Source organism: Salibacterium lacus (assembly GCF_042684865.1).
In the GTDB taxonomy this organism is placed as follows: domain Bacteria; phylum Bacillota; class Bacilli; order Bacillales; family Marinococcaceae; genus Salibacterium; species Salibacterium lacus.
This window is the reverse complement of the sequence record NZ_JBHUML010000006.1, coordinates 270,857-328,527: the sequence shown is the minus strand read 5'-3', so window position 1 is coordinate 328,527 and position 57,671 is coordinate 270,857. Positions and strand designations below refer to the sequence as shown.

The window sequence follows — 57,671 nt, the reverse complement described above, 5'->3', positions numbered from 1 at the left end:
GGATATGGGCAAATCCGTATTCCGCCGGCTCCCGGACATCAAGCACCGTGACATTGTCCCGGCTGCGGGCCTCGTTTAATGCTTCGTTGGTGACTTCATGAGGAAACGGGATTTCTTCTTTCGTTTCCTCCGGATCAGCTTTACGCACGTAATGGTACAGTACGTCACCCGCTTCTCTCGTGCCGACGTATTCATGCCCCGTTGTTTTCGCCCAGCCCTTGAGATCGGCAAGGGACCCGCGGTCGGTCGCCTGGACTTCCAGCACCTCACCGGCATTCATGGTTTCTACCGCCTTTTTCGTTTTGACAATTGGCATCGGACAGGCCAGTCCTTTGGCGTCCACCCGTTCATTGACTTTCATGCTCATTATATTCCCTCCTATATATACGGTACGGGGTATATAAAAACTAAAAAATATATACATATACCTGTATGGGTATATTAACCCGGAAAAATAATTCTGTCAACCTTGTTTTATTATCCTACAATATCAATCCACATCTTAATGGCGGTCGCCAGAATCAATAAAGCCAAGATGCCCTGCAGTATTTTTGTATTTACTTTTTTCCCGAATGCTACGCCAAGCGAAGCTGCCAGAAGGCTCGCAACTACCATCACCGCGGCCGGAAGCAGCAGTACCTGCCCGGTTATCAGTTTCCCGGCGGTTGCGCCGATCGAAGAAATAAAGGTTACCGCAAGAGAGGTCGCAATGGCCATCCGTGTTGGAATCTTTAATACAACGAGTAAAATCGGAACGAGAATAAACGCTCCGGCCGCTCCTACAATGCCGGCACCGATACCGACAACAAAAGCCGATCCGGCAGCAACGGGGCGGTTAAAAGACACTTCATCGTTCGGAATGTCTTCTCTTCCCTTTTTCGGAATAAACATCATGATCACAGCAATCGTGGCAAGGATCGCATACACCATGTTCACGCCGTCATCTGTCATCATATTGGAACCTAGGGCCCCGATTAAACTGCCGACCAGAATACTGATGCCCATGTATAAAATAAGGGATTTATTTAAATATCCGCCTTTACGGTATGCCCATACCCCGCCTATCGTGGCAAAAAACACCTGCACGGCGCTGATGCCCGCTACTTCGTGGGACGTAAATGCAGAAAAGCCGAGAAGCGGTGGGATATAAAGCAGCATCGGGTATTTAATAATGGAGCCGCCGATACCGACCATCCCGGAAACAAAAGATCCCGCGAATCCAATGAGAAATAAAATAGTGATAAACAGTATACTGTATTCCATCATGTGCTCTCCCTTCCTTACGCTTCTATATCCCCCTGCCATTTCATCATACCGCCGGTCATATTCTTTACATCATATCCATTTTTCTGCAGATGTTTTGCCGCTTTCGCGCTCCGGTTCCCGGAACGGCACACCATCACATACTGTTCGCTCGTATCCAGTTCTTCCATTCTTTCCGCGAGTTCATCCAAGGGAATATTTACCGCCTGCGGTATCTTTCCCTGCCTGACTTCCTCCCGGGAACGCACATCAATGACCTTCACCGTTTCACGCTGTATCTGCTGTTCCGCCTCTTGCGGTGGTAGTTTTGAAATAGACGAAAACATACACTCACACTCCTCAATATACTATTACCCCTATGGGTATTATAAAAAGTTAAAAAAATTTCTTTTTTTATCTGCTTTTGCCGAGCAGTTCTATCGCTTCCTGAACATATTGCGACGTGTCGCCGCCTTCTTTCATTTGTTCGCGGATACACTCTTCCAGATTCTCCGCGACAATTTGGGCCATCGCACGATCCAAAGCCGTTCTTGCGGCTGACATCTGATAGACAACTTCCTTACAGTCTTTGCTTTCGTCCATCATCTTCTGTACGCCGCGGACCTGTCCTTCGACACGCTTTAATCTATTTTTCATTTCTGCTGTATATTCCATATTTTCACCCCTTATCATACCGTGTGGGGTATAGTATACACCGGCATGAAGGATCCGTCAATATTCCCTTGTAAGCATATCGGGGAAGGCCCTTATGAAAGATAAGAGCCGGTTCCCCTGCTTTTATTCTGTCTCCAGATTCTCGTTTTTCCACCTCATCATGCCGCCCATCATATTCTTCACATCGTACCCTTTATTCAGAAGAATGCTGGCAGCTATAGCAGAACGTTTGCCGGAGCCGCAGTGCACCGCTACCGGTTTATCTTTCGGCGGGAGATCCTCATCTGTTCCGGCAGGCAGATGGCCGAGCATGATGTGCTCCGCTCCCGGAATACGCTCCCGCTCCCGTTCATCCTGAAAGCGGACGTCCAGCACCCGTATATTTCCCTTTTCTTTTTCCTCTTTCATTTCCGTCGGCGTGATGTTTTCATACGTGCGTAGACGGCCGGCACGTTCTACAACGCCCGCCGGTATGAAGCCTGCGATACGATCCATTCCGATACCGTACAGGGCATCCCGCATCGCTTCGTGATCGGCTTCGGCGCCGATCAGGTAAATATCCGATTCATAATCCGTCAGCCACCCCATCCATTCGGTAAATGCTTCCGGATAGGAAATATTGACCGTGCCGGGTATATGACCACGGGCATAGGCAGCCGGATTTCTCGTATCAACAACCATGTTATTTTCATTCTCAGCCAGCTTCTGCACTTCTTTCGCATCGATGGATAATAACACCGGCGGATGAACCTCAGATAAATACGCTGCCCCGTACTTATTGATTTCTTTCATATTGGCGAAATAAGCCGGCGGTTCCGGCTGGCCATCCAGCAGAAAGTCAACAAATTCCTGTTCCTGCTCCGGCTGGAACGCCGGATTAAACATCTTTTCATAGCCAACTGTCGAGGTCGGCACGGCGCCAAGCGCTTTTCCGCACGAGCTTCCCGCGCCGTGCCCGGGCCAGATCTGCAGGTAGTCTTCAAACTGTTTGAACGACTGAATAGAGGCAAACATCTGTCTTGCGCCGACATCTGCCGAATCTTTTACTCCCACGGATTTTTCCAGAAGATCCGGGCGCCCGACGTCTCCAACAAAGACAAAGTCACCGGTGAATGCCCCGATCGGTTTTTCCGGATGGGAGCCGTCTGTGAGCAGATAAGAAACATGTTCCGGTGTATGCCCCGGGGTGTGCAGAACATCCATCCACACATTTCCGACGTGAATTCTGTCTTTGTCGCGCACTCCTTTTGTATTCAGACTGGAATCAAAGGCATAACCGCCGTTTTCCTCCCCTTCTGCCGAGTGATAGATCACCGCACCTGTCCGGCCGGAAAGCTCCACTGCTCCGGATACAAAATCCGCATGAATGTGTGTTTCCAGCGCGCCGGTAATGGTGAATCCCTGTTCTTCTGCGATCTGAAGATATGGATTAACATGCCGGGACGGATCGATCACCACCGCTTCCCCGGTCTTTTGACAGGCGACCATGTAGGACGCCTGTGCCAGTTCATTGTCATAAAAATATTTCAGGTACATGGGTTCCGCCTCCTTTATATTATTTCTGGTTACACTATACCCCGTACCGTATTTTTTGTAAACATCCTTGTATTATTTCTTTCAAGAAACGAAAGAAATATACAAGGTTTATTTATTGAAACCAGTCGAGTCCGGCCTGCACGGAATAAGCTGTTAATACCCCGTACAGACAAATACTGATGCCGGAGGTAAGCATCAGCTTTTTTCTGCTCATTCCAAGGGAGCGGCAGACGGCTGCTACAGCCCAGACTCCAACAATCACCGTAGTTAACAGTACCACCAGACCGCCGTACCGCTCGATCTTTCCCCGGAACCGGTTATGCTCCAATCTGTTCATCCAGCGCTCCAAGCGTGGAATTTTGCATAACTGTTCATAAAAAAAGAGAATGGTCGGCACCGCTGCAAAATTTCCAATACCCGCCCACAGGACTGCAGATACCGGACTCATTCCCGCCACCATGACTGCCGGAATCGCAAGATAAATTTCAAAAAAAGGAAAATAACCCATACCAACAGCGGACACCGCAAGCAGAATATATTCCATCATTCAACCACTCCCTTTATCTGTCCTTTTCCTGCTCGATCAACGTAAAAAGATAATGTTTTATATGATCCTGTTCCTGTTCGGACAACGGCTGCAGGTCGAACATATTCGCAAACCACAACCCGTCACTGACAAGCCGCACGACCGCGGCCAACTCATCGGAAACGCCGTCCTGTTTCATTTTTTCATCCATATCTTTATATGCCTCATTCCAGGGCTGGATCAATTCCGGGTTGGTCGCCATGGCTGCGAGAAGGCTGTTGCTGACATTCAGCAGGTTTGATCCGTTCAGTTCCTTCATGGAACCCTTCAGATACGCTTTGTTATAAGAGGATTCCTGTTCATAGGCATTTTCAATACTGCCTGCGAAACGAGCGGCGACCTGATCATTCATCGCCGTGATTAACGCTTCTTTGTTTGGAAAATGATGAATCAGGCCGGCTTTGCTCATCCCGCATTCCTTCGCCACGGCATCGAGCGTCAGACGATGCAGCCCCCGCTCCGAAACCACCTTGGAAGCACCTTCAAGAATCTGTTGTCGTTTCTCCATCGTTTCACCTTCTTTTTTTCATCGAACCTACCGACCATTTGGTAGGTTCTATTTTAACGTGCCTTCCGAAAAAAATCAAGCGGGATGTTGGAACAAAACGATGTCCTGTTCGACAGCTGTTACCCTGAATATTTCACTATATGACAGGATTTTACTGAATGATATAGAATACAGTAAATTAGATGAACTTCATGTTTTAGGAGGAATATCTTATGCACCATGTAATCCGGAAAGCCGGAACGAAAGACATTCCAGCCATCCAGATGGTGGCGGAAGCATCCTGGGCGGAAACCTACGAGACATTGATTCCGTCCGGGGTACAAAGAAAATTTCTGGATATGGCTTATTCCTCTGCCGCCCTTTCCGACAAGCTCGCTTCCGATGTATTTTTTGCGGCTGAGTATGACGGAGATACAGCTGCTTTTGCCCACTTTCATCAAAGCAGACAGGAAAGCGAGCTGGCCGCCATTTACGTTCATCCTTCCTGTTATTCTAAAGGCCTTGGTACGGCCCTGATGGAAAAAGTGAAAGAAGAAGTGAGGGAGAAAGAGACTATCGTCGTTTATCTTGAAGTCGGCAATGATAGAGCGGAACGGTTTTACCGCAAAATGGGGTTTTGTGAAGTCTCTGTTTTCACAGAGACCTTGTTCGGTCACACGCTGCAGACGAAGAAGATGGAATGGCAGTATGGATAAGGCGGCAGTAACTTTCTTCCTTCTTCACCGTCCAACAGGTAGAATATTTGATGGAAGTGCAGGATGATACATAATGAGGCAGTTACTCTACTTTGGATGGGAGCAGGCGAAGTCCTGTGTTTTTCCTCTTGTTATTTTTCTCAGTCTCGGCCTGACCCAGGTGGTTAGTGTTCCCGGCCTGGCAAGGTATGACCTGATTTTTCTGATTTGTATAGCCGCTCAGGCACTGATGCTTGTTTCCCGTATGGAAACGATGGATGAGTTGAAAGTGATTGGTGTGTTTCATCTTATCGGATTGGCGCTCGAATTGTACAAAGTACATATGGGGTCCTGGAGTTATCCGGAGGAGGCAGTGACAAAAGTGTACGGAGTGCCGCTGTACAGCGGGTTTATGTATGCCAGTGTGGCAAGTTACATGTGTCAGGCATGGCGGAGGCTTAATCTCCACCTTACCCACTGGCCGCCGACATGGTCAGTAATGCTGCTCAGTGCAGCCATCTATTTCAACTTCTACACCCACCACTTTATCTATGATATCCGCTGGATTCTGAAAATCCTTACCCTTTTTGTGTTTCTGCGTACCATGGTGTTCTTCACGGTAAGGTCCTCGACCTACAAGATGCCGTTGTCCCTGGCGTTTGTTCTGATTGGTTTTTTCATCTGGGTGGCGGAAAATATCGTAACCTTGTTAGGCGGCTGGAGCTATCCACACCAGCATAGTGGATGGGAGATCGTGCACCTCGGAAAAATAAGTTCGTGGCTGCTGCTTGTCATCGTAAGCTTTTTAATTGTGGCTATGCTAAAACACCGCAAGCAGAACCGATATCCTTAAAAAACCTTCCCGGATTCTGTTCCGGGAAGGTTGGATAGGAACCATATTACAGCGATTGTACGGCTTCGCGGATGGATGTGCTGCCGCCTACCAGCTGAAATTGTTTTCCAATCGTTGAATCGTCTTCGAGGCAGGCGGTGATGACGTCTGCCACATCCTGCCGCGGCACTTCCCCGCGGTCCACTTCCACTTGCGCCTGCACCTGACCGGTTCCTTCTTCATTGGTCAGCATGCCGGGCTGCACGATGGTATAATCCAGGTCGGATGCTTTCAGCCATTCATCGGCGTAATGTTTCGCCGCGACATACGGCGAGAATGATTCAGGAGCTTCGAGAATGGCTTCGCGGCTCGTATCAAACGAGCTGACCATCACAAACCGTTTCACTCCAGCCTGTTCCGCCGCCTTGATCGTTTTTACAGCTCCATCCAGATCAATCATCATGGTTTTATCTTTTCCGGTGTGCGGTCCGGAACCGGCTGTAAAAACGACCGCGTCCATCCCTTCAGCAGCTTTGGCGATGGCATCGATACTGCCTTCAAGATCAACTACAGCAGTTTCCGCGCCAAGCTCTTTAAAATAAGACGCCTGTTCCTCTTTACGGATCATCGCTTTGGCTTTCAGCTTATCACTGTTTTGAATCGAAGATACGAGATGTTTACCAATCTGGCCGTTTGCGCCGACAACAAGAACGTTCATATGATTCATCCTTTCTGCAGCAAAATGTTTTCTCTCATTATGTTACATTTCGTTCCAGCACTTTCATCGTAACCTGCTGCCAAAAATGATGTCCAGTTATCCGCTCGCATGTCTTCGGCGGAACACTGCAGACACTACGTGCATGCTTCCCGATTTTGGAAGGTTTAAACCCGCCGTGCACGTAACCCATCGTACGGCTTTCTGCATCAGCGAAGGATTCGCCGGCGATTGGACACTGCCGGGGAGAACCTTTATGCCGCATAAAAAAAGACACGGTTTTTACGACCGTGTCCTGTCTGATTAGTTATTCGTTATGTACCTCGTAGTTGTTATTTAAATGGCGGAGGAGGAGGGATTCGAACCCCCGCGGGGCGTTAACCCCCTGGCGGTTTTCAAGACCGCTCCCTTCAGCCGTACTTGGGTACTCCTCCGTATGACGCAGGCTGTTCTCTCAGCCGACAAACACAATAGTATCATATGAGATTATTCCCTGCAAGACTCTTTTTGTACAGATTACGGACAGTCACTGCCGGATAACATAGGAAAACGAATCTTTATACTGTTTCAGTTCCACGTTAACATCCGCGCTTAATATGCCGTCAATATGCGCCAGTTCCTCATTCACAAACCGGACGAGGCTGTCATTGTCTTCGAAATAGGCCTGAATAATTAAATCGTGCTTTCCGGAAAATGCGCCGATGAATCGTACTTCGGGGAACTGCTGCAGGCTCTTGGCGATATTGTCCTGTTCCCCCAGTTTTGTGGAGAACCCGATAATAGCTTGTACATACAATCCAACCTTATTAGGGTTCGTATGAATAATGAATTCAAACACTTCATTTTCCAGCATTTTATTAATCCGCGACCGCACGGTTCCTTCACTCACGTCAATATAACGGGAAATTTCACTGTAAGACCGCTTGCCGTTTTCCTGCAGGTAGGAAAGAATTTTCATATCCGTCTGATCCAGTTTCACGGGACGTTCCTCCTCTTTGGATAACGTTGAGGGTACACGAAAATCAGAATGACCGCCTTCGTAATATATTATAAAAGCTATAGTTATTATAAAAAAAATACAGCCACGCTTGCAAGGCTTCCGCTCCATTTGTTCGAATAATGCGAATACATACAGATCGGACCGGCTGGCATAGACAGCCGGTCCCCTTTCTGTTGTTTACTTTGAAATATAAGATTTATTGCCCATGTAACCGCGCAGTACGTCGGGGATTTTGATGGATCCGTCTTCCTGCTGGTAGTTTTCCATAATGGCGGCAACGGTACGACCGACCGCAAGACCGGAACCATTCAGTGTATGAACGAATTCGGTTTTTGCTTTTTTATCCCGTTTAAAGCGGATGTTGGCCCGGCGCGCCTGAAAGTCTTCAAAGTTACTGCAGGAGGAAATCTCCTTATAGTCTTCATAACTTGGCAGCCATACTTCAATATCATATTTCTTGGCAGCGGTGAAACCGAGATCTCCGCTGCACATGTTCATCACGCGGTACGGGAGTTCCAGGCGCTGCAGTACTTTTTCCGCCTGACCGGTCAGCGTCTCAAGGTCCTCATACGACTGCTCCGGTAGTGCAAACCGGACGAGTTCCACTTTATTGAATTGATGCTGACGGATCAAACCACGCGTATCCCGTCCGGCTGACCCCGCTTCCGATCGGAAGCAGGCGCTGTACGCAGCGTAAAGAAGCGGGAGATTTTCCACGTCCAGAATTTCATCCCGGTGCAGGTTCGTCACCGGTACTTCCGCTGTTGGAATCAAGAAGTAATCTTCCTCCCTGATTTTAAAGGCATCCTCTTCGAACTTCGGAAGCTGGCCGGTGCCGGTCATGCTGTCCCGGTTCACCATGTACGGCGGCATAATTTCTTCGTAGCCGTGCTCTGCTTCGTGCATGTCCATCATGTAATTGATCAGTGCACGCTCGAGCCTTGCGCCGGCTCCTTTATAGAAAACAAACCGGCTGCCGGTTACTTTCGAAGCCCGTTCAAAATCCATCATGCCAAGTTCAGCTGCCAGATCCCAGTGTGCTTTTGTTTCAAAGTCAAAGGAAGGTTTGTCTCCCCAGGCACGTATTTCTTCGTTCTCAGACTCATCTTCCCCGTAAGGTACACTTTCATGAGGGATGTTGGGGATGCGGAGCATCAAATCTTCCAGCTGCTGTTCGATTTCTTTCAACGCTTCATCCAATTCTTTAATACGCGAAGAAACTTCCTTCGTCTCCTGGATCAGATGATCAGCGTCTTTCTTTTCGCGTTTCAGCTCAGCCACCTGCTGGGAAACTTCATTTCGTTTCTGCTTCAACTCTTCGGTTTTTTGAATGTAGTCCCGTCTCTTTTCATCGAGATCCTGGAATGTATCCAGATCCGCGATATCTTCGCCCCTTTTAGCCAGCTGGCTTTTGACTTCCTCAAAGTTATGCCGCAGTTCTTTTACATCAAGCATATTTATCCTCCTTTATTTCCTGCTTATTATCTTCTGTCATTGTGATGGTTCCTACGAGAAAAAACTCCCGCCCCTTTGATGTAAAAAGGGACGGGAGTTGAGACCCGCGTTGCCACCCAAATTGCAGCATTCATACTGCCTCTTTGCACCCAGTAACGTGGGTGAACCGGAAAAAAATACTGGCGGGATGCCGTGTTCTTTTTTTCACTCCGAGCAGGATTTTCGGTCATTCTGCAGCTGGTTCACAGCAGCCACCAGCTCTCTGCGTGTCAGACATGCCGATACTATTGCCCGTCCTTGATTTTTCCGATAGATAAACATTCCTATGATGAAAAAACGCATTTTTGTGTTACGTTACAGCGGTGTGTTCCGGAGCCGTTTCTTTAGATTCCCTCACCATCTGTACAAAATATTGATGAAATCGTGTGTCGTCCGTCAGTTCGGGATGAAAGGAGCAGGCAAGCAGATGGTTCTGCCGCGCTGCCACGATTTCCCCATTAAATGACGAGAGAACCTCCACGTCATCTCCAGTGCTGGAGATGAGCGGCGCACGGATAAACACCGCTTCAATATCTTCGGCTACATCTTTGACAACGAGTGTCGTTTCAAAACTTTCGCGCTGACGTCCGAAAGCGTTGCGCTGCACGTTCATATCCATCAGCTGCAGGTGTCCTTCCGGTTCCTGCGCGATATGGTCGGCCATCAGAATGAGACCGGCGCAGGTACCAAATATCGGTTTTCCGGCAGCAGCGAACGCGCGAAGCGGTTCATAAAACCCGTATTTATTGACGAGACGCCTCATCGTAGTGCTTTCGCCGCCGGGAAAAACAAGGCCGTCCAGTGCCTCCAGCTGATCCGTACGCTTTACAATAACGGTTTCCACATCAGGAGCCTGCAGGCTTTTCAAATGTTCCTGCACGGCCCCCTGAAGAGCAAGCACACCTATTTTCAGCATATGCCGCACCTCCTTTTACCAGCTGCGGTCCTGCATACGCTCCGACGGGTCAAGTGTGGAGATTTCCAGTCCCTGCATGGCAGTGCCAAGTCCTCTGGAAAGCCGGGCGATTAATTCATAATCCTGATAATGAGTGGTTGCTTCCACTACTGCTTTCGCGTATTTATCCGGATGTTCGGACTTGAAAATACCCGATCCCACAAAAACACCGTCCGCGCCGAGCTGCATCATCAGTGCAGCATCAGCAGGCGTTGCAATACCACCGGCTGCGAAGTTTACTACAGGAAGCTTTCCTGTTTCTTGAATACCCAGCAGCAGTTCATACGGAGCTCCCAGGTTTTTAGCTTCTGTCATCAGTTCATCTTTGGACATGCCGGCGACTTTCTTTAACTCGGATTGTACAATCCGCATGTGACGGACCGCTTCCACGATATTGCCTGTACCCGGTTCCCCTTTGGTACGCAGCATGGAAGCCCCTTCACCTACACGGCGGAGGGCCTCTCCCAGATCACGGGCTCCGCACACAAACGGAACGGTATATTCGCTCTTATCGAGGTGATATACTTCATCCGCCGGTGTGAGTACTTCACTCTCATCGATATAATCCGCACCCAGCGTTTCAAGCACTCTGGCTTCGGCGATGTGTCCGATTCTTGCTTTTGCCATGACCGGAATGGATACAGCATTCATCACTTCTTCAACGATCGTAGGGTCGGCCATACGCGCCACACCCCCGGCTGCACGGATATCAGCAGGCACACGCTCCAGTGCCATCACCGCTACAGCACCGGCCTCTTCCGCAATTTTTGCCTGTTCAGCGTTCACGACGTCCATGATGACGCCGCCTTTCTGCATTTCCGCCATTCCTCGTTTTACTCTGTCTGTCCCTCTATCTGCCATCTTCCATTCCTCCTGGTCCTTCGTTATATCGTTTCGTTCCGTATCGTGTATCAAGAACAAGACGTAATGGTATCATTTATTATAACACTACCACCCGTGTGAATAAACACCCGGGCCCTATAACAGTCCCTGTACAAAACTGGAGGCGCTGTTCCACATATTTCCGAAGAACCCGCCGACGCTCCGCATCGTAAGAGCGAACCATCCGGCTTTTTCCACTCCTTCATCGAGAACGAGCGGTGCTTCCTGTGATGTTGCATTTACACCGGAGAGAGACTGTGGTGCTGCCTCGCCGCTCAGCGTAATGGTTCCGATTTCTGTACCTTTTTCAACCGGCGCTTCCAGTTCTCCGTTTTCATTCAGTACATCCTGATTAATGTTGACCGATGTGTTTATGTTTTCCGCATCTCCATTTTCCAGAAGAAGAGACAGGCTGCTTCCGGCAGAAGCGGACACGGTGTCTTCTTTTCCGTTTACAACCGGAAAGGACGAAGCATCTTCAAAAGACTGCCCTTCCTGAACCACTTCTGTCTCAGACAGGTTGTCAAATCCGTAGTCATACAATTTGGCAGTTTCTTCAAAACGGGCTGTCTGCGAATCGGTTCGCATCACTACTGAAATGAAGCGGGTGCCGTTTTGTTCCACTGTACCAGTGAAGGCGTTGCCCGCCATCTCCGTGTAGCCTGTTTTCAGCCCGTCGACTCCTTCGTAATCCAGACTCCCATACATGCTGCCGGGAAGCATCCAGTTCCAGTTATCCATGGAGGTATTTGCGCCATTCTCACGGAATGTTTTTTCCGTAATGCCTGCTGTATCGAGGACATCCGGGTACTCATTCAGCAGATGATACGCGAGCTTTGCCGATGCCCGGGCCGACATCATATTTTCGGTGTCCGGTTCGGTACCTTCCGGGTGGAGTCCATCCATGGAAGCATTGTTCAGTCCTGTTGAGTTCACAAATTCATATTCTTTCATTCCCAGTTCTCCGGCTCGTTCATTCATCATGTCGACAAAATCGGATTCGCTTCCTGCAACATGCTCGGCTAAGGCAATGGTTGCGCCGTTTGCGGAATAAATAGCCATCGCTTCATATAATTCCTGAACGGTATATGTACGATTCTGCCTGAGCGGCACATTGGATAAGGCGTTATTCTGGGAAATTTCCTCTGCTTTGGATGTCACATTCACTTCAGCGTCCCAGGATATCTCTCCCTGAGCTACAGCTTCATTAACAAGGTATTCTGTCATCATTTTTGTCATACTCGCCGGGGGAAGAATAAGATCGGCTTTATTGCTGTAAAGAATCTGGCCTGAATCAGCATCCACAAGTATTGCCGATTCTGCTGCAAGATCCGGTTCCACTGCCTGCACCTCTGATTCTGTCTGGAATAATAAACCGGCAGTCAGCGGTACTGCCGCAATCATAGATAGTATGTTTTTCTTCTTCAATCTCCTGCACCTCCACGCTCTATTTACACAAAGGATATTTTATCATACGAACAGTCAAAAAAATAGATTGCTCCGGTCCCAAAAATACAGGTTCATTATTTCCCGGGAAATAAGAAGTCCCCCGGAGAGAAAAGAAGTAACCTGTTTTCTCTCCGGGGGACGACCATCCTATAGACTGTAATTCGGAGCTTCTTTCGTTACCTGAACATCGTGGGGGTGACTTTCCCGCAGTCCGGCGTTTGTAATTCTAGTGAACCGGGCATTTTCACGCAGATCAAGCAGATTTTCACTGCCGCAGTATCCCATACCGGCACGGATACCTCCAAGCAGCTGATTGACAGTATCTGTCAGCGGTCCTTTATAAGGAATACGTCCTTCAATGCCTTCAGGGACCAGTTTCTGATTGTTTTCCTGGAAATAGCGGTCTTTGCTGCCCTGTTCCATGGCACCCATCGACCCCATGCCGCGGTAAACCTTGAACTGTCTGCCCTGATATATTTCTGTATCTCCCGGACTTTCTTTCACCCCGGCCAGCATACTGCCGAGCATCACGGCGTGACCACCTGCTGCGAGGGCTTTGACAATATCCCCCGAGAATTTGATACCGCCGTCGGCAATAATAGGAACGTCGTGCCGAGCAGCTTCTTCCGCACAGTCAAACACGGCAGTGATCTGCGGAACGCCGACACCTGCCACTACTCTGGTCGTACAGATGGATCCAGGTCCAATCCCGACTTTCACGACATCCGCGCCGGCTTCAATGAGTTCACGGGTTCCTTCCGGTGTTGCCACGTTACCGGCGATAATGGTCACATCCGGGTAGGTATCACGGATTTCTTTCAGTTTATCCAGGACACCTTTGGAATGTCCGTGTGCCGTATCAAGCACAATGGCGTCCACTTCTGCCTTAACGAGTGTATCAATACGGATCATCGCATCCCCTGTTACACCAACAGCAGCGCCGGCGAGCAATCTTCCCTGTTTATCTTTTGCAGACTGCGGAAATTCAATAACTTTCTCGATATCCTTGATGGTGATAAGCCCCCGCAGTATCTCATCGTTATCAAGCAGCGGAAGCTTTTCGATACGATGCTTCTGCATTATTTTCTCGGCTTCTTCAAGCGTTGTTCCCACCGGTGCTGTAACAAGATTGGAACTGGTCATCACATCCCTGATCTCGATGGAATAATCCTCAATGAAACGGAGATCCCGATTGGTGAGAATGCCGACAAGCTTCTGTTTTTCATTCACAATCGGAACGCCTGATATCCGGTATTTTCCCATCAGATACTCCGCATCGTACACCTTCCGTTCGGGTGTTAAAAAGAAAGGATCTGTAATAACGCCGCTTTCCGAGCGTTTCACTTGATCCACCATTTCCGCCTGCTCTTCAATGGACATGTTTTTATGAATAACACCGAGTCCGCCTTCCCGGGCAACAGCTATTGCCAGCGGCGCTTCTGTAACAGTATCCATTCCAGCGCTGACAATCGGTATATTAAGATTCAGCTTATCCGACAGTGTCGTCTTCAGCGACACATCACGTGGATGAATATCCGACCGATCCGGCATCAGCAGGACATCATCAAACGTTAACCCCTCTTTAGCAAACTTATCTTCCCGCATTCTGACACTCCACCTTTCTGCATCGTTTTTGTTCTCCTGCTTACGAAAGAAGGATGATTCATAACCAGCCTGTAAACAGCGCATGCTAAAAACCAACTCTGAGATTTTCTAATATCTTATCATGTTTTGTGCCTTATAACGAGAATTATGAATAAGTTTAAACTTTCTGATTTATTCAACGAACAGAAAGGTGCTGACGATGAAACAAAATGATCTGTACAACTATTTCTCTTATTATGCCCCGTATGAAGCACAGAATGTGCTGCAGCGCAAGCTCGAAAAAGAATATCTCGCCCGCCGTGCTTCAGCCTATGACGCCCTTCAGTGGAGCTACCGTAATACCCCGGCATTTCACTATGAGTGGCTTCTGGGCCGTACGTACTGGACAGAAGGAGCACAGGCCCCCCTCTTAACACGTCCTCTGCTTCTTTTTTACGGTCTCACCCATCTTTTAAAGGGACTCCTGCTTATCGAAGATCCTCATTACCCGGCTGCCGCAGATATGCTTGCCCACGGGGTGACGACGAGAAAAAAGAAGAAAAAACAATTTACGTTTATGGAAGATGAAGTGAAAATACAAAAGCAGGGGTTCTTCCCGCATTTTTCGTCACGAGTGTTTCACGTGAAACATGCAGTGGGGGAAAAATGGAAAATGAACCACCTTTTTTTCAAATGGGATACCATGGTTCATTTGTATCTCGATGTTCACGGGGAAGAAGCACTTCCACGGGTGCAGCTGTCTTCTGCCGGTGTCACGGTGGAACATGTTTCTCCTGCAAACGAGCAGTCGCTCTCTCTGATCCAAAAGCAGCTTGAACAACTTGGGATGGAGGTGGAAGGTATAAAAAAAAGAACAGCAGATTCTGTTCTTTTTTCGATAAAGCGAAAGCCTGACAATATCGCTTCCCAGCTTTTCCAGCGGGGAAGCAGTTATTACGTGCCGCCTTCTTTATTTGATACCGCCAAGCTGCCGCCGCTTTCCGTTCATTACCTTTTGTTGTACGAGTTAAGCATGCTCTGCCGTTACGAGGGGGAATGGTGGGGCGACCTCTGTACGCAGCGGCAGGGGGAAGATTACGCCTTTATTCATTTTTACCTGGAATGGGTGCTGGCTGAAGTGCCCCGGCAGTTCGCAGGATTTTTCAGCTCTGGAGAATCTCTTCAATAAACGGTCCTTGATTGCCCTCCAGCTGCATAATATTCTGATGCGTATCGGAACGGACCATCGGTTCCGCAGGGGATTTCTCATCAATGTAAATAATGGTGGCGGTGTCCCCATTGCTTAATCTAACATTGCTTCCAATGGAAAATGTAATAAGGGCCCCGGACAATAACTGAAGAACCTGCGGATCGAGTCTTCCAAACTCTTCCCGGTACATCTCATCAATGACTTTATACGGCGACCTTTTTTTCCGGTAAGAATGTTCACTCGTCATGGCATGATAAACATCAGCCGTACTGACGATTTTACTTAAAGTATGAATACTGTCTGCTTTCATCTGAAGGGGATAGCCGCTTCCATCTTCCCGTTCATGATGCTGCAGAACGCTGAGAAGAACCTGGGTGTTTACGGCTTTTGTTTCTTTTGCCATCTGATACGAATAATACGGGTGATTTTTCACCTGCTCATATTCCCATTCTGTTAAATGACCTTTTTTCTGCAGAATTCCGCCGGGAAGTCTTGCCATGCCGGCATCACACATGGCACCCGCAATGCCCGCCTGCAGCCGTTCCTTTTGGGAAAGGCCCATTCTTTTTGCCAGAAACATGGATAAAAGAGCCGTAGATACAGCGTGGTGGTACAAATATTCCTCTTTTGTGCTGTAATGATGCAAAGAAAAAATCTGATTAGGAGATTCAAACAATTTTTCCGCCGGAGGAGCGAGCAGGGCACGGATCTTATCCATTTCAACGCGGGCGCCCCCTGTCCACTTTTGAAACAGGTTTTTATAAGCCTGGACGGCTTTTAAATAAACATCCAGAAACGTTTCAGGCGCCTCCTGAGTTTGTTCATCCTCTTCATCTTCCTGCTCCGCCGGCGTAAAGGGAGTGCCGTCGTTCAATCTATTCTCTACATGAACGTGTGTAACCATGAAGGCGTCCAGTACATTCAGGTGTTCCTGATGCAGAACGGTATTTTTTCTGATGAGAGGGCGGGACGTCACCGCAAATATGTCTTCCATCAGAATACAGCCTTCCTTCAGATACTGCCGCTTCACTTTCATGCCTTTTCCCCCTCCGGCTGCTCGATTGGCGGCCCTTTATATGCAGCTTGATATTTTAGTCTTCCGGCGGTGTTTCATCATGTTCTTCGTCGTCGTCCACCTCGGAAGGTGTCCTGGTTTCTTCCGTTTCATTCTCAGGGAGCTGTCCGCTGCTTTCTTCGGTCTCAAGTTCATTCTCCGGCGTTTCCACAGGCGCTACAGTCGAAACAACTTCCCCTTCAGAAAGACGGATCAGCGTCACTCCCTGGGCATAGCGGCCGAGTCTGGAAATTTCGCGTGCTTCCATCCGAATAAGAACACCATGAACAGTCATAATCATAATATCATGATCATCGGAAATACAACGCATAGAAACAATGGATCCATTCCGATCTGTTAAATTAATGGCTTTTATTCCTTTTCCGCCGCGGTGCTGCACTTTGAAATCACTGATCGGCGTGCGTTTACCAAAGCCTTTATCCGTTACAATCAACACTTCTTTACCTTCTGCGGAAATGTCCATGCCCACAACTTCATCGCCCTGCGTAAGAGAGATGGCTTTTACGCCTGTGGCGGACCTGCCCATAAAACGGACATCTTCTTCGTTAAAGTGAATGGCGGTTCCGTTTTTCGTTCCGACGATGATATGTTCATCTCCGTGTGTCAGACGAACCCCGTATAATTCATCATCTTCTTTGACATTGATCGCAAACAGCCCGCCTTTACGTATATTGGAGTAGGCTGAAAGCTTTGTACGTTTGGCAATGCCCTGTTTTGTCAAAAAGAATAAATAGGCATCATCAGAAAAAGCCTCCACCGGAATAACGGTGCTGATGTATTCGTTTTTCTCCACCTGAAGCAGGTTAATGACCGGTATTCCTTTAGCTGTTCGCTGCAGTTCCGGGATTTCGTAAGCTTTCAGACGATATACTTTCCCTTTGTTCGTGAAAAACAAAATCGTCTGGTGCGAACTGGTTGTAAACAGATGTTCCACAAAGTCGTCGTCATTTGTTCCCATTCCCTGTACACCACGTCCGCCGCGGCGCTGACTGCGGTAGGTATCAATCGGCATCCGCTTAAGATAACCATGGTGGGAGATCGTAATGACCACATTCTGACGGGGAATCAGGTCTTCGTCTTCGATTTGATTTTCTCCGGCAGTAATGAGCGTCCGGCGCTCGTCATTAAACTTGTCCTTCACTTCACTCAGTTCTTCCCGGATAATTTCAAGAACCCGTTCTTCACTGGCAAGAATCTCGCGAAGCTCCCTGATCCGCTCCATCAAATCGCTGTATTCCTGTTCAATTTTATCGCGCTCCAGTCCTGTCAGGCGCTGAAGACGCATTTCAAGAATCGCCTGAGCCTGTTCGTGCGTGAGAGAATACTGTTCCATCAGACCGTTTCTTGCGATGTCGGTTGTCTGAGAGTTTCGTATCAAATCAATCACAGCATCAAGATGATCCAGAGCCACACGCAGCCCTTCCAGAATATGGGCTCTCGCTTCCGCTTTTTTCAGTTCAAAAGCAGTACGGCGCTTGATCACCACTTTCTGGTGCTCCAGGTAATGGCTGAGGCACTGCTTCAGGTTCAATACCTGCGGGCGTCCGTCAACCAAAGCCAGCATATTAATGCCGTAACTGGTCTGAAGCGCTGTCTGTTTGTACAGATTATTTAACAGGACATTGGCATTTGCGTCCTTTTTCACTTCGATCACTGCACGCATGCCGTTGCGGTCGGATTCGTCACGAAGATCGGTAATACCTTCGATTTTCTTGTCACGAACAAGCTCTGCAATCTTTTCTATCAACCGGGCTTTATTAACCTGGTAAGGAAGCTGATCTACGATAATGGCTTCTTTTCCGCTCGCGTATTCTTCAATATAAGCATTAGCCCGGATGGTAATAGAGCCGCGTCCTGTCTGATAGGCACGCCTGATGCCGGTTCTGCCGACAATCGACGCAGCCGTCGGAAAGTCAGGTCCCGGAATATATTCCATTAAGTCAGGAACCGTCATTTCGGGATCTCTGCTGAGAGCAAGCACTCCATCAATCACTTCCCCCAGTTGATGAGGCGGAATGTTGGTGGCCATTCCTACAGCAATTCCTGCCGCACCGTTAACCAGCAGATTCGGGAATCGGGAAGGCAGGACAATCGGTTCTTGTTCATTACCGTCGTAGTTATCCTGATAGTCGATCGTATCTTTGTTGATGTCGCGTACCATTTCAAGCGAAATTTTGGACATTTTCGCTTCCGTATAACGCATGGCTGCCGCCGCATCTCCGTCAACGGAACCAAAGTTGCCGTGACCGTCCACCAGCATATTCCGGTAGCTGAAATCCTGCGCCATGCGCACCATCGTTTCATATACCGCCGAATCGCCGTGAGGGTGGTACTTACCAATAACATCCCCGACAATACGCGCCGATTTACGATAAGGTTTGTCCGGGGTCATGCCGAGCTCATTCATCGCAAAAAGAATACGGCGATGCACCGGCTTCATGCCGTCCCGTACATCCGGGAGTGCCCGGCTTACGATGACACTCATCGCATAATCCAGAAATGAGGTGCGCATTTCCTGGCCTATATTTATTTCTGTTACGTTCGATTCATATTGATCTGCCATACCTTAAACCTCCCAATTCTGATCCATCCCCAACGTAATCACGAAAGGGATAGAAGAAACAGCATCCATCCCTTTTATGCCGGTAAAACTGTCCGCTATACATCCAGATTTTCTACATAGTGGGCATTTTCCTGAATGAAATCCCGTCTTGGTTCCACCCGGTCCCCCATCAATGTTTCAAAGATTTCATCCGCTTTCATTGCATCTTCAAGCTGGACCTGCAGGACAGACCGCGCTTCGGGGTTCATTGTCGTTTCCCACAGCTGGGACGGATTCATTTCGCCCAGCCCTTTATAGCGCTGATATCCCGGTTTCGGCTGCTCCGGGAGTCCGGCAAGAACCTGTTCCAGTTGATTTTCCACGTATGCATAACGGACCGTTTTTCCCTGTGTTATCTTATATAAAGGCGGCTGTGCAATATAAATATATCCACTCTCAATAAGCGGTCTCATGTAGCGGTAGAAAAATGTCAGCAGCAGCGTACGGATATGAGCACCGTCCACGTCCGCATCCGTCATAATAATAATCCGGTGATAACGGGCCTTGGAAATATCAAACTCATCTCCAATACCTGTGCCAAGTGCTGTAATGATGGAACGAATTTCATTGTTGGCCAGAATCTTATCCAGCCTCGCCTTCTCTACGTTGATAATTTTTCCCCGAAGCGGCAGAATCGCCTGAAAATGACGATCTCTTCCCTGCTTGGCAGAACCGCCTGCGGAGTCTCCCTCTACGATGTAGATTTCGCTGATGGCAGCATCATTGGATGAGCAGTCTGCCAGTTTCCCCGGGAGGGAACTTACCTCCAGCGCATTTTTACGGCGTGTTAACTCTCTGGCCTTCTTCGCCGCATCTCTGGCTCTTGAAGCCATCAACCCTTTTTCCACAATCTGTTTCGCCGTTTCCGGATTTTCAGACATGAATCTGGAGAAGTGCTCGGAAAACAGGGAATCCGTGACCGTACGGACGTCGCTGTTCCCAAGTTTGGTTTTCGTCTGCCCTTCAAACTGTGGATCCGGGATTTTCGCTGAAACAATGGCAGTCAGTCCCTCCCGGACATCGTCGCCGATCAGGTTCGGATCATTTTCCTTGAATAAGTTGTATTTTCTTGCATAATCATTAATCACCCGGGTCAGACCGGTTTTAAAACCCGATTCATGGGTGCCGCCTTCGTGGGTATTGATATTATTGGCAAATGAATAAAGACTGCTTGTAAAGCTCGTATTATACTGAAAAGCAATCTCCACCTGCACTTCGTCTTTTTCCCCTTCGATAAATACCGGTTCGTCATGGAGCACTTCCTTCTGGCGGTTCAGATACTCTACAAAAGAAGCAATACCCCCTTCGTAGTAGTACTCCACTTCCTCTTTATATTCATCGCGGTTATCATTGAACGTAATTCGCAGCCCCTTATTAAGAAAGGCGAGTTCCCGCAGACGGGTGGAGAAAATCTCATAATCAAATTCATCGCTTTCATCAAAAATAGACGGGTCCGGTTTGAAATGGATTTTCGTTCCATGTTTCTCCGTTGTGCCGATTGTCTGTACGTCCTGTTTCGGAACCCCACGCTCATAATTTTGATAATAGATTTCTCCGTCACGATGGATTTCCACTTCCAGCATCTCGGAAAGAGCATTCACTACCGACGCTCCGACCCCGTGCAGCCCGCCGGATACTTTATATCCGCCGCCGCCGAATTTACCGCCGGCATGCAGAATTGTCATGATCACTTCCACAGCCGGTCTTCCCATCTTTTCCTGAATACCTACGGGAATACCGCGTCCATTGTCCTGAACAGTAATGCTGTGGTCTTTTTCGATTGTGACGAATATGTGGTCGCAATACCCGCCCATGGCTTCATCAATACTGTTATCGATGACTTCCCAGACAAGGTGGTGCAGTCCACGGCTGCTGGTCGTTCCGATATACATTCCCGGACGTTTTCTTACCGCTTCCAGACCTTCGAGTACCTGTATCTGACTTTCATCGTACGAATGTTGATCTACTGACAATTTATTCACCTTCGCTTCCATCACTAGTTCCAAGTTTTCTTCACGTCCGGTTTGTTCTGTTCCTCTATTTCAATGACTCTTTATAACAAGGTCTACGTTTTATTTTCCTGATCTTCCGTGTAGTCTTCGTATTCCGAAATGGCCTGAGCCCGCCGTTTCAGTGTCAGGGTGGAAATAGGAGACAAATATATTTTTTCAGTCGTTACAACGACCGATTTCGTCTGTTCTGATGAAATCCGTTCAACATCCTCTTCAGCCCGGGATGATAAAAACTGCTGGGTTATACTGGAGGAATCATGGGTATCCTGATCAACTATCGTTATAACGTCTTTCGAACGGATTACCTTATCTCCGCCTAAATGAATAAACATCCGATCCACCTCATTTCATCTGCCTCAATGTTCCGGCCTGCGCAGTAAATGTCGAAGCCTGTTTTAAGGTTTCGTGTTCGATGCCGTCCACGCTGGTTGTTGTTACAAATGTCTGTACCTTCCCCTGAATCGTATGGAGAAGGTGGGACTGCCTGTTATGATCCAGCTCGGAAAGAACGTCATCCAATAATAATATCGGGTATTCCCCGATATTATCGTGTATGAGTTCAATTTCCGCCAGTTTCAGGGATAAGGCGGCAGTACGCTGCTGTCCCTGGGATCCGTAAGTCTGCACATCGCGTCCGTTGATACGCATCGTCAGCTCATCCCGGTGAGGGCCGGTGAGGGAAAGCCCGCGGCGGATCTCATTCTGGCGGTTCTCTTCGAATTTTTTTCGGACATGCTCTTCTATCTTCGACAAGTTCATGTCTTCTGATACCTCGGTGGTGGGAGCGTATTCCACCTCGAGCTCCTCCTGGTGCTTTGTAATTCTGCCATGAATCTCCCCGGCCCATTCCTGAAGCAGACGCAGAAAGGAAAACCGTCTGCTGATGACTTTCGCGGCCGCCTGGGAAAGCTGTTCCGTAAGGACATCCAGCATCATCTCCTGCTCCTGGTCAGGAACGGGAAACATATTCTTAAGCAGCTGGTTCCGCTGCCTTAAAATTCGTTGATACAACATCAAATCATGAAGGTAGACAGGGCTGATCTGGCCGATCTCCATATCTATAAAACGCCGCCGCATGGAAGGACCGCCCTTCACAAGATTCAAATCTTCCGGGGCAAACATCACGACATTACATGTACCGACATAGCCGCTTAATTTCTGCTGTTCCAGTCCGTTGACTTTGGTTTTCTTTCCTTTTCCGGAAATAATGACTTCAAGAGATAACGGACCGGTGTTCTTTTCAAGTTCCGCTTCAATTCTGGCAAAGTCCTGTTCCCACTGAATCAGTTCCCTGTCCTTTGACGTGCGGTGGGACTTGGCAAATGCCAGAACATAAACGGCCTCCATGGCATTGGTTTTTCCCTGGGCATTCCCGCCGAGGATCACGTTCACTTTATCTTCCACGTTCAACGTGATGTCCTCATAATTGCGGAACTGCTTCAGGCGGAGTTTTTTTATATGCACGATATCCCTCTACGCACGATTAGAAGAAATGGTTATCTTTCCCACTTCTTCAATGTCGATTTCGTCTTCGTGGTACAATTTCCGTCCCCGTCTCTGTTCCGGTTCATCATTTACAAACACTTCAAAGTCGGCCAGAAATAATTTTGCCATCCCGCCGGAATCAATAACTCCGGCTTCCTGAAGCAGCTGCCCCAATGTAATATATTCCGTTTCAATCGTGACTGTCTGGTGCATATCTTTTCCTCCTGCCTCCGGCGGCGTTTCATCTGTATCTTCCACAGCCGCTGTTCCATCAAACTGTAATTACGAACGATATAAGGTTTCATTCCCTATTTTACTAAACTATAACGATAACGCCAAGTAGTAAAAAAAGAAGAGAAACATCCGTTTCCCTTCTAAGAAAAAATTCAGGCTGTTCAGTAGGTTCGTACGGGAGAAAACAAGTGGAGCATCCGGTCATGATCAGACGGACGGATAACAAATGGACTCATAGCCCCGGTAAACATAATATGCACGACCTCGCTGTCAATTACTTTCAGCGCATCCATGATGTTCTTTCCGTTAAACGAAATCCGGAGTTCCTCTCCCTCTATGGAATGACATGTTATCCGCTCTGTTACTTTTCCGACCTCAGCTGAGACAGAACTGATTTCAATATCCTGCCCTTCCAGTGTTTTAAAGTTAATTACATTGTTTTTTGCCTCTTTGGACAGAAGGAGTGCCCGCTCCAGCGAATGCAGCAGATCTTTTGTCGGAATCTCCATCGTCGTCTTGGAATGGTCTGGAATCATATTACTGGTTACCGGATACTTCCCGTCCAGGAGCCTTGAGAAAAACAACAGATGGCGGAATTTAAACAAAACCTGGCTTTCTGTGACTACAATCTCCACTCTTTCATCCGTATCCTCAAGAATCTGTCTTAGCTCGCTCATGCTTTTCCCTGGAATAACGACATTGGATATATCAAGCGGCTCTCCTTCGGATTCAATGGCCGCCTTTCTCATCGCAAGACGATGACTGTCTGTTGCAGTACAGGTCAACTGATCCTGTTCGTTCTCGAGGTTTACACCTGTTAACACCGGTCGTGTTTCCTGAGTGGACACTGCAAAGACAGTCTGCCGGATCATGTCTTTCAAGAGATTTTGAGGAAGCGTGAACGTTTGGTTTTCTTCAAGATTTGGAAGACGCGGATACTCTTCCGGATCCAGGCCGTTCAGGTTAAACACGACGGATCCTGAACGCAGTGTTGTTGCAAATTGATCCTGAACGAGCAGTTCAATTTCCTCTCCCGGCAGCTTTTTAACAATATCGGCAAAAAAACGAGCCTGAAGCACAATGCTTCCTGTTTCTTTAATATCAATATAGTCTTTCTCTTCATCCGCTTTAGGGATAAATGATTCGATGGAAATATCGGAATCACTTCCTGTCAATGTAACGCCTTCTTCGGATGCATCTATCTTAATTCCTGTCAAAATAGGAATTGTTGTCCTTGTAGAGACAGCTTTATTTACATGTTGCACGCTTTGCACGAAGGTTTCCCGATGAATAACAAAATGCATATGACATCTCCCTTATATATTATATTTATTAATAAATACTAGCCGTAATAGCCGTAGGTGTTGTGTATTCTGTGGATAACGCGGGAAACGCCCGGAAATACAGGGTTGTACACATGTGGAAAAACTGTGCACAACTTCAAGAGGTTTTACACATCATGTTTGTATCTTGTCGATAACTTCCTGCACGGTTTTTTGAAGTTCTGTATCGGTGTCCATCATGGAAGCTATTTTTTCATGAGCGTGAATAACCGTCGTATGATCCCTTCCTCCAAATTCTTCCCCGATTTTTGGAAGAGAGGCTTCCGTCATCTCTCTGGATAAATACATAGCGACCTGCCTTGCAAAAGCAATGGTTTTTGTACGTTTTTTTGCTTTCAGCTCCTGGAGTTGGACGCTGAACTGTTCGGCTGTTGTTTTTTGAATGTCGGCAATACTGACTTTTTTAGGTTTGGCGTTCGGTATAATGTCTTTTAACGCTTCGGCTGCAAGATCTGCGTTCATATCCTGATTAATCAAAGAGGAGTACGCCACGACCCTTATAAGAGCGCCCTCCAGTTCACGGATGTTTGTATCAATCTGGTTGGCAATATACAGCATAACCTCGTTTGGAATATCAAGTTTTTCTGCTTTCGCTTTTTTGCGGAGTATAGCAATTCTTGTTTCCAGGTCAGGTGGGGTGATGTCTGTGATCAACCCCCATTCAAAGCGGGAGCGCAACCGGTCTTCAAGCGTTGGAATTTCCTTTGGCGGCCGGTCGCTGGAGATGACGATCTGTTTGCTTTCTTCATGCAGGGCATTAAACGTATGAAAGAATTCTTCCTGCGTTTGTTCTTTTCCTGCCAGAAACTGTATATCATCAATTAAAAGCACATCCACACTGCGGTATTTGTTACGGAAATCGACCGCTTTGTTGTCACGGATGGAGTTAATGAATTCATTGGTAAATTTTTCAGAGGAAAGATAGACCACCCGGGCATCGGGGTTGTTGTCAATCACGTAATGGCCGATGGCATGCATCAGATGGGTTTTTCCAAGACCGACTCCTCCGTAAATGAAGAGCGGGTTGTAGGCCTTGGCCGGAGCTTCCGCAACAGCAAGAGAAGCAGCATGGGCAAACCGGTTGCCTGAACCAATGACAAAGGTATTAAACGAATACTTATCGTTCAGCATACTTTTAGGAATCTCATCCTGCTTATTTTCCGCCGGGGGCGGCATCTTTTTCATTTCGTCTTCTACGGAAAAGTGGTCTTCTTCCCCGGTGTCCGGAATGATAAATTTAACCTGTAATTCTGCTCCGGTTATATCCTGCAGAGTGTCAGAAATCAGTCTGGAGTAACGGTTCTCCAGCCAGTCTCTGGCAAATTCGTTTGGCGCGGTGACGATAATCATATCTTCCTGAATCTCTGCGGCTTTTGTTGATTTCAACCATGTTTCATAACTTGGTTTGCTGACTTTCTTTTGAATGACCGAGAGTGTTTGATTCCATAGATCTGTAATATTCTCCAATATGTACGTCCCTCCTTTTTTGTGGCTGCTGCCGGGATAAAGGGCAAAGAAAGGCCTCCAACTCTTCATGCACGCGGATGGAAGCCTTGCTTGATAACACATGTAAATTGTGTATTTGGCAGGGGAACAACACATACTCCCCTTTGAAAGAACTGTGGACAGTTATCAAGTAATAATAATATGGTAGAAAAGCATCCTGTTCACAGCTTGCACATCATTGTGGATAGATACATCCACGGGGTGTGAATTTTTATCCACACACTTATTCACACATGTGGATAATATTCTCCCTTACTCCACTTATCCAGAGTAAAAACATATTTATCATACCAAAAATAAAACCTGGTGACAACGCCTTTTCAAAAGGTTATCCACAGCATCAATACCTTGTGCACAGAATTTATCCACACCACTAGATTATGTGTGCAACTTGTAGATAACATTGTCTACAACCTTGCTGTTCCCTTGTAACATTTATCCACAGGCTCAAAACACAGTACCAGGACTTCTGAAGAAAGAGCCGGATAAGGGATGAAGACTTGACAACGAAAACCGTTCCTCTATATAATTTACGGGAATGTCCTTAATTGAGATATTCCTCGAAGGAGGTGTACAAATAAAATGGGAAAGCCTACATTTTCGCCAAACAATCGGAAACGTAAAAAAGTACATGGATTCCGTGAACGGATGAGTACGAAGAAGGGACGGCAGGTACTTAAGAACCGCCGCCGCAAAGGAAGAAAAGTTATTTCCGCTTAAGACCACTGATTCCACAGTGGTCTTTTTTCGGAAAAAAACATTTGTTTTTCTTTCATTTCCAGCCGCTGAAGAAACATTCCGGTGTTCTGCAGCGGCTGAAGATACATATAGCAGAAACAAAATGGAGGAGAACCGGGTGAAAAAGGCACATCGTATTAAAAAGAATCACGAATTCAGCCGTATTTTTGAAAAAGGAAGGTCATCAGCCAACCGCCAGTTTGTTATTTATGTCATGGATAATAACGAAAACACATATTACCGGACGGGCCTGACTGTAAGCAGGAAAATGGGCAATGCTGTAACGAGAAACAGAATTAAACGACTGCTGCGGGAAGCACTCCGGGAAATGGACAGCCAGATCGAGGGGGGCAGAGATTATATCATTATCGCCAGAAAACCAGTGGCGGATATGGACTATGCCCAGATCAAAAAGAGTCTGAAACATGTTATGAATGTAGCCGGGGTGTTGAGAAAGCGTGACAATCATAAATGATTCCTTTTTTTTTTCCTGCTTCTCCGCTAGAATATAGGGTGGCTTGTTTCGTCAAGTGTCAGCGTTATCATTAATTTTTTTTCATGAATAAAGGGTTTAAAATTTTTCCAAGGAGGAAACTCATGTGTCTAAGAAACTGAGCTTAGCGGCGGTGCTGCTTGTTGTGATGGTGTTAATGACAGGCTGTATGAATATAAATGAGCCCATCACCGAAGACAGTGAGGGAATCTGGAATTCATTCTTTGTTTATCCACTTTCCTGGCTGATTATTCAAATTGCGGAGATGACCGGTGAAGATTATGGGCTCTCCATTATCATTGTCACTATCTTTATCAGAGTTCTCATTCTGCCGCTTATGATAAAACAGACGAAAAGCTCGGCTGCCATGCAGGAAATCCAGCCGGAGATGCAGAAGTTAAGAGAAAAGTACAGTGCCAAAGATCAGCAGACGCAGCAGAAACTGCAGCAGGAAACGATGGAACTGTTCCAGAAACATAAAATCAACCCTCTTGCCGGATGTCTGCCGATTTTTATTCAGATGCCGATTCTCATTGCCTTTTACCACGCGATTATGAGAACCGAAGCCATTGAAGAGCACACTTTTCTGTGGTTCCAGCTTGGACAGCCGGATTACATTCTGCCGATCATTGCCGGAACAACGACCTTCATTCAGCAGAAAATGATGATGGTCTCTGATAACCCGCAGATGAAGATCCTGATGTATATGATGCCGTTTATGATTACCGCTTTTGCCTTCTTTTTCCCATCTGCACTTGCTTTGTACTGGGTCGTCGGGAACATTTTCATGGTGGTGCAGACGTATTTCATCACCGGACCGGGAGCCAGAAGAAAGAAGCAGGAAAAAATGGAAGCTAAATCCGGAGGGAGTAAATAAAACGTGAAGATCGTTAAGGTTTCGGGAAAAACCATCGAAGAAGCAGTAGCTTCTGCAGTAACGGAGCTCGATGCCAAAACGAAGGACCACATTGATTACAAAGTAATCGAAGAACCGAAAAAGGGTTTTCTTGGGCTGCTTGGAAACAGATCCGCTTTGATAGAAGCGCAGCGAAAACCGGATCCCGCCGAAGAAGCGGATCGCTTTCTGCGCGCAGTGATTGAAGATATGGGTGTGCCGATTCAGGTGGCAAAAGAAGAAACCAGAGACAGAAAGGTTATGTTTCAGCTTTATGGTGAAGATCCCGGGATTGTCATCGGCAGACACGGAAAGACACTGGATTCTCTGCAGTATCTTGTGCAGCTGGCTGCCAACCGGTATGCCGACAAACACATTACCATTGCGATTGATGCCGGGAATTACCGGGAGCGCCGCCGCGAAACACTGAAACAGCTGGCGGAAAATCTTGCTTCCAAAGCAGAACGAACCGGCGGAAAAGTCGAGCTTGAACCGATGCCGCCGCAGGAACGCAAAATTATTCACGCCGCTCTTCAGCGCAGCAGACGTATAAAAACGTATTCCGACGGCACAGAGCCCCGTCGTTATGTTGTTATTGCTCCGGTATGAACGTTCGGTGATTTCTGAAACTTATCTTAATCAGCAGAGGAAACAAACCGCAGGACAAAAGAGCGGAACAACAGGATACGGGTAGATCACAATCCGAACAATGGTATGCCATGCTGTTTTAAGCATTTGCCGTTGTTCGGATTTTTTTGTAAGCAGGAATTTCTAAAACGCCTAAAACGCGGTAGTTTAGATACAGAACGAAAAAGTTGTGCACAGGGGGAGAAATAGGGTGACGACAAGAAGTATATGACTTGTCCACATGTGAATAACTCAAGCCTTTCTTTTTCATATCCTATATGATATTCTATTATGTTAGGGAAACGTAAAAATACCCTGTTAAAAAGGGTTAAATAGAGAAGGAGGGAGACAGGAGGATGGAAGGTGATACCATTGCAGCGATTTCCACACCGTCCGGTGAAGGTGCAATAGCCATCGTTCGTATCAGCGGCATGGAAGCGGCGGCTATCGCGGAAAAACTATACAGAGGGAAAGTATCATTATCTTCGGTCGATTCCCACACGATTCATTACGGGAACGTAGTAAATCCGGAAACGGAAGAGATTGTCGAAGAAGTGATGGTCTCTGTCCTCCGCGCCCCTAAAACATTCACCCGTGAAGATATTATGGAAATCAACTGCCACGGCGGTATAGTATCTGTCAATAAAGTGCTTGACCTCGTTCTCAGCCAGGGAGCCCGTCTGGCTGAACCGGGGGAATTTACAAAGCGTGCATTTTTGAACGGACGAATTGACTTATCCCAGGCTGAAGCAGTGATGGATTTAATCCGCGCGAAAACAGACAGGGCCATGAATGTAGCCATGAAACAGGTGGAGGGCCGTCTTGCCGGACGCATCCGTCGTCTGCGTCAGCAGCTGCTGGAAACAGTGGCTAACGTGGAGGTTAACATTGATTATCCCGAATATGACGATGCAGAGACTATGACACTGAATACACTCACAGACCGGGCCGCTGCTGTCCGTGATGAAATAGATACCCTTCTTACGACGGCGCAGCAGGGGAAGATCCTGCGGGAAGGGTTATCCACTGCTATTATCGGCCGTCCCAACGTGGGAAAATCTTCGCTTATGAACAGCCTTGTGCATGAGAATAAAGCCATTGTCACCGAAGTTCCCGGCACTACCCGGGATATGCTGGAAGAGTACGTAAACGTCCGGGGTGTTCCGCTCAAGCTAATCGATACAGCAGGCATAAGAGAGACCGAAGATATTGTTGAGAAAATCGGCGTGGAACGATCCCGTCAGGCTTTGAATGAAGCGGAGCTGATTCTGCTTGTCGTCAATAGTTCTGAGGTTCTTACCAAAGAAGATGAGGCTCTGTTTGAAGCGATCCGCGGGATGAATGCTGTGATTATCTTAAATAAAACCGACCTCGCGCGAAACATCGATGAAACCCGTATCCAGGAGCTTGCGGAAGGACGTCCGGTCATCACGGCTTCTCTGCTTCAGGACGAGGGAATTGATGAACTGGAAACATCCATTTCGACACTCTTTTTTGACGAAGGAGTGGAGACCGCTGATTTAAGTTATCTCTCCAACGCCCGCCATATCGGTCTTTTAAATCAGGCGAAACGATCCATCAACGATGCGATGGAGGCAGCGGAAATGGATGTTCCTGTCGACATGATACAGATTGATATTACGAGAGCCTGGGAGCAGCTGGGAGAAATTATCGGAGAAAATGTCCATGAGAGCTTGATTGATCAGTTGTTTTCACAATTTTGTCTTGGGAAATAAAAAGGAGGTAAAGCATATGCCATATGAAGGCGGCGAATACGATGTCATTGTGATTGGTGCCGGTCATGCCGGAGTGGAAGCCGGCCTGGCAGCGGCGCGTATGGGCTCGCAGACGCTGATGTTAACCCTGAACCTTGATTCTGTAGCGTTTATGCCGTGTAATCCGTCTGTCGGAGGCCCGGCAAAAGGCATTGTCGTTCGGGAAATTGACGCACTCGGTGGAGAGATGGCACGAAACATTGATAAGACGCATATTCAAATGCGGATGCTCAACACGAGAAAAGGTCCGGCGGTACGGGCTCTAAGAGCACAGGCGGACAAATTCCTTTACCAGCAGGAAATGAAAAAAACGCTGGAAGAAGAGGAAAACCTCGTCCTTCGTCAGGGACTGGTGGAAGAATTGATTGTCGAAGACGGCGTCTGCAAAGGGGTTGTCACCAACACCGGAGCGGCTTACTATGCCGAAACGACGGTCGTTACGACAGGCACGTACCTCCGCGGGAAAATCATTCTCGGAGACCTTGCCTACGAAAGCGGACCGAACAATATGCAGCCTTCCATCAGCCTGTCGCACAGCCTGCAGGAACTTGGGTTTGAAATGGAACGTTTCAAAACAGGAACTCCTCCCCGGGTGAACAGCGGAAGCATTGATTATGATAAAACAGAAATACAGCCCGGCGATGAAAAACCGAGAGCTTTCTCCTTTGAAACAGTCGACTATATTACGGATCAGCTGCCCTGCTGGCTGACGTATACAGGAGCGGATACGCACTCTCTTATTAATGATAATCTCACCCGTTCCCCGATGTATTCGGGAATGGTGGAAGGAACCGGGCCGCGTTACTGCCCTTCCATCGAAGATAAAATTGTGCGTTTTCACGATAAACCAAAGCACCAGATCTTTCTGGAACCGGAAGGCCGAAACACGTCGGAAGTTTACGTGCAGGGTCTTTCCACCAGCATGCCGGAAGATGTCCAGTTTAATATGCTCAAAACCATCCCGGGTCTTGAGAATGTGCGGATGATGCGTCCGGGTTATGCGATTGAATATGATGCCATCGTGCCGACCCAGCTCTGGCCGACACTCGAAACAAAGAACGTGGAGAATCTGTTCACTGCCGGTCAGATTAACGGCACCTCCGGCTACGAAGAAGCAGCCGGACAGGGTATTATGGCAGGTATTAACGCAGCTCGGAAAGCGCAAAAGGAAGAAGGCGTCATTCTGAACCGTTCCGATGCTTACATCGGTGTATTGATTGATGATCTGGTCACAAAAGGAACCGATGAACCGTACCGCCTGCTGACCTCACGTGCAGAGTACCGGCTGCTTCTGCGTCATGACAACGCTGACCTGCGTTTGACAGACATCGGCCGGGACATCGGAATGATTAAAGAGGAGCGGTATGAGCGTTTCACCAGAAAAAAAGAAGCCATCGCCAAAGAAAAAGACCGGCTTGAAAATACAACAGTGAAGCCGGGTGATGAACTGCAGCAGATGCTGGAAGGAAAAGACTCCTCGCCAATGAAAGAAGCGGTTTCGGCAGCCCATCTTCTGAAACGTCCGGAACTTGGATATGATGACGTGGCTCCCTTCGCACCAGGTGGTGATACACTGTCCCCGGATGAACGGGAACAGGTTGAAATCCAGACAAAGTATGAAGGATATATTGCCAAACAGCTCGAGCAGGTGGAGCGCATGAACAAAATGGAAGAGAAAAAAATTCCGCAGAATACGGATTATACGCAGATTTCAGGCCTTGCAACCGAAGCGGTTCAGAAACTTTCGGAAGTCAAGCCGGTCTCTGTCGGCCAGGCTTCCAGAGTGTCCGGGGTGAACCCTTCCGACATTTCGATCCTGCTCGTTTACATCGAGCAGGGCAAACTGGCCAAAACAGCAGAAGCATAAGAAAAAGAACAGCTCCAGGGTGTTAACCGGATCATACCCTGGAGCTGCTTTCATAGGAAAGGAAATGGAGGCACCGTGATGACAGAAGATTTATTTTCACAATGGCTGAAAAACCAGGGAATCAATCTGACAGACAGACAGCTTCACCAATTTGATGCTTACTACCATAAGTTGATAGAGTGGAATCAAAGAGTGAATTTAACATCGCTAACCGGTCAAGCAGATGTGTATGAAAAACACTTCTATGATTCGTTGACTCCTGCTTTTTATTATGATTTTCAAAATGATCAAAAACTCGTGGATATTGGAGCGGGAGCCGGTTTTCCAAGCCTGCCTCTCAAGATTATCCACCCGCATCTACATATCGTCATCATCGATTCACTGAAGAAACGAATTTCTTTTTTAGAAGAACTTATTGATGAGCTGCAGTTGAAGCAGGTTCAGGTGCTGCACGGACGGGCTGAAGATAAAGCGCATGAGACGGAGCACCGGGAACAGTATGATACAGCGATTTCCCGGGCGGTTGCTAAAATGCCCGTCCTTACAGAGCTCTGCCTTCCGTTTGTGAAACAAGGGGGGCATTTCCTTGCGTTAAAAGGAGCCGAAGGACTGACAGAAAAAGAGGAGGCAAAAAAAGCCTGCCGGACACTTGGAGGACGATGGAAAGAAGCTTCCGCTTTGACACTGCCGAACGAAGAAAGTTCCCGCTATATTCTGAAGATGGAAAAAGTGGATGCGGTGCCCGGGAAATATCCCCGGAAAGCAGGAACTCCTTCAAAGAAGCCGATCCTTTAAGGCAATGGTAGACATTGGTTACAAGCATGGTAAAATAAAAGCAGAAGATAGATAGGAAAGACGCTGCTGTTTGAAAGATTAATAATAGATTTCAGCTTTAGTAAGGTGGTGTGAGGCAATGAAGCAGTCGCTTCAAAAGTGGTTTGGTCTGGGGGATCAGCAAGGGGATAAAGAAGCCGGTCCAGATGAGATTAAGCACATCCCTGTTGAAAAAATTACAGCCAATCCATTTCAACCGCGAACCATTTTCCAGGAGGAAAAAATTGCGGAGCTTGCCCAGTCCATTCGTACCCACGGCCTGCTGCAGCCTATAACTGTACGGGAAAAGGAAGAACATTTTGAAATCATCGCTGGTGAACGGCGTTGGCGTGCGGTTTTATCCTTGGGAATGAATGAAGTTCCGGCAATCGTTAAAAATTTCAATGATACCGAAACCGCTTCGGTAGCGTTGATTGAAAATCTGCAGAGGGAAGAGTTAACCGCGATTGAAGAGGCTTCCGCTTATGCTGAACTGTTGGAACTGCATGGTTTGACCCAGGAAAGTCTGGCACAGCGTCTTGGAAAAGGACAGTCGACGGTCGCTAACAAAATGAGACTCCTTCACCTGAGCAGAGAAACCCAGCAGGCTCTGAAGAATAAGCAGATAACAGAGAGACACGCACGTGCCCTGCTGCAGGTAAAAGAAGAGCAGCAGCAGAATCACATTCTTGATATGGTCGTGCAGCGGGAATTGAATGTGAAGCAGACGGAGCAGCTCATCAAAGACAATTCCGAACCGAAGCAGCCGAAAAAACAGGCCCCCGCCCGCAAACACTTCTCCAAAGATACCAGAATTGCGATGAATACGATTCGTGAATCGGTGGAAATGGTCGAGAACAGTGGTATGGGTATTGATACGGAAGAAGAAGATCACGATGAATTCTATCAAATTACCATCCGTATCCCGAAAAAATAAGCCGGCTGCGATGGGCAGGACTATGGTTAACCGGCGGTATTTCAATATCGCCGAATCTTCAGTCCTTCCCCTCTCCGGTTGAAGTACGGGAGAGATTTAGGAACGCTTATACAAAGTGAAAAGGTGGAATGTTTCACACCAGCAAGTGGAAGAAAGTAGGTGTATTGATGGCAAAGGTCGTCGCAGTTGCAAACCAGAAAGGCGGTGTCGGTAAAACGACTACAGCTGTAAATATCAGCGCCTGCCTTGCACACATAGGAAAGAAAGTGCTTCTTGTAGACATAGATCCACAGGGAAACGCCACCAGCGGTGCAGGAGTTGAAAAAGGGGACGTTGATGAGTGCATCTACAACCTGCTCGTGGAAGACGCCGATACAAAACAGGTGATCCGTCCTTCCAGTGTGGAGAACCTGCATGTTGTTCCATCCACTATCCAGCTTTCGGGCGCTGAAATTGAACTTGTGTCCACCATTTCCCGGGAAATACGTCTGAAAAAAGCTCTGTCGGAGATGGAAGATGATTATGATTATATGATCATCGATTGTCCTCCTTCCCTTGGACTGCTGACAATTAATGCTTTGACGGCAGCGGATTCGGTGCTTATACCGGTACAGTGTGAATATTACGCGCTGGAAGGGCTGAGTCAGCTTCTTAATACGATACGCCTCGTACAAAAACATCTGAATACCGATTTGTGCATAGAGGGAGTACTGCTTACCATGCTCGATGCCCGTACCAACCTCGGTATCCAGGTCATAGAAGAGGTGAAGAAATACTTCCAGGAAAAAGTATTTGAAACGATCATACCAAGGAATGTAAGGCTGGGTGAAGCTCCCAGTTATGGTCTTCCGATTATGCTTTATGATGCCAAGTCAAGAGGGGCTCAGGTATATTTAGACTTAGCAAAGGAAGTGACGGCTGATGGCTAGAAGACTAGGCAGGGGTTTAAATGCTCTTATCCCGGATGAAGGCAGTCAAGTCGAAGAAATCAAGGTGAAGGAACTGAGGCCCAATCCCTATCAGCCCCGCAAGACGTTCACGAGTGAAGCGATAGAGGAGTTAAAGGAATCTATCGTAGAACATGGTATATTGCAGCCGCTTATTGTCCGTAAAAGCATAAAAGGATACGAAATCGTGGCAGGAGAACGCCGTTACCGCGCAGCCAAAACGGCCGGCATGGAAAAGATTCCGGCTGTGGTGAAAGACTTGAGCGATGAACAAATAATGGAAGTTGCCTTGATCGAAAACCTGCAGCGCGAGAACCTCAACCCGGTCGAAGAAGCGAAAGCCTACGAAAAGCTGATGACATACCTTGGGGTCACACAGGATGAGCTCTCCAAACGTCTTGGGAAAAGCCGCCCGCATATTGCCAATTATCTACGGCTGCTCCAACTTCCCGCTGATGTACAGCAGAAACTGGCCGAGAAAACACTATCGATGGGACACGGCCGCACTCTGCTTGGGCTGCGCGATAAAAAACAGGCTGCCGATATTGTAGGAAGAATAGAAAAAGAATCCTTGAATGTCCGTCAGACAGAAGAGCTGGTGCAGCAGCTGAATCAAACGTCTAATTCCGCTGCAGCAAAGAAAAAAGAAACGGAAAAAACGGAACCTTCTGTCTTTCTGCAGGCGAAAGAAGAAGAACTCCGATCCTACTTCGGCACCTCGGTGGCTATAAAACAAGGACGCAAAAAAGGGAAAATAGAAATAGAGTTTGTAAACGATGACGATTTACAGCGTATCCTGGAAATGCTGGAAAACGACTGACAGACTTTTAACCAATAGCACAGCTCAATTGGTTTCTAAAACGTAAGCAACGCTCCCGATTATCATAATGGATAGTCGGGAGCGTTTCGTATTGGTTTTCTATTTATGGTTCTGCAGTGAAAAGGCGCTCTCAGAGGCAGACGAGCCGTTTTGCTGGGTGGAGAGGTTCATCGGACGTTGAAACACTGAATCTGCCGAGGCCCCTTTCAGTTTGCGGTCTGCCCGGCTGAACGCCTCCGAAATGCGTTCTGACATTTTCATGACAAGATGGAGCCGGGTGTTCTGAAGGACGAAATATTCCATCATCCCGCTCACGTTGACAATACCAGTCAGATGCATCTCCCCGACTTCCGGAAGTTTTTTCTTCATCGCTGCCCCAGGCATAACCGGCCCTTCCGTGAAATTAATAATACCGACATTCTTCAATTTTCCCAGACAGGCGTCTACCGCAATAATATAAGGGAAACGATGTTTTTTCGCAATCTCTTCCATGGTTTCCTCCAGATTCACGGCATGAACGGGGTGTTCCAATGTCCCATACACGGTAAACCGCTGCAGAAACTTCTTTTCAAGGGAGGAACCGACGAGCGGTCCGAGCGAATCACCGGTGGATCGGTCTGTTCCTATACATACGATGATGAGATCCCGGTGGGAGGGTACGTGCTGCAGCTGTTCATACAGCTGTGCGGCCAGGTGGGCAGAGGCGGTGACTTCTTCGGCATGCACGTGATAACGATACGGATTGGAAGCATGAACAGGTTTTTTCCCAAGCATATTAGCCTCTCCTTTTTCATAGTAGTTCCAGTATAGGAATTCGGTATCTTTTCTATACATGAGACACAGCGATGAAAAAATCCGGACAAAGGGAGAAATGTGCTGATGGTTGTTGATGGGTTGAAATGGATGTTTCTTATTATAGGTACGACAATTGGGGCCGGTTATGCATCCGGAAGAGAAATCTGGCAGTTTTTTGGTCATGAAAGTGGACTGGCTATCTTGATTTTCAGCGTATTGTTTACGATCAGCTGTTTTGTCGTGCTGACGATCAGCTACCAGGAGAAGACTGAGAATTATTCTGTCGTCCTGGCCAGGTTGATGGGCCCTCGTTTTTCCAAGGGATACGATGTTTTAATCATTGTGTATTTATTTACAACGACAGGGATCATGATTGCCGGCGGTGGTGCGGCGCTGGAGTATTTTCATGTTCCGTTCACCGCTGGAATTCTCTTCATGTGTGCCCTCTTATTTATTGTATCTATACGTGGTGTGAAGGGGCTGACCGGCCTTAATAGTTTCCTCATGCCTGTTCTTATTATCAGCCTCATATTGACACTGACCGTCTACTTCAGGTTGAATGCTGATTTCAGTTTTTCGAACTGGGTGTCTCAGCGGAACTGGGCATCTTCTTTCACGTTTACCTCCCTGAATCTGCTTCCACTTGTAGCGGTGCTGTCCACGACCGGCACACAGATTAAACACCGCGGAGAAATCTGGATTGCCAGTATCGGAAGCGGCAGTATTCTCGGTAGTGTCTCTTTTTTATATAATGAGTCCCTTCTTGCGGCAGCAGAAGATATCATGTTGTATGAGATTCCGCTGTTTGCTCTGCTTGAATCTTATCCGCATTCTGTTACAGCATTCATGGCGGTGTTATTATGGACCGCTATTTTTACCACAGCCGCTTCCGGACTGCATGGATTATCAACCAGGCTCCGCTCGATGTTGGACATGCCGTCCTGGCTGCTGGCGGTCCTGCTTCTCTGCTTGATGCTGCCGGTGACAGAGCTGGGTTTTTCCAGACTCATTTCCCTTCTATACCCCATTTACGGCATTTTAAATTTATATTTACTGGTTGTTGTATTGATTCATCCTTTTTTCCTAAGTAAAAGGTTGTGAGACAAGAAGGAAGTCCATTATCATTTCCCGGGAAATGATAAAGATTTGAAACGGAAGGATTGTTTCTTTTTATAAGATAGGATAGGATATTACATATAATACAATTGGAGTATCGGTTAGTAGAAATGAGGTGCAGCCATTGGTTGATATGCCTTTTGCCTTACATGATGTGGTGGAAATGAAGAAACCTCATCCGTGTGGGGAAAATAAATGGAAAATCATTCGTGTGGGAGCCGATATCCGCATCAAATGTCAGGGGTGCGGACACAGTGTTATGCTTCCGCGCCGGGAATTCCGAAAAAAAATGAAAAGAGTAATCGAGCACGCAGAACAGTAACCACAGCTTGTTTTTCAGCGGGCTTGTCTCTATAATTGGACAGGGTGAAAACGAAGCATATCCATAGAGTAATGGATTCTAAAGGAAGTGACACGAATATGGCGTTGACAACAGGTATTGTCGGACTTCCCAACGTCGGGAAGTCCACGTTATTTAATGCAATTACACAGGCGGGCGCGGAATCAGCCAATTATCCTTTCTGTACGATAGACCCCAACGTAGGTATCGTGGAAGTGCCGGACCCGCGTTTGAACAAGCTGTCCGAGCTTGTCCAGCCGAAAAAAACCATTCCTACGGCGTTTGAGTTTACCGATATCGCAGGCATTGTGGAAGGAGCCAGTAAGGGAGAAGGACTTGGGAATAAGTTTCTTTCCCACATCCGGCAGGTGGACGCCATCTCGCACGTAGTCCGTTGTTTCAATGACGGCGAGATTACCCACGTTTCCGGCAGCGTGGATCCTATCCGTGATATTGAAGTCATCAATCTTGAACTTATTCTGGCTGATCTTGAAACCGTTCAGAAACGAATGGATAAGGTAGCCAAACTGGCGAAATCCAAAGATAAAGATGCTCTGGCTGAGTATGAAGTTCTGCAGAAACTGAGTGATGCGTTTGAAGAAGAAAAACCGGCCAGAAGCCTCGAATGGACCGATGAAGAACTGAAGCTGATTCATGGTTTTCAGCTGCTCACAATGAAGCCGGTGCTGTATGCGGCCAATGTCAGTGAAGAAGATTTATTAAGCGGGGAAGACAATGAGTACGTACAGGCTGTAAAAGACTATGCCGCTGAAGAAGGCTCTGGTGTTATTACGGTCTGTGCCAAAATTGAATCCGAGATTGCTGAACTTGAAGGCGAGGATCGGCAGGAATTTCTGGATGACCTCGGTATTGAAGAAGCCGGACTTGACCAGCTTATCCGGGCGGCCTATACACTGCTTGGTCTTGAAACCTACTTCACGGCAGGAGAACCGGAAGTCAGAGCCTGGACCATCCGAAGCGGCATGAAGGCTCCACAGGCGGCAGGCGTGATTCACAGTGACTTTGAACGCGGCTTTATCCGGGCCGAGGTGGTCAGCTATGACGATTTAATGAATGCCGGCTCGATGAACACGGCTAAAGAAGCAGGCAACGTACGGCTGGAAGGAAAAGAGTACGTCGTAAAAGACGGCGATGTTATTCATTTTCGTTTCAATGTATAAAAAAGAGCGCAAGGGTCCCAGGCGGGCCTCTTGCGCTTTTTTAATCAAATAAAAATGTATGAAACTTTGGAGGGCTCCAGCGGGAGCAGCGTCAGTCGAAGGTGACCGGTTTCAAAGGGTGGAGAGCGAAAAAAGTTACTATAAAGCTTTTATAATTACCTTTTAGTGTAACAGGAATCGAAAAAGGGAAATATAAAGCGTCTATGTTTCCCTTTTCAAAAGCAAAGCACCTCAAAAGGTAAGTATGAACCAGCTTTAACGAAAGGGGCTCCACAAATTTTCGCAGGAGTAGAAGGGAGGAGTTATTATCACGTTGTTAAGAATAGTTGATGTAAAGAAGCATCGTCAGGATCAGGTTATTTTCCCCGGGATACAGCTTGAGCTTTTAGAGGGGAGCACAGTATCTATTCATTCCAGCACGGATTTACGTCATATCCTTCTTGGTTTTTTTACCGGAAAAGAAGCGTTCACCGATGGAGAAATATGGGTGGGAGAGGCTTCCATGTCGAACAGCAAGAGCTTTCCTTCCCTTGATTTAGGAATCCTTTTTCTACAGGAAGGACTGTATGAACGTCTGAAAGTGAAAGATCAGCTGCAGCTGTTTAAAAAGTTATATGGCACAGATGTATCTATAGAAAAAGTGTATGAACTGACGCAATTAGCGGATGTTAAACACCAAAAGGTAAAGCATATCTCTTACTCGATGCAGCGAAGGGTCCAATTGGCGAGAGTGCTTTTTCAGAATCCTTCCCTTTACCTTTTTGAAGAGCTTGATCAAAATGTGGATATCGCGACGAAGCGTATTTTTATAAACGTGGTGCGCTATTTACAGAAAAACAATAAAGGCGTCCTCCTTTTGACCGGAAACATGGAAAGCGCGATTACCTTAACGGAAACGGTCTACCGCCTGGACGATACAGGTCTTCATCTTATCGAAGTGAAGCAGGAAGAAGAACCTGATTCAACCGATGAAACTTCTGAAGAAAAAGGAGATATAACGGCAGTTCCGTTTCATAAAATCCCGACGAAAGTAAATGAAAAAATGATTTTGTTCGACCCGCCGGAGATTGATTATATTGAAAGTCATGCCGGACAGTCTAACGTACATATCCGCGGAGAAGCGTTTGCCTGCATGTTCACCTTAAATGATCTTGAATCAAAACTTCAGTCCTTTGGATTTTTCCGATGTCATCGTTCCTATATTGTCAATCTGCAGAAGGTGCGGGAAATTATTACGTGGACGAAAAACAGCTACAGCTTAAAACTTGAAGACGCCGTCGATTCGGAAATTCCTCTTTCTAAAAATAAAATGGCGGAATTAAAAGATATGCTCGGGCTGAAATAGCTCCACTCACTATGTTTTATCCGCTGTTCATGGATAATATAATGCTGCACACCAATAGATCTCTTATGCTGAAGAAGCAGTTAAATTGCCGGCATACCGGCAGCATAGGAGGTTGAACATGGAAGATATTATTCAGGTCGAATCCCTGCAAAAATCCTTTTCCGGCGGCACGGCCATAGAGGATATGACCTTTTCTGTGAAAAAAGCGGAGATTTTTGGCTTTCTCGGCCCAAGCGGAGCGGGGAAGACGACAACGATAAAAATCTTAACGGGGCAGCTTGCACCATCTTCAGGGAAGGCTGATGTATTTGGAGTTTTGTCCACTTCCATCAATGATCCTGCTTATCTTCAGAAATTAGGGGTGATGACGGACAACAGCGGTTTATACCAAAGGTTATCTGTTTATGATAACTTGAAGTTATACTGCGAGCTTTACGGTATTTCAAAAGAAAAAATTCCGGAAGAACTCGAGTCTTTAGCATTACAAAACGATAGCAAAAAGATTGTATCCAACCTCTCTAAAGGAATGACCCAGCGGGTAATTTTAGCAAGAGCGCTGCTCCATGAACCGGAGCTGTTGTTTTTAGATGAACCGACAGCAGCGCTCGATCCATCTACATCGATGTTGGTGCATAAAAAACTTCGTGATCTCAATGAGCGTGGAACAACGATATTTTTAACGACGCATGATATGAACGAAGCGGAGCAATTGTGCGATCGTGTTGCCTTTCTTTCGCAGGGGAGGATTCAGCTGCTGGATGAACCGAAACGGCTGCGCCGTCAATTCTCCGACCAGACGATGACGCTGGAATTGAAGAATAATAAACATGTTGTTGTGAAAAACAGCCCGGAAAGTGCGGAAGAAGTGTATCAATACATGACCACAGGAGAAATCATTTCCATTCGAATGAATGAACCTTCGCTTGGTGATATTTTTGTCCATGTGACAGGGAGGGCTTTGCTATGAGTCATTCTATGAAGCGGATCTATGCTATTTTTGAAAAAGATGTCAAAGACCTGACCAAAAATATGTATGTGTTAACGACGCTTATTATGCCAATTGTTATGGCGGTGCTGCTCACCACTTCAGGACCCGCTCAGCTGGGACTTTACTTTATGCTCATCAATTTGACGTTTGTGACCGTGGGCACGTATGTTCAAAGTGCTCTGATAGCGGAGGAAAAGGAGAAAAACACCTTGCGCGGCCTGATGATGTCGCCGGCTACCATGGCTGAAATTCTTATCGGTAAGAGTATCGTCAGTATCTTGTTAACCGTCCTTACCTTTGGTATCTGCCATGTCATTATGGATGGAGAATGGGCCAATCCAGCGGTCCTTCTGCCTGCGCTCATTATCACCCTTCTCTTTTGTATTGTTATTGGAACCGTACTGGGACTCTTGACAAGGTCATTAATGGAAGCGTCGGTAATTATTGTTCCTTTCATATTTTTGTTTGGAATGGGTCCCATTTTTAATGTGTTTATTGAGGAGTACGCTGTGCTGCAGGTGCTGGAATATTTACCTAATTTCCAGTTGGAATATTTAGGCCGGGACCTCGATGCAGGAAACAAAATGGCAGGTGTGGCCGGCCACTATGCTATTCTTGCCGCATGGATGGCAGCGGCAATCGTCACAATGGTCATCGTCTTTCAAAAAAGGACCTGGGACGAATAGATGTAGAGAGCGTGTGACATAAGAATCGGTATGGTATAAAAATCCGAACGATGGTTTCCAAAAGGCTGTCGTCCGGGTTTTTTTGGGTTTCAGCGCATTCACCGGACGTATCATTTTCAGGGGTGTGGATACTAAGCGGCCGTTTGGAGCTTTTAGTGTCCCCGGATCCTCCCCTTGCGACCACTAGTTCCTGGTTGTATCGAAATAGTGTCTGTCAAACGACGATCTGAGGACACTATTCCTTCCTTTGCGTCAGCTGCTGGGCGGAGCTGACGGGCGAGGACATTTTATTTTGTCCAAGTCCCCTTTCTTATTTTCATCGTTTAGAACATAAACATGAGGTTTCTTATTGTAAATGTATAGCAGTTCTGCTAGAATTGTATGTTGTGAGTGAAATATCAATACATGATTTTGCTCCTTGCTCTTTTTTGAACGAGAGCCGTAAAGACCAAAAGGAGGTGACGCATATGCGTAACTATGAAGTACTTTATATCATTGCTCCAAGCGTTGATGAGAACGGAATCAAGGAAATGGTTGAGCGTTACAACAACGTCCTGACAAATCAGGGAGCAGAAATTGAAAAAGTAGATGAGATGGGCAAACGCCGTCTGGCTTATGAAATTGATGACCTGAAAGACGGTTATTATGTCGTTGTGTATATCAAGGCAGAGCCGGGCGCAACCGATGAATTCGAACGCCTGGTTAAGATGGATGATAACGTTATCCGCCACCTTGTCGTTAAAAATGAAGACTAAGGATAACCAGTGGGAGGAGTTCTAAAATGATAAATCGTGTTGTTCTGGTTGGCCGGCTGACCCGTGATCCCGAGCTGCGGTATACCCCGAATGGTATCGCCGTGGTTAATTTCGGCATCGCCGTGAACCGCCCGTTCACGAATCAAAATGGAGAACGGGAAGCTGATTTTTTCAATTGTGTGGCCTGGAGAAAACAGGCGGAAAACGTCGCAAACTATTTGAAAAAAGGCAGTCAGGCCGGTATTGACGGCCGTCTGCAGAGCCGGAAGTATGAAAATCAGGAAGGACGCCGTGTTACTGTCGTGGAAGTGCAGGCTGAGAGCGTACAATTTCTCGAACCGCGCGGGTCTTCAGGCGGCGGTGGCGGCGCTCCCCAGGGGAATCAGTACGGCGCCGAGCAGAACTCCGGTCAGCAGAATCAAGGCGGATCGTCCAACCTGAATGATGATCCATTCGGCAATGACGGTCAGCAGATTGATATATCCGATGATGATCTGCCATTTTAATAAAACTCTCCCCTTCTTCGTATAAAACAAAAAACTATTCTAAAGGAGGTTGAAACTTTATGGCACGCCGTAGAGGTAAGAGAAGGAAGGTATGTTACTTTACAGTCAATAAGATTAATAAAATTGACTATAAAGACGTAGAACTATTGAAGAAATTCATCTCGGAACGCGGTAAAATTCTTCCGCGCCGTGTAACTGGTACTTGTGCCAAGTCCCAGCGTCAATTGACGAAAGCAATCAAACGTGCCCGCCATGTGGCGCTGCTTCCTTATGTAAGGGAACAGTAAGGCGCAGGTAAAAACGTTTCCCGACTCGACCGGGAAACGTTTTTTATTTCGCGGCTGCGCGTCAGGACATTCTTTCTTTTTTCAAAAGAATGGCTTACAATAGACGAATGGATTCTACATAAACACTACGGATGATGTTTTTGCTTATATGAGAATGCGATGGATGAGGTGACGTTACTTGCAGCAAACGAGAAGAATAACGGAAGGAGCCGTGTTGAGCGGGATTTTTATTGTCATGCTGCTGCTTGCTGTATTCGTTCCGTTTCTCAGCACGATACTGCTTTGGTTCCTGCCTCTGCCTTTTATTGTGTTTACGGCGCGGTACGGCTGGAAGCCGGGTGTCGTGATGGCGGCTGTATCGATGCTGCTGTCTGTCTTTTTAACTGCTCTTACAGGTCTTCCCTTTGCCATGCTGTCGGCACTCGGCGGCGTGACCATGGGAGAACTGATGCGCCGCAGGAAAGAGGCTCTGATTACAGCCGCCGCCGCGAGTGTTGCTTATATCTGCGGACTGACGGTTATTTACGCCGGAACGGTTCTTCTCTTTGATATCGATCCGCTGTCGGTTCTTCAGGATATTATGAGGCAGTCGGCGGAGCAGGCACAGTCCATGCTTTCCTCCCTGGGCCAGGAGACTTCCGGGGAACTGGAACAGTACGGGGAAATGATTGACCGCTTCGGGCAGATGGGACCGCTCTTAATTGTATTTACAGGTGTATTATATGCCTTTTTGACACAGTTCATTGCCCACAAGGTGATGCGGCGCATGAACATGGAAGTGGAGGCGTTTCCGCCGTTTCGAAACTGGAATGTTCCACGTTCCCTTCTGTGGTATTATCTCCTTACCTTTATTGTATACCTGGTAGGGGCCGAAGATGGCTCGGCAGTCCAGACCGTAATGTGGAATCTCTTCCCTTTACTGGAAACAGCCATGGCTCTGCAGGGTTTTACGGTGATCTTTCATTATTGTTATAGTAAATCTATCCCAAAAGCCTTTCCCATTCTTCTCATGATTTTTGGGTTGATTCTGCCTTTTATTCTTTTGCTGGCGCGTATTTTGGGTATTATGGATTTAGGATTTCAATTGAAAAAACGTCTGGAATCTGACACGAAGTAGGGGTTGACAATATGCCTAAGTTTTTAATGAACCGCTGGCACGGTCTGCATGTAACCTTATTGTTCGCGGCAGCTGCTTTGTTCATTGGTTTATTGACGATATATCAATGGATGCTTGGCGTCGTCGGATTTTTAATCCTGCTGTTTCTGCTTATTTATGTGCTCCAGGCCAGAAAAGCATTTGAACGTGATCTGGAAAAGTATATAAAAACGTTGTCCCACCGTGTCAATAAAGCCGGTGAAGAAGCAGTCACCAGCCTGCCTATCGGAATCGTTTTGTATGATGAAGAGTATCAGGTGCAGTGGGCCAATCCGTTCATGATGAATTACCTGCCGCGTGAGTTTCTTGGTCTTCCGCTCAATGATGTGTTTGAAGATATATCATCTCCGATCAGAAAAGGGGAGACGGAAGCAGAGTTAACGCTGAGTGACAGGCACTATACGATATACATTAAGCATGACGAACGACTGCTGTACTTTTTTGATATGACGGAAACAAAAGAAACCCAGGCCCTTTACGAAGAAGAACAGACGGTTATAGGTCTTGTTTATCTGGATAATTTCGATGAAGTGACCCAGGGTATGGATGATCAAATGAGGAGCAGCTTGATGAGTCATGTCACAACCTCGTTAAATGAATGGGCGGAAGAGCATCAAATTCTGCTGCGCAGCATTTCATCCGACCGCTTTATTGCTGTGATGAATAAGAAAGCATTAAAGCAGCTGGAGAAGACACGCTTTGAACTGCTTGATTATGTCAGAGATGTAACCGGAAAAGAGAAAGTATCCATTACACTGAGCATTGGTATCGGAAGCGGTGATTCTTCGCTGCGGGAACTTGGAAGTCTGGCGCAGTCCAGTCTGGATCTTGCTCTCGGGCGCGGCGGAGACCAGGTCGCCATTAAGGAAACAAACGGGAAAGTACGTTTTTACGGCGGTAAATCCAACGCCATGGAAAAACGGACAAGAGTCCGTGCCCGCGTCATTTCCCACGCCCTCCGCGATTTTGTGCTGGAGAGCGATCAGGTTATTATCATGGGGCATAAAAACCCGGATATGGATGCCATTGGTGCGGCAATCGGTGTGCTGAAAGTAGCCGAAGTCAACAATACAGACGGATACGTCGTTGTCGACCCCAACGAAATTAATCCGGACGTGAAGAAGCTGATGGAAGAAGTAGGTGACCATGAGTACCTCTGGTCTCAATTTATTACGCCGGAAGAAGCGTTAGATGATTTAACACGGCATACACTGCTTGTCGTAGTGGACACACATAAGCCGTCGATGGTTATTGAACCCCGCCTCGTTGATGCAGTCGACCGGGTGGTGGTTTTGGATCACCACCGGCGCGGGGAAGAGTTTATTAAGGACCCTGTCCTCGTATACATGGAACCTTATGCCTCTTCGACTGCAGAACTGGTGACTGAACTGTTAGAATATCAACCAAACAAGCTCTCGATGGATGAACTTGAGTCCACAGCCATGCTTGCCGGTATTATTGTGGACACGAAAAGTTTTGCCATCCGGACGGGTTCCCGTACGTTTGATGCCGCCTCCTTCCTGAAATCCCACGGAGCGGACACAACGACGGTGCAGAGGCTGCTGAAAGAGGATATCGACCAGTACGTGCGGCGGTCGCACTTAATAGAGAGAGCGGCGATTTACCGGGATGGCATGGCGGTAGCCAAAGCGCCGGAAGAGGAAATGTATGATCAGATTTTAATAGCCCAGGCAGCGGACACCCTGCTTACGATGAATGATGTGAAGGGATCCTTTGTGCTCTCCAAACGTAGTGACAAAAAGGTGAGCATCAGCGCCCGCTCTCTGGGTGAAGTGAATGTGCAGCTGATTATGGAAGCCCTCGGCGGAGGCGGACACCTTACCAATGCCGCTACGCAGCTTGATTCTGCGCTTGATGAAGCAGAGGAAAGGCTGAAGCAGGCCATCGATGAATATCTGGAAGGAGGAACCGAGGAATGAAAGTGATTTTTAACCAGGATGTAAAAGGAAAAGGGAAAAAAGGTGAAATGAAAGACGTATCGGAAGGCTATGCCCGGAACTATTTATTCAAGCACAATCTGGCTGTTGAAGCGACAGCAGGTAACGTAAAAAACCTGAAGGCTAAACAGGAAAGCGATGAGAAAAAAGCACAGCAGGAACTTGAAGACGCGAAGAAATTCAAGGAACAGCTGGAAAATACAAAAGTTACTGTTACTGCAAAAGCTGGAGAAGCCGGCCGCTTGTTCGGCGCTGTATCGACAAAACAGATTGCAGAACAGTTGAAGGATATGGGCATGAAAGTGGATAAACGAAAAATTGAACTCGATCAGTCGATCCGCACACTCGGCGTAACGAAGACGCCGATTAAAGTGCATAAAGAGGTAACGGCGGTCGTTGATGTGCATGTAGTGGAAGAGTAAACCGCAGTCGGCTTCTTCATACGGCTTATAATGTTTCGTACGTTATAGGCCGGTTTTTTCTGTGCAAGGAAACAAAGGAAAGGCAGGAAGATGGACATGAGCGATATCATGGCTGAGCGCAGGCCTCCTCAGAATATTGAAGCAGAGCAGGCCGTTCTGGGCGCTGTTTTTTTGGAAGCCGGGGCCTTAGTTACAGCAACAGAACGCATCACACCCGAAGACTTTTATCGCGTGTCTCATCAACGAATTTTTCGGGTAATGCTTGAATTAGGGGAAAAAGGAAGCCCGGTGGACGTAGTAACGATGACTTCGGCGCTGCAGGATCATGAGTGGCTGGAGGAAGTAGGCGGCATTTCCTACTTAACGGATCTTGCCAATGCTGTGCCGACCGCTGCCAATGTGGATTATTACAGCCGGATTGTTCAGGAGAAATCGATTCTGCGCCGTTTGATTCAGGCAGCCACATCGATTGTCTCCGAAGGCTATAATGGGGAAGATGAAGTGGAGGATATTCTGAGCGACGCAGAACGATCCATCCTCGAAGTAGCCCAGCAGCGCCGGACGAGCGCATTCGTTTCCATCAAGGACGTGCTGATTGAAACGTACGATCATATTGAAATGCTGCAGAACCGGGAGGATGATATTACCGGGGTGGCAAGCGGATTTGCAGAACTGGATAAAATGACCACCGGTTTTCAGCGTAGTGATCTGGTTATTGTCGCGGCCCGCCCATCAATGGGAAAAACGGCGTTTGCGCTGAATATCGCCCAGAATGTGGCAACAAAATCGGCGGAGAATGTCGCTGTCTTCAGTCTGGAGATGGGCGCTGCCCAGCTTGTGCAGCGGATGCTGTGTGCCGAAGGAAATATTGATGCCACAAAATTGCGGACCGGTTCACTTGAAGAAGAAGACTGGGAAAAGCTGACGATGGCTATGGGAAGCCTTTCTTCAGCGGGTATTTACATCGACGATACACCCGGTGTGAAAGTGAATGAAATCCGGGCAAAGTGCCGGCGTCTGAAACAGGAACGGGGACTTGGCATGATCATGATTGATTACATGCAGTTAATCCAGGGCTCCGGGTCCCGCGGCGGAGAAAGCCGTCAGCAGGAAGTCTCCGAAATTTCCAGAGGGCTCAAAGGCCTTGCCAGAGAACTTGACGTGCCGGTCATTGCGCTCTCCCAGCTCTCACGTGGTGTGGAGTCCCGACAGGATAAACGACCGATGATGTCGGATCTCCGTGAATCCGGAAGTATTGAGCAGGACGCTGATATTGTCTCGTTTTTGTACCGGGAAGACTACTATGATCAGGAAACCGAGAACCAAAATATGATTGAAGTCATTCTGGCCAAGCAGCGGAACGGTCCGGTGGGGTCCGTGGAACTTGCCTTCATCAAAGAATACAACAAATTTGTCAACCTCGACCGGCGCCATGATGAAAGAGACGCGCCGCCCGGTGCATGATTCGAAGCCAAGGTGGAAAGAGCCTTGGCTTTTTTACGTAGGGGCTTTTTGTACCGGGATGTAAACGGAGCGTTTACGTTTGTAACAAAACATTTATTCCGTCTTTGAAGAAGATACTGTAGTATTTTTTTAAGAGGTGATGAAATGAATGACGAATTCGGAACGAAACTAAAGCAATGTAGAATGGAACGAGAGTGGACGCAGAATGAACTGGCCGAGGAATTAAATGTAACCCGGCAGGCTGTTTATAAATGGGAAACCAATAAAGGCTACCCGGACCTCCAAACTCTAATAAAGATCAGCGAAATTTTTGAAGTAACCATTGATGATTTAATCAAAACAGACAAAAAGTTACAGCAAAAAATAAAAGTAGATGAAGACGAAACGTTTGAAGAACTTTCCGATCCAGGTTTTTATCTTGGTATGTTCCTTGTCCTCCTTGGTATTTTCGTTTTTGAAGAATCATCGTTTTTACTTATTATTGGGTTATTAACGATTGTATTTTTTACCGATATGGTAAAATCCTTTAAGACACTTTTAAAAAGCGGGAAGTGAGTATTTTTACGAACATAAATCTCTCCATATTACAATAATGTTCGTGTTTTATTGACTTTTCAAGGTGGGATTGATACACTATGTGAGGGTTTTCAGCCTGTGGCTTTTACATAGAAAAAATAAAGCGGCCTGGGAACAGGTGCGGAGGTGGACAGTTTGTCATCAATCGTAATTGTAGGAACACAATGGGGAGATGAAGGCAAAGGGAAAATTACAGACTATCTTTCGGAAAATGCAGAAGTTGTTGCCAGATATCAAGGCGGCAACAATGCCGGTCATACCATCGCGTTTGGCGGAAATACGTATAAGCTTCATATGATTCCGTCCGGCATTTTTTATGATAATAAAACGTGTGTCATTGGAAATGGGATGGTGATTGATCCCAAAGCACTTGTCGAAGAACTGAAGTATCTCCATGAACGAGGAGTGGATACAAGCAATCTTCGGATCAGCAACCGGGCGCACGTCATTCTGCCGTACCATGTGAAGCTCGATGCCATGGAGGAAGAAAGCAAAGGCACGAACAAAATCGGAACCACCCGGAAAGGGATCGGCCCTGCCTACATGGACAAAGCGGCCAGAATCGGCATCCGTATCTCCGACCTTTTGGATAAAGAAGAGTTCGAAAAAAAACTCGACCGGAATTTAAATGAAAAGAACCGTCTCTTGGAGAAAATCTATGAGACAAAAGGGTTTCAGATCAGAGATATTCTCGATGAGTATTACGAATACGGCCAATTTTTTGCGGATTATGTCTGCGATACATCCGTTGTTCTCAATGATGCGGTGGATGAAGGCCGGCGTGTCCTGTTTGAAGGAGCCCAGGGAGTCATGCTTGATATCGATCAGGGAACGTATCCGTTTGTGACGTCTTCCAATCCAATCGCCGGCGGTGTCACGATAGGATCCGGGATCGGCCCATCCAAAATCCATCATGTCGTTGGTGTATCAAAAGCTTATACCACACGTGTAGGAGACGGTCCGTTTCCGACAGAGCTCACGGACAGTGTTGGAGATCAGATTCGGGAGACGGGCAATGAATACGGAACAACAACCGGCCGCCCGCGCCGTGTAGGGTGGTTTGACAGCGTCGTCGTCCGCCACGCTCGCCGTGTCAGCGGAATCACGGATCTCTCTTTGAATTCTCTCGACGTGCTGACAGGAATTGAAACGGTGAAAATATGCACGGCTTATAAGTACCGCGGTGAAATCATGGAAGAGTTTCCTGCAAGCCTGAAAGTACTTGCCGAATGCGAGCCGGTCTATGAAGAGATGCCTGGATGGACAGAAAATATTACGGACGTTGGTTCGCTCGATGAACTTCCGGAAAATGCCCGCCATTACCTGGAACGCCTGTCCCAGTTGACGAAGATTCCCCTCAGCATCTTTTCGGTCGGTCCGGATCGAAATCAGACCAACCTTGTCCGCGGAGTATGGGGCGTTTAACCTGCTGTCTCCTGCCTGTTTTGTCCCTTCTGGGTGAGAGAAAAACAGGCAGGATTATTTTTTTCAAAAAAACCGGTTGAAAATCAAAAATCGACGTGGTACTATTAATTCTGTCGCTGTAAACGATGAACAAAAAACGGGAGCCATTAGCTCAGTTGGCAGAGCATCTGACTTTTAATCAGAGGGTCGGAGGTTCGAATCCTCCATGGCTCACCATTTCAAATGACAAGGTGTGCAGGATTCTCACCTACGGTTCCCCTGCAGCGGGGGAGTTGTTACAGGAAGCTGCAGGACTAGCTTCGCTTCGGAATCCTCCATGGCTCACCATGTATTACAGACGGCCCGTTGGTCAAGTGGTTAAGACACTGCCCTTTCACGGCAGTAACACGGGTTCGAATCCCGTACGGGTCACCATTTTCTTTTATAAAAGCTGACGAAGAGATTCGCCTCCTTGCTTTTGGAAAGAAGAAGCAGGAAGGTCGAGGAAACAAGAGAGTGGAGGAGGGAACGTACCTCAGTACGTGACCTGACGACACGAACGCAGTTGACGAAGAGATTCGCCTCCTTGCTTTTGGAAAGAAGAAGCAAGAAGGTCGAGGAAACAAGAGAGTGGAGGAGGGAACGTACCTCAGTACGTGACCTGACGACACGAACGCAGTTGACGAAGAGATTCGCAGCTTATTCTTTTCAAAATGGGCCTGTGGTGTAGCGGTTAACATGCCTGCCTGTCACGCAGGAGATCGCGGGTTCGATTCCCGTCAGGCCCGCCATTTACTTACTTATTTGTCTTCAATCAAAAGAGGCTCGATAGCTCAGTCGGTAGAGCAGTGGACTGAAAATCCTCGTGTCGGCGGTTCGATTCCGTCTCGAGCCACCACCATTCAAAATAGAGAATCCCGAACGTCTGGCATATAGTCCAGACGTTTTTTGATAGCACAAACAAAGAGATTTAAACCATGATAACCCATCGTGGTCCCTTATGTTACAATTATAGGTAGATGAGAAACAAACAAGTCGTCCGCCTTTTCGTTAAGGAGCATGAAACGAAACAGGCCGGAATTCATGCAGGAAACGGAGCGAATGGAAATGGATGAAAAAATACTCGTTGTCGATGATGAACAACCCATCGCCGATATTCTTGATTTTAATCTAAAAAAAGAAGGTTTTGAAGTCGAAGTAGCTTACGATGGAAACGAAGCACTGGAGAAGGTGCACGAATTTGTGCCGGATTTAGTTCTTCTTGATATTATGCTTCCTCATAAAGATGGCATGGAAGTATGCCGGGAGATCCGTAAACATTTTGATATGCCGATTATCATGCTGACAGCTAAGGACGCCGAGATTGATAAAGTGCTCGGGTTGGAACTCGGAGCGGATGATTATGTCACCAAACCTTTCAGCAACCGGGAACTGCTTGCGCGTGTTAAAGCCAATCTCCGTCGTCTGCAGACGGTGCCGGAGGAAGGTTCCTCGAAACAGAAATTGATTGAGGTCGGCGGTTTAACGGTGGACCCCGACGCCTATCTGGTTTCCAAACGGGGACAGCCCGTAGATTTAACGCATCGCGAGTTTGAACTCATTCATTACCTAGCAAGGCATATAGGACAAGTCATGACACGTGAACACCTCCTTCAAGCGGTGTGGGGATACGACTACTTCGGAGATGTTCGGACAGTGGATGTGACAGTCCGCCGCCTGCGGGAAAAAGTAGAAGATAATCCAAGCTATCCAATGTGGATTGTTACAAGACGCGGTGTAGGATATTACGTGAAGCACCCTGAACAGGAGAAGTAGGCATGAAACTGGGTGGTTTTTTTCAATCGATCCATTTTAAGCTGATCACCATCTTTTTGCTGCTTATTTTTATTGCGGTGCAGGTGATAGGTGTTTACTTTACAGGGGAACTGCAGTCACAGCTGGAAGGTAATCACAAAGATATGATTCAGGAACGGGCGGATCTGCTCGAGTATAACGTGCAGGAAGAACTGACAAGGAGCCGGGACGAAGAGGAAGAACCGCTGGAAGATGATATCGACAACCTTCTTCAGGAATTCTTCTCCATTGAAGGAATGGAAGCCCAGGTTATCGGCCCGAACCAGCAGATTCTGGGAACATCGGAATGGAATGACCAGAACCTGGTCGGCCAGCAGAGCACCCGTGTCCGAGTGGATCGAGCGCTTATCGGTTCACCGGTGGAGGATATTGTCCGAAGTCAGGATGGAGACCGCCTCCGTGTTGTCGCCCAGCCGATTGAACAAGGCGGGGAAATTATCGGAGCGATTTACATCGAAGCAAGCATGGAAAGCATGTATCAGGAAATGAACCAGATTAATTCCATCTTTATCAATGGAACCATTATCGCACTCGGACTTACCGCTCTGCTTGGCGTACTGCTGTCCCAGACAATCACAAGACCGATTGTTGATATGCGCCGGCAGGCCAGGGTGATGATGGAAGGAGATTTCTCCAGAAGAGTAAGGGTGTATGGTCAGGATGAGATCGGGCAGCTGGCTGAATCGTTCAACTCTCTGACGTTGAATCTAAAACAAGCCCACGCGACAACGGAAGGAGAACGGAAAAAACTCAGTTCCGTTCTGACACACATGACCGATGGGGTTATTGCAACAGATGAATTGGGACGTATCATTCTGATGAACAGAAGGGCCGAACAGCTTCTCCACGTAGACAGTAATCATGTTATGGGAGCCTCTCTGCCGGAGCTGCTGCATTTGTCGGAAACGGTGGCGCCCAGTGACTTATATGATTACGCTGATTCTATTTTACTGGATTTCAGCGATGAAGACGAAGCACGCCTGGTGGAAGCGAACTTTTCTGTCATCCGAAATGAAGACGGCCCGGTAAACGGACTGATCACCGTTTTGCATGATGTAACGGAAAAAGAAGCACTTGAACGGGAGCGCCGCGAATTCGTAGCCAATGTGTCGCATGAACTCAGGACGCCTCTTACAACATTAAGAAGTTACCTGGAAGCGTTGGAAGACGGAGCTATGTACGATGAAAACCTGGGACCGCGTTTTCTGCAGGTTACCCAGAATGAGACAGAGCGCATGATACGGCTTGTCAACGACCTGCTGCAGCTTTCCAAGATGGATAGTGACGATTTGAGCCTGACGTTTGAAACAGAGGATCTCGGAGAACTTCTGGAACAGATGGCGGAACGTTTTGAGATGATGACAAAGGACAGGAATCTCCATTTCTCCAAGAAGATCCCGGACCAACCGTTATATGTCGACATTGATAAAGATAAAGTGATGCAGGTATTTGACAATATTGTTTCCAATGCGGTGAAGTATTCACCGGACGGGGGGACCATTACGATTAAGGTGACCCCGGGGCCTCAGACGGTTAATGTGGAAACCACCGATGAAGGCGTAGGTATTCCAAAAGAAAGCCAGCCGAAAGTATTTGACCGGTTTTACCGGGTGGATAAAGCAAGAGCCCGTAATCTTGGCGGAACCGGGCTCGGCCTTGCGATTGCGAAAGAATTAATTGAATCCCACCACGGCTTTATTACGATCGACAGTGAGTGGCAGCAAGGGACGACGGTTGCCGTAACACTTCCTTATTCAGCACTGGAAAAAGAAGGGGTTGTAGAATGAAAGAACGTATAAAATCCTGGGCCCTTGCTTTGTTAGTAATGTTCAGTATGTTTTTGACGTGGCAGCTTTGGACATTTCAACCCAATTTCGCTCCTCTTAATGAATCTGCTGCGACTTCAAATGAAGAGATTGGAGAGGAGCGGAGTTTGAATGATGTGGTAGAACCCTCCCAGCTGGTGTTGCATGAGGGAGTCAGTTACACTGCGTTAAATGGAACGAATGATTTGTTTGCGCGTTTTTACGACGAACTGCTGGATTCCCAATTTCAAAATATGACGGTGCGGGAGAATGTATCCAGAGAAAGCTTGTATGGAGCTCCCCGTACAGCAGAGATTATTTTTCCTGCCTCTGTTCCCGATGAGGTTTTTTTACAGATGTTTCAATTTGAGGAGGAAGATCCAGGTCTTTCTATTAATTCGGTGGATCGTATTATTCTGAGGGATCAAGGGGGCAATTCGGAGAACCTTCTGGTTACCTTTGCCTCCAACGAGGAATCTTTTGTACTTCAAGGAGAAACCAGTTTCAGTTTGTCATCATTCCGGGAGAATTATATGCTGCAGATGAATCAGTATAAACCTGTTTTTCCTTACGAACCCGGTAGTCCATCTTCTCCGCTTGACGTATTGTATCTTCCGGAAAATCCGGTAGAGTACAGCACGTTGTCGGATACATCAACGGACATTGATTATAACCAGTTTTTAAATTTACTGTTCAGTGATGCGGAGTATGTGGAACAGTACCGCCGTGAAAATGGGGAAGCCTCGTTTACAGACGGAAATCGCATGGTAAGTATAGAAGAAAATGGAACATATTTTCAGTATGTCAACCCGGTATACAGTGAGGGCGCCTCTTCCAGTCAACGTCATGTGATTGATGCCACGTTCGGGTTTGTAAATTCCCGGGGAGGATGGACCGATGATTACAGGTTATATGACTGGCAGCTGCAGTCTGAGGGGCAGAGTGCGGCGTACCGGATGATTGTCTCAGGACTTCCGGTGTTCACATCGGGAGGTCCGGATATTTCTTCTATCAATGTGACGAGATCCGGAGGACAGATTTCCGAATATTCCCGTCCGCTGTTTGAACTTGACGATTCTCCGATTGATGCAAGAGGTTCCATCGAACTGGCATCCGGCAGGGAAGTGGTTGAATACGCAGAACAGCAGTTTGATCCTTCCTTGATTGAAGACATTCAGCCTGGGTATCAACTGGAGAAAACCGACAGCCTTGTTTTCCGATTTGAACCGAGATGGTATGTGAAACACGATGGAGCCTGGTACCCGGTAGATCCGGATGACACTCAAGCGGACTCCACCCCGGAGGGATAACATGGACTGGAATCGTACGAAAACCATATTTATCATCGCCTTCTTGCTGTTAAACACGTTTTTGATGCAGCAGTTGTTGGAACAGCAGGGCCAGAGTGAACTCAATGTGCGGGCACAAAGTTCCACAGAGGAAGAACTCCATGCGAAAAATATATCCGTCACAGAAGAACTGCCGGAAGAAAGTGATGAAATCAGCCACATTGTCGGCGAATCCATAGACATTGAAGAAGAAGTGAGCCAGCAGGCCGGAGAAGAAAATGTAACGGCTGTGGATAATAACTATGTGGAAGTCACTCTGGAGAATACGTATGCGGTGTCCGGTGAAGAAGACATCCAAAACTTTTTGGATCAGCAGGTCTGGAACGGTTCCGATTACACTATGGAAGAGATAAATGAAGAAGAAGGGCAAGTCCTTTTAAATCAAGTATATGAAGAAAAAGCAACCGTCACTTATGCTGAAAACCCGCTCGTTCTGTTCCTGAATGAGGACAATGAAATAGAAAGTTACCTTCAAAGTTACATGGAATTTGAAGAAGGAGGAGAACAAAAAGATATGCTGTCTACGTACGGGGCGATAGACAGGCTGTTAACTGAAAACATCCTCTCCAATAATGATGAAGTCAATCAGGTGGAACTTAGGTATTACAGTCTCTTTGCGCCGGAAGGCTCCAATCAGGTGATGGCACCTATGTACAGTATGGAAGTAAATGGAGAAAATGAGTATCTGGTAAATGCGATTGGAGGGGAAGTCCGAACGCTTCAGGAAGTGTCGGAGGACTCCGGTCCGGTCGAAAATCCTTCCGGAGACACCAATCAGGATGAACCATCCGGCGAAGAGAATGACGGAGGAAACAGCGAAGACAGTCAGAATCAGGAGCAGTAATTGGAGGACTTATCATGGCACTATCGTTCAGCGTACTCGCCAGCGGAAGTACAGGCAACGCTGTTTATGTAGAAACCGACAGACAGCGGCTGTTAATTGATGCGGGGTTAAGCGGAAAGAAAATAGAAAGTTTATTTGAACAGATTGCCCGGAGCCCTTCAGAGCTGGACGGAATATTTATCACTCATGAACATACCGATCATATTAAAGGAGCGGGGGTGCTGGCGAGAAAATATCAGCTCCCCCTGTATGCCAACCCGAAGACGTGGCAGGCGATGGAAAGCAGTATCGGGACGATTGCCGGGGATCAAAAGTTTGTGTTTGAACAGAACGCCGTCCAGACATTTGGTGATCTGGATGTTGAATCGTTTCCCGTCTCTCATGATGCAGCGGATCCGATGTTTTTTGTTTTTCACCACGAGGGCAAAAAATTCACGCTCGCGACGGATATGGGATATGTGACGGAGCAGACAAAGGGATTGATCCGTAATTCCGACATGTATGTGTTTGAGGCGAACCATGACTTGAATATGCTCCGCATGGGACGTTATCCGTGGAATGTGAAACGCCGTATTCTCGGTGATACCGGCCACGTGTCGAATGAAGATGCGGCGGCGGCTCTGGCAGAAGTGGTCGGGGACAGAACGAGCCGTGTCTATCTGGCCCATTTGAGCCTTGATAACAACATGAAAGAACTCGCCCGCATGTCCGTCCAACAGATTCTTGAAGAGGAAGAATCCGGTGTGGGGCACACGTTTCATCTGTACGATACGGATCCGTATGAAGCAAAACCCCTCGTAACCCTGTAGGAAATATGTTTAAAAACAAACAAAAGGGAAACGATAAAGGATGATTACGGAACATGGATGAAAGGTGACAACACATATGGGGTATGACAATGAGCATGGAAAGGGATCTTCACAAAGAAGGAACCGGCAGCAGAAAAGAATCGGGCAGGCAGCGCTTGCCGGTGCCGTCATCGGAGCGGTTCTGGTCTTATCAGCCGTTCCTTTGCTTTATGAATCCAGTCTTTTTCCCGGCGCAGGGGGCGACAATCCCCAGAAAGGACAGGAAGCGCAGCAGGCGCCTGAAGATATATCATTTCAAGGAGAGGCTGAGCAGATGCAGGTGTCGGTCCAATCCGATACGACAGAAGCAGTCGAAAAGGTATCGGACGCGGTGGTCGGCGTCTTTAACCTGCAGCAGTCCGATTTCTGGGAAGAAGAAAACGGATCCGGTGCCAGTCAGGGAACAGGATCCGGCGTTATTTATAAAATGGAAGGCGGCACGGCTTTTGTGGTGACCAATCATCACGTGATTGAAGGAGCA

The 57,671-nt window shown here is 47.3% G+C and carries 58 protein-coding genes, 5 tRNA genes and 1 other annotated feature (2 of these 64 running past the window's edge); of the genes, 38 read left to right on the top strand and 25 right to left on the bottom strand.

What is annotated here, in order from left to right:
• The 7 genes from ACFSUB_RS17470 to ACFSUB_RS17440 form a co-directional block, all read right to left on the bottom strand.
• A protein-coding gene (locus ACFSUB_RS17470; protein WP_380714563.1) for a sulfurtransferase TusA family protein crosses the window boundary here: on the bottom strand, positions 1-367 show its 5' portion. Its footprint begins 206 nt before the window's first position; only the first 367 of its 573 coding nucleotides appear in the window; the start codon lies at positions 365-367; its stop codon lies beyond the left edge, outside the window.
• A gap of 110 nt (positions 368-477) precedes the next feature.
• Positions 478-1,263: a sulfite exporter TauE/SafE family protein gene (locus ACFSUB_RS17465; RefSeq protein ID WP_380714588.1), complete on the bottom strand. Its 786-nt coding sequence runs from the start codon at positions 1,261-1,263 to the stop codon at positions 478-480.
• 17 nt (positions 1,264-1,280) lie between these two features.
• On the bottom strand, positions 1,281-1,589 hold the full coding sequence (locus ACFSUB_RS17460; protein WP_380714562.1) for a rhodanese-like domain-containing protein: 309 nt from the start codon (positions 1,587-1,589) through the stop codon (positions 1,281-1,283).
• A 67-nt stretch (positions 1,590-1,656) separates the two neighbouring features.
• Complete coding sequence (locus ACFSUB_RS17455) at positions 1,657-1,917, bottom strand: metal-sensitive transcriptional regulator (protein ID WP_380714561.1); 261 nt, start codon at positions 1,915-1,917, stop codon at positions 1,657-1,659.
• A 123-nt stretch (positions 1,918-2,040) separates the two neighbouring features.
• The gene (locus ACFSUB_RS17450) at positions 2,041-3,453 is read right to left on the bottom strand and encodes a rhodanese-like domain-containing protein (protein WP_380714559.1); all 1,413 of its coding nucleotides are present in this window, start codon (positions 3,451-3,453) and stop codon (positions 2,041-2,043) included.
• 112 nt (positions 3,454-3,565) lie between these two features.
• The gene (locus ACFSUB_RS17445; RefSeq protein ID WP_380714557.1) at positions 3,566-4,000 is read right to left on the bottom strand and encodes a small multi-drug export protein; all 435 of its coding nucleotides are present in this window, start codon (positions 3,998-4,000) and stop codon (positions 3,566-3,568) included.
• Between the two features lie 13 nt (positions 4,001-4,013).
• Positions 4,014-4,547 (bottom strand): TetR/AcrR family transcriptional regulator, encoded by a 534-nt coding sequence (locus tag ACFSUB_RS17440; protein ID WP_380714555.1) that lies wholly within the window; start codon positions 4,545-4,547, stop codon positions 4,014-4,016.
• 212 nt (positions 4,548-4,759) lie between these two features.
• Here ACFSUB_RS17440 and ACFSUB_RS17435 point away from each other — a divergent pair, with 212 nt between their 5' ends.
• Positions 4,760-5,242, top strand: coding sequence for a GNAT family N-acetyltransferase (locus ACFSUB_RS17435; protein WP_380714554.1), 483 nt, complete (start codon positions 4,760-4,762; stop codon positions 5,240-5,242).
• A gap of 73 nt (positions 5,243-5,315) precedes the next feature.
• Positions 5,316-6,074, top strand: a complete 759-nt coding sequence (locus ACFSUB_RS17430) for a DUF817 domain-containing protein (protein WP_380714553.1) — start codon at positions 5,316-5,318, stop codon at positions 6,072-6,074.
• A gap of 46 nt (positions 6,075-6,120) precedes the next feature.
• Here the strand turns inward: ACFSUB_RS17430 and ACFSUB_RS17425 are convergent, their stop codons facing one another.
• The 9 genes from ACFSUB_RS17425 to guaB form a co-directional block, all read right to left on the bottom strand.
• Positions 6,121-6,771, bottom strand: a complete 651-nt coding sequence (locus ACFSUB_RS17425) for an SDR family oxidoreductase (RefSeq protein ID WP_380714551.1) — start codon at positions 6,769-6,771, stop codon at positions 6,121-6,123.
• 37 nt (positions 6,772-6,808) lie between these two features.
• Complete coding sequence (locus ACFSUB_RS17420) at positions 6,809-7,045, bottom strand: hypothetical protein (RefSeq protein ID WP_380714550.1); 237 nt, start codon at positions 7,043-7,045, stop codon at positions 6,809-6,811.
• Positions 7,046-7,109: 64 nt separating this feature from the next.
• Positions 7,110-7,202: transfer RNA gene (locus ACFSUB_RS17415), tRNA-Ser, on the bottom strand.
• Between the two features lie 92 nt (positions 7,203-7,294).
• The gene (locus tag ACFSUB_RS17410) at positions 7,295-7,747 is read right to left on the bottom strand and encodes an Lrp/AsnC family transcriptional regulator (protein WP_380714549.1); all 453 of its coding nucleotides are present in this window, start codon (positions 7,745-7,747) and stop codon (positions 7,295-7,297) included.
• 198 nt (positions 7,748-7,945) lie between these two features.
• A complete protein-coding gene (serS, locus tag ACFSUB_RS17405) occupies positions 7,946-9,223 on the bottom strand; it encodes a serine--tRNA ligase (protein WP_380714548.1) in 1,278 nt (425 codons plus the stop codon).
• An 83-nt stretch (positions 9,224-9,306) separates the two neighbouring features.
• Positions 9,307-9,530, bottom strand: a binding site (T-box leader).
• 42 nt (positions 9,531-9,572) lie between these two features.
• Complete coding sequence (pdxT, locus tag ACFSUB_RS17400) at positions 9,573-10,178, bottom strand: pyridoxal 5'-phosphate synthase glutaminase subunit PdxT (RefSeq protein ID WP_380714547.1); 606 nt, start codon at positions 10,176-10,178, stop codon at positions 9,573-9,575.
• A 15-nt stretch (positions 10,179-10,193) separates the two neighbouring features.
• Positions 10,194-11,078 carry a pyridoxal 5'-phosphate synthase lyase subunit PdxS gene (gene pdxS / locus ACFSUB_RS17395; protein ID WP_380714546.1) on the bottom strand — a complete coding sequence of 295 codons (885 nt, stop codon included), beginning with the start codon at positions 11,076-11,078 and terminating at the stop codon, positions 10,194-10,196.
• A gap of 117 nt (positions 11,079-11,195) precedes the next feature.
• Positions 11,196-12,527: a serine hydrolase gene (locus ACFSUB_RS17390; protein ID WP_380714545.1), complete on the bottom strand. Its 1,332-nt coding sequence runs from the start codon at positions 12,525-12,527 to the stop codon at positions 11,196-11,198.
• Between the two features lie 168 nt (positions 12,528-12,695).
• Positions 12,696-14,153, bottom strand: a complete 1,458-nt coding sequence (gene guaB, locus ACFSUB_RS17385; RefSeq protein WP_380714544.1) for an IMP dehydrogenase — start codon at positions 14,151-14,153, stop codon at positions 12,696-12,698.
• Positions 14,154-14,352: 199 nt separating this feature from the next.
• Between guaB and ACFSUB_RS17380 the strand changes: the two genes are divergently transcribed.
• The gene (locus tag ACFSUB_RS17380) at positions 14,353-15,321 is read left to right on the top strand and encodes a YaaC family protein (protein WP_380714543.1); all 969 of its coding nucleotides are present in this window, start codon (positions 14,353-14,355) and stop codon (positions 15,319-15,321) included.
• Here the strand turns inward: ACFSUB_RS17380 and ACFSUB_RS17375 are convergent.
• The 8 genes from ACFSUB_RS17375 to dnaA all read right to left on the bottom strand — a co-directional run bounded on the left by ACFSUB_RS17375 (position 15,296) and on the right by dnaA (position 25,560).
• On the bottom strand, positions 15,296-16,378 hold the full coding sequence (locus ACFSUB_RS17375) for an HD-GYP domain-containing protein (protein ID WP_380714542.1): 1,083 nt from the start codon (positions 16,376-16,378) through the stop codon (positions 15,296-15,298). The genes ACFSUB_RS17380 and ACFSUB_RS17375 overlap by 26 nt on opposite strands.
• Before the next feature lie 55 nt (positions 16,379-16,433).
• Positions 16,434-18,980, bottom strand: coding sequence for a DNA gyrase subunit A (gene gyrA / locus ACFSUB_RS17370; protein WP_380714541.1), 2,547 nt, complete (start codon positions 18,978-18,980; stop codon positions 16,434-16,436).
• 95 nt (positions 18,981-19,075) lie between these two features.
• Positions 19,076-21,013, bottom strand: coding sequence for a DNA topoisomerase (ATP-hydrolyzing) subunit B (gyrB, locus tag ACFSUB_RS17365; RefSeq protein WP_380714587.1), 1,938 nt, complete (start codon positions 21,011-21,013; stop codon positions 19,076-19,078).
• 71 nt (positions 21,014-21,084) lie between these two features.
• The gene (gene remB / locus ACFSUB_RS17360) at positions 21,085-21,363 is read right to left on the bottom strand and encodes an extracellular matrix regulator RemB (protein WP_380714540.1); all 279 of its coding nucleotides are present in this window, start codon (positions 21,361-21,363) and stop codon (positions 21,085-21,087) included.
• Between the two features lie 10 nt (positions 21,364-21,373).
• Positions 21,374-22,495, bottom strand: coding sequence for a DNA replication/repair protein RecF (gene recF / locus ACFSUB_RS17355; RefSeq protein WP_380714539.1), 1,122 nt, complete (start codon positions 22,493-22,495; stop codon positions 21,374-21,376).
• A 9-nt stretch (positions 22,496-22,504) separates the two neighbouring features.
• The gene (gene yaaA, locus ACFSUB_RS17350; protein ID WP_380714538.1) at positions 22,505-22,729 is read right to left on the bottom strand and encodes a S4 domain-containing protein YaaA; all 225 of its coding nucleotides are present in this window, start codon (positions 22,727-22,729) and stop codon (positions 22,505-22,507) included.
• A gap of 182 nt (positions 22,730-22,911) precedes the next feature.
• The gene (dnaN, locus tag ACFSUB_RS17345) at positions 22,912-24,054 is read right to left on the bottom strand and encodes a DNA polymerase III subunit beta (protein ID WP_380714537.1); all 1,143 of its coding nucleotides are present in this window, start codon (positions 24,052-24,054) and stop codon (positions 22,912-22,914) included.
• Positions 24,055-24,207: 153 nt separating this feature from the next.
• Positions 24,208-25,560, bottom strand: a complete 1,353-nt coding sequence (gene dnaA, locus ACFSUB_RS17340) for a chromosomal replication initiator protein DnaA (protein ID WP_380714536.1) — start codon at positions 25,558-25,560, stop codon at positions 24,208-24,210.
• Between the two features lie 621 nt (positions 25,561-26,181).
• On the opposite strand from dnaA, the gene rpmH reads away from it, so the two are divergent.
• From rpmH to ACFSUB_RS17290, 10 genes are all read left to right on the top strand, one after another.
• Positions 26,182-26,319 carry a 50S ribosomal protein L34 gene (rpmH, locus tag ACFSUB_RS17335; protein WP_090927328.1) on the top strand — a complete coding sequence of 46 codons (138 nt, stop codon included), beginning with the start codon at positions 26,182-26,184 and terminating at the stop codon, positions 26,317-26,319.
• 136 nt (positions 26,320-26,455) lie between these two features.
• Positions 26,456-26,812 (top strand): ribonuclease P protein component, encoded by a 357-nt coding sequence (gene rnpA, locus ACFSUB_RS17330; protein ID WP_380714535.1) that lies wholly within the window; start codon positions 26,456-26,458, stop codon positions 26,810-26,812.
• A gap of 124 nt (positions 26,813-26,936) precedes the next feature.
• Positions 26,937-27,707, top strand: a complete 771-nt coding sequence (spoIIIJ, locus tag ACFSUB_RS17325; RefSeq protein ID WP_380714534.1) for a YidC family membrane integrase SpoIIIJ — start codon at positions 26,937-26,939, stop codon at positions 27,705-27,707.
• Between the two features lie 3 nt (positions 27,708-27,710).
• Positions 27,711-28,334: an RNA-binding cell elongation regulator Jag/EloR gene (jag, locus tag ACFSUB_RS17320; RefSeq protein WP_380714533.1), complete on the top strand. Its 624-nt coding sequence runs from the start codon at positions 27,711-27,713 to the stop codon at positions 28,332-28,334.
• A gap of 374 nt (positions 28,335-28,708) precedes the next feature.
• Positions 28,709-30,088, top strand: a complete 1,380-nt coding sequence (gene mnmE, locus ACFSUB_RS17315) for a tRNA uridine-5-carboxymethylaminomethyl(34) synthesis GTPase MnmE (RefSeq protein ID WP_380714532.1) — start codon at positions 28,709-28,711, stop codon at positions 30,086-30,088.
• Between the two features lie 16 nt (positions 30,089-30,104).
• A complete protein-coding gene (mnmG, locus tag ACFSUB_RS17310; RefSeq protein ID WP_380714531.1) occupies positions 30,105-31,994 on the top strand; it encodes a tRNA uridine-5-carboxymethylaminomethyl(34) synthesis enzyme MnmG in 1,890 nt (629 codons plus the stop codon).
• A 78-nt stretch (positions 31,995-32,072) separates the two neighbouring features.
• Positions 32,073-32,789: a 16S rRNA (guanine(527)-N(7))-methyltransferase RsmG gene (gene rsmG, locus ACFSUB_RS17305; RefSeq protein WP_380714530.1), complete on the top strand. Its 717-nt coding sequence runs from the start codon at positions 32,073-32,075 to the stop codon at positions 32,787-32,789.
• A gap of 118 nt (positions 32,790-32,907) precedes the next feature.
• Positions 32,908-33,744: a nucleoid occlusion protein gene (gene noc, locus ACFSUB_RS17300; RefSeq protein WP_380714529.1), complete on the top strand. Its 837-nt coding sequence runs from the start codon at positions 32,908-32,910 to the stop codon at positions 33,742-33,744.
• 167 nt (positions 33,745-33,911) lie between these two features.
• Positions 33,912-34,673 carry a ParA family protein gene (locus ACFSUB_RS17295; RefSeq protein WP_380714528.1) on the top strand — a complete coding sequence of 254 codons (762 nt, stop codon included), beginning with the start codon at positions 33,912-33,914 and terminating at the stop codon, positions 34,671-34,673.
• Complete coding sequence (locus ACFSUB_RS17290) at positions 34,666-35,511, top strand: ParB/RepB/Spo0J family partition protein (RefSeq protein ID WP_380714527.1); 846 nt, start codon at positions 34,666-34,668, stop codon at positions 35,509-35,511. The genes ACFSUB_RS17295 and ACFSUB_RS17290 overlap by 8 nt, the downstream gene beginning before the upstream one ends.
• Before the next feature lie 99 nt (positions 35,512-35,610).
• Here ACFSUB_RS17290 and yyaC read toward each other — a convergent pair whose 3' ends face one another.
• Positions 35,611-36,285, bottom strand: a complete 675-nt coding sequence (gene yyaC / locus ACFSUB_RS17285; RefSeq protein ID WP_380714526.1) for a spore protease YyaC — start codon at positions 36,283-36,285, stop codon at positions 35,611-35,613.
• 105 nt (positions 36,286-36,390) lie between these two features.
• Here yyaC and ACFSUB_RS17280 point away from each other — a divergent pair, with 105 nt between their 5' ends.
• The 25 genes from ACFSUB_RS17280 to ACFSUB_RS17160 form a co-directional block, all read left to right on the top strand.
• Positions 36,391-37,407 (top strand): YkvI family membrane protein, encoded by a 1,017-nt coding sequence (locus ACFSUB_RS17280; RefSeq protein WP_380714525.1) that lies wholly within the window; start codon positions 36,391-36,393, stop codon positions 37,405-37,407.
• Positions 37,408-37,555: 148 nt separating this feature from the next.
• Positions 37,556-37,744, top strand: a complete 189-nt coding sequence (locus ACFSUB_RS17275; protein WP_380714585.1) for a DUF951 domain-containing protein — start codon at positions 37,556-37,558, stop codon at positions 37,742-37,744.
• Between the two features lie 98 nt (positions 37,745-37,842).
• On the top strand, positions 37,843-38,943 hold the full coding sequence (gene ychF / locus ACFSUB_RS17270; protein ID WP_380714524.1) for a redox-regulated ATPase YchF: 1,101 nt from the start codon (positions 37,843-37,845) through the stop codon (positions 38,941-38,943).
• A 313-nt stretch (positions 38,944-39,256) separates the two neighbouring features.
• A complete protein-coding gene (locus tag ACFSUB_RS17265) occupies positions 39,257-40,288 on the top strand; it encodes a LytTR family transcriptional regulator DNA-binding domain-containing protein (RefSeq protein ID WP_380714523.1) in 1,032 nt (343 codons plus the stop codon).
• Positions 40,289-40,406: 118 nt separating this feature from the next.
• Positions 40,407-41,255 (top strand): ABC transporter ATP-binding protein, encoded by an 849-nt coding sequence (locus ACFSUB_RS17260; RefSeq protein WP_380714522.1) that lies wholly within the window; start codon positions 40,407-40,409, stop codon positions 41,253-41,255.
• Positions 41,252-41,962 carry an ABC transporter permease gene (locus ACFSUB_RS17255; protein WP_380714521.1) on the top strand — a complete coding sequence of 237 codons (711 nt, stop codon included), beginning with the start codon at positions 41,252-41,254 and terminating at the stop codon, positions 41,960-41,962. Before ACFSUB_RS17260 ends, ACFSUB_RS17255 begins: the two co-directional genes overlap by 4 nt.
• A 467-nt stretch (positions 41,963-42,429) precedes the next feature.
• Positions 42,430-42,717, top strand: a complete 288-nt coding sequence (gene rpsF / locus ACFSUB_RS17250; RefSeq protein WP_090927338.1) for a 30S ribosomal protein S6 — start codon at positions 42,430-42,432, stop codon at positions 42,715-42,717.
• A 26-nt stretch (positions 42,718-42,743) separates the two neighbouring features.
• Entirely contained in the window at positions 42,744-43,223 is a 480-nt protein-coding gene (ssb, locus tag ACFSUB_RS17245; RefSeq protein WP_380714520.1) for a single-stranded DNA-binding protein, read from the top strand.
• Positions 43,224-43,282: 59 nt separating this feature from the next.
• Positions 43,283-43,510 carry a 30S ribosomal protein S18 gene (rpsR, locus tag ACFSUB_RS17240; protein ID WP_090927340.1) on the top strand — a complete coding sequence of 76 codons (228 nt, stop codon included), beginning with the start codon at positions 43,283-43,285 and terminating at the stop codon, positions 43,508-43,510.
• A gap of 178 nt (positions 43,511-43,688) precedes the next feature.
• Positions 43,689-44,627 carry a YybS family protein gene (locus tag ACFSUB_RS17235; protein WP_380714519.1) on the top strand — a complete coding sequence of 313 codons (939 nt, stop codon included), beginning with the start codon at positions 43,689-43,691 and terminating at the stop codon, positions 44,625-44,627.
• A gap of 11 nt (positions 44,628-44,638) precedes the next feature.
• Positions 44,639-46,606, top strand: coding sequence for a DHH family phosphoesterase (locus tag ACFSUB_RS17230; protein ID WP_380714518.1), 1,968 nt, complete (start codon positions 44,639-44,641; stop codon positions 46,604-46,606).
• Positions 46,603-47,046, top strand: a complete 444-nt coding sequence (gene rplI / locus ACFSUB_RS17225) for a 50S ribosomal protein L9 (RefSeq protein WP_380714517.1) — start codon at positions 46,603-46,605, stop codon at positions 47,044-47,046. Before ACFSUB_RS17230 ends, rplI begins: the two co-directional genes overlap by 4 nt.
• Before the next feature lie 96 nt (positions 47,047-47,142).
• Positions 47,143-48,510, top strand: a complete 1,368-nt coding sequence (gene dnaB / locus ACFSUB_RS17220; RefSeq protein ID WP_380714516.1) for a replicative DNA helicase — start codon at positions 47,143-47,145, stop codon at positions 48,508-48,510.
• A 144-nt stretch (positions 48,511-48,654) separates the two neighbouring features.
• On the top strand, positions 48,655-49,065 hold the full coding sequence (locus tag ACFSUB_RS17215; RefSeq protein WP_380714515.1) for a helix-turn-helix transcriptional regulator: 411 nt from the start codon (positions 48,655-48,657) through the stop codon (positions 49,063-49,065).
• 156 nt (positions 49,066-49,221) lie between these two features.
• The gene (locus ACFSUB_RS17210; protein WP_380714514.1) at positions 49,222-50,511 is read left to right on the top strand and encodes an adenylosuccinate synthase; all 1,290 of its coding nucleotides are present in this window, start codon (positions 49,222-49,224) and stop codon (positions 50,509-50,511) included.
• A gap of 140 nt (positions 50,512-50,651) precedes the next feature.
• Positions 50,652-50,727 (top strand) — tRNA-Lys (locus ACFSUB_RS17205).
• 123 nt (positions 50,728-50,850) lie between these two features.
• Positions 50,851-50,925: transfer RNA gene (locus tag ACFSUB_RS17200), tRNA-Glu, on the top strand.
• Positions 50,926-51,205: 280 nt separating this feature from the next.
• Positions 51,206-51,281: transfer RNA gene (locus tag ACFSUB_RS17195), tRNA-Asp, on the top strand.
• A 31-nt stretch (positions 51,282-51,312) separates the two neighbouring features.
• Positions 51,313-51,388: transfer RNA gene (locus ACFSUB_RS17190), tRNA-Phe, on the top strand.
• A gap of 209 nt (positions 51,389-51,597) precedes the next feature.
• Positions 51,598-52,305: a response regulator YycF gene (yycF, locus tag ACFSUB_RS17185; RefSeq protein WP_380714584.1), complete on the top strand. Its 708-nt coding sequence runs from the start codon at positions 51,598-51,600 to the stop codon at positions 52,303-52,305.
• A 2-nt stretch (positions 52,306-52,307) separates the two neighbouring features.
• Positions 52,308-54,131 carry a cell wall metabolism sensor histidine kinase WalK gene (gene walK / locus ACFSUB_RS17180; RefSeq protein ID WP_380714512.1) on the top strand — a complete coding sequence of 608 codons (1,824 nt, stop codon included), beginning with the start codon at positions 52,308-52,310 and terminating at the stop codon, positions 54,129-54,131.
• Positions 54,128-55,459, top strand: a complete 1,332-nt coding sequence (locus tag ACFSUB_RS17175) for a YycH family regulatory protein (protein ID WP_380714511.1) — start codon at positions 54,128-54,130, stop codon at positions 55,457-55,459. Before walK ends, ACFSUB_RS17175 begins: the two co-directional genes overlap by 4 nt.
• A gap of 1 nt (position 55,460) precedes the next feature.
• On the top strand, positions 55,461-56,342 hold the full coding sequence (locus tag ACFSUB_RS17170; RefSeq protein WP_380714510.1) for a two-component system regulatory protein YycI: 882 nt from the start codon (positions 55,461-55,463) through the stop codon (positions 56,340-56,342).
• A gap of 14 nt (positions 56,343-56,356) precedes the next feature.
• Positions 56,357-57,151, top strand: a complete 795-nt coding sequence (locus ACFSUB_RS17165; RefSeq protein WP_380714509.1) for an MBL fold metallo-hydrolase — start codon at positions 56,357-56,359, stop codon at positions 57,149-57,151.
• Between the two features lie 76 nt (positions 57,152-57,227).
• A protein-coding gene (locus ACFSUB_RS17160) for a S1C family serine protease (protein ID WP_380714508.1) crosses the window boundary here: on the top strand, positions 57,228-57,671 show its 5' portion. Its footprint extends 798 nt past the window's final position; the window shows 444 of its 1,242 coding nt (coding positions 1-444); it begins with the start codon at positions 57,228-57,230; the stop codon falls past the right edge of the window.

Bases quoted from the DNA above. Each gene is read 5' to 3' on its own strand.
- ACFSUB_RS17425 (WP_380714551.1), bottom strand. From the start codon at position 6,771: ATGAACGTTCTTGTTGTCGGCGCAAACGGCCAGATTGGTAAACATCTC.
- yyaC (WP_380714526.1), bottom strand. From the start codon at position 36,285: ATGCTTGGGAAAAAACCTGTTCATGCTTCCAATCCGTATCGTTATCAC.
- ACFSUB_RS17175 (WP_380714511.1), top strand. From the start codon at position 54,128: ATGAAAGAACGTATAAAATCCTGGGCCCTTGCTTTGTTAGTAATGTTC.
- ssb (WP_380714520.1), top strand. From the start codon at position 42,744: ATGATAAATCGTGTTGTTCTGGTTGGCCGGCTGACCCGTGATCCCGAG.
- ACFSUB_RS17255 (WP_380714521.1), top strand. From the start codon at position 41,252: ATGAGTCATTCTATGAAGCGGATCTATGCTATTTTTGAAAAAGATGTC.
- ACFSUB_RS17435 (WP_380714554.1), top strand. From the start codon at position 4,760: ATGCACCATGTAATCCGGAAAGCCGGAACGAAAGACATTCCAGCCATC.
- remB (WP_380714540.1), bottom strand. From the start codon at position 21,363: ATGTTTATTCATTTAGGCGGAGATAAGGTAATCCGTTCGAAAGACGTT.
- ACFSUB_RS17280 (WP_380714525.1), top strand. From the start codon at position 36,391: ATGGTTGTTGATGGGTTGAAATGGATGTTTCTTATTATAGGTACGACA.
- ACFSUB_RS17215 (WP_380714515.1), top strand. From the start codon at position 48,655: ATGAATGACGAATTCGGAACGAAACTAAAGCAATGTAGAATGGAACGA.
- rplI (WP_380714517.1), top strand. From the start codon at position 46,603: ATGAAAGTGATTTTTAACCAGGATGTAAAAGGAAAAGGGAAAAAAGGT.
- rpsR (WP_090927340.1), top strand. From the start codon at position 43,283: ATGGCACGCCGTAGAGGTAAGAGAAGGAAGGTATGTTACTTTACAGTC.
- ACFSUB_RS17375 (WP_380714542.1), bottom strand. From the start codon at position 16,378: ATGAAAGTGAAGCGGCAGTATCTGAAGGAAGGCTGTATTCTGATGGAA.
- guaB (WP_380714544.1), bottom strand. From the start codon at position 14,153: ATGCGGGAAGATAAGTTTGCTAAAGAGGGGTTAACGTTTGATGATGTC.
- ACFSUB_RS17230 (WP_380714518.1), top strand. From the start codon at position 44,639: ATGCCTAAGTTTTTAATGAACCGCTGGCACGGTCTGCATGTAACCTTA.
- ACFSUB_RS17275 (WP_380714585.1), top strand. From the start codon at position 37,556: ATGCCTTTTGCCTTACATGATGTGGTGGAAATGAAGAAACCTCATCCG.
- mnmG (WP_380714531.1), top strand. From the start codon at position 30,105: ATGCCATATGAAGGCGGCGAATACGATGTCATTGTGATTGGTGCCGGT.
- rsmG (WP_380714530.1), top strand. From the start codon at position 32,073: ATGACAGAAGATTTATTTTCACAATGGCTGAAAAACCAGGGAATCAAT.
- yycF (WP_380714584.1), top strand. From the start codon at position 51,598: ATGGATGAAAAAATACTCGTTGTCGATGATGAACAACCCATCGCCGAT.
- pdxS (WP_380714546.1), bottom strand. From the start codon at position 11,078: ATGGCAGATAGAGGGACAGACAGAGTAAAACGAGGAATGGCGGAAATG.
- ACFSUB_RS17465 (WP_380714588.1), bottom strand. From the start codon at position 1,263: ATGGAATACAGTATACTGTTTATCACTATTTTATTTCTCATTGGATTC.
- mnmE (WP_380714532.1), top strand. From the start codon at position 28,709: ATGGAAGGTGATACCATTGCAGCGATTTCCACACCGTCCGGTGAAGGT.
- rpsF (WP_090927338.1), top strand. From the start codon at position 42,430: ATGCGTAACTATGAAGTACTTTATATCATTGCTCCAAGCGTTGATGAG.
- ychF (WP_380714524.1), top strand. From the start codon at position 37,843: ATGGCGTTGACAACAGGTATTGTCGGACTTCCCAACGTCGGGAAGTCC.
- gyrA (WP_380714541.1), bottom strand. From the start codon at position 18,980: ATGGCAGATCAATATGAATCGAACGTAACAGAAATAAATATAGGCCAG.
- ACFSUB_RS17450 (WP_380714559.1), bottom strand. From the start codon at position 3,453: ATGTACCTGAAATATTTTTATGACAATGAACTGGCACAGGCGTCCTAC.
- ACFSUB_RS17445 (WP_380714557.1), bottom strand. From the start codon at position 4,000: ATGATGGAATATATTCTGCTTGCGGTGTCCGCTGTTGGTATGGGTTAT.
- serS (WP_380714548.1), bottom strand. From the start codon at position 9,223: ATGCTTGATGTAAAAGAACTGCGGCATAACTTTGAGGAAGTCAAAAGC.
- ACFSUB_RS17380 (WP_380714543.1), top strand. From the start codon at position 14,353: ATGAAACAAAATGATCTGTACAACTATTTCTCTTATTATGCCCCGTAT.
- ACFSUB_RS17295 (WP_380714528.1), top strand. From the start codon at position 33,912: ATGGCAAAGGTCGTCGCAGTTGCAAACCAGAAAGGCGGTGTCGGTAAA.
- ACFSUB_RS17290 (WP_380714527.1), top strand. From the start codon at position 34,666: ATGGCTAGAAGACTAGGCAGGGGTTTAAATGCTCTTATCCCGGATGAA.
- ACFSUB_RS17460 (WP_380714562.1), bottom strand. From the start codon at position 1,589: ATGTTTTCGTCTATTTCAAAACTACCACCGCAAGAGGCGGAACAGCAG.
- yaaA (WP_380714538.1), bottom strand. From the start codon at position 22,729: ATGCACCAGACAGTCACGATTGAAACGGAATATATTACATTGGGGCAG.
- ACFSUB_RS17440 (WP_380714555.1), bottom strand. From the start codon at position 4,547: ATGGAGAAACGACAACAGATTCTTGAAGGTGCTTCCAAGGTGGTTTCG.
- noc (WP_380714529.1), top strand. From the start codon at position 32,908: ATGAAGCAGTCGCTTCAAAAGTGGTTTGGTCTGGGGGATCAGCAAGGG.
- ACFSUB_RS17455 (WP_380714561.1), bottom strand. From the start codon at position 1,917: ATGGAATATACAGCAGAAATGAAAAATAGATTAAAGCGTGTCGAAGGA.
- ACFSUB_RS17260 (WP_380714522.1), top strand. From the start codon at position 40,407: ATGGAAGATATTATTCAGGTCGAATCCCTGCAAAAATCCTTTTCCGGC.
- dnaB (WP_380714516.1), top strand. From the start codon at position 47,143: ATGAGCGATATCATGGCTGAGCGCAGGCCTCCTCAGAATATTGAAGCA.
- gyrB (WP_380714587.1), bottom strand. From the start codon at position 21,013: ATGGAAGCGAAGGTGAATAAATTGTCAGTAGATCAACATTCGTACGAT.
- ACFSUB_RS17165 (WP_380714509.1), top strand. From the start codon at position 56,357: ATGGCACTATCGTTCAGCGTACTCGCCAGCGGAAGTACAGGCAACGCT.
- rpmH (WP_090927328.1), top strand. From the start codon at position 26,182: ATGGGAAAGCCTACATTTTCGCCAAACAATCGGAAACGTAAAAAAGTA.
- pdxT (WP_380714547.1), bottom strand. From the start codon at position 10,178: ATGCTGAAAATAGGTGTGCTTGCTCTTCAGGGGGCCGTGCAGGAACAT.
- dnaN (WP_380714537.1), bottom strand. From the start codon at position 24,054: ATGCATTTTGTTATTCATCGGGAAACCTTCGTGCAAAGCGTGCAACAT.
- walK (WP_380714512.1), top strand. From the start codon at position 52,308: ATGAAACTGGGTGGTTTTTTTCAATCGATCCATTTTAAGCTGATCACC.
- ACFSUB_RS17170 (WP_380714510.1), top strand. From the start codon at position 55,461: ATGGACTGGAATCGTACGAAAACCATATTTATCATCGCCTTCTTGCTG.
- ACFSUB_RS17430 (WP_380714553.1), top strand. From the start codon at position 5,316: ATGAGGCAGTTACTCTACTTTGGATGGGAGCAGGCGAAGTCCTGTGTT.